The following is a 55,683-nucleotide window of genomic DNA, read 5'->3' as shown; positions in this document are numbered from 1 at the left end:
TGCGCCTCACGCACGCCGTGCGGGTCGACCGGATGCCCGACGCGCACGTGCGGTTCCGCTGGCACGCGACGAGCAAGTCCGCGACCGACGTCTGGAAGCAGCAGGACGAGGCGCAGGCGATCCGGCTGCAGTGGTCGCGGACGTGGCGCGATCGGGCCGTGATGGTCGGGTTCGACCGGACCAAGCGCGCGGTGCTGCCGGTCCTCACGCGCGGCCGCTGGCCCGAGCCGTTCGCCGACTGACAGCGGGCGCCGCTCGTACCCTGCTTCGCCGTGCAGGGTCCCGTCTCCGCTGTCGTGGTCGTGTCCTTCGAGGACCCGGCCGTGGTTCGCCGCACCATCGAGTCGCTGCTCGAGCAGACGCGCCCGCCCGCGGAGATCCTCGTCGTGGACAACCACCCCGAGGGCGCGCCGGGCAAGGCGTTCCTCGAGTGGGGGCTGCCGGTGCGGGTGCTCGCCTCCGGCGAGAACCTCGGCTACCCGCAGGGCTGCAACTACGCGCTGCCGCACGCCACGCAGCCGTGGATGTTCTTCCTCAATCCGGACTCGATCGCCGAGCCGGACTGCCTCGAGCGGCTGCTCGAGGCCGCCGACGAGCGCACCGCGGTCGTGGGGGCGCAGGTGCTGCTTACCGATGGGGCCACCGTGAACGCCGGCGACAACCCGGTCCACGTGACGGGCCTGTCGTGGTCGGGGCGCTACCTCGAGCCGCGGGAGGACGGGCCGCCGCGCGACGTCGCCTGCTGCTCGGGCGCCGCGCTCATGCTGCGCACGGACGTCTTCCGCGAGCTCGGCGGCCACTGTCCCGGCTTCTTCCTCTACGTCGACGACACCGACATCGCGTGGCGTGCGCGACTGGCCGGCTGGCGCGTCGTCTTCGTCCCCGCCGCGCACGTCCGCCACGACTACGAGTTCACGAAGGGCGCGCGGAAGTGGTTCGAGCTCGAGCACAACCGCGCGTGGATGGTCTTGTCGAACTACCGCGCCGGGACGCTGCTGGCGCTGGCGCCGATGCTGCTGGCCGCCGAGGCCGGCATCGCGCTCCAGGCCCGCCGCGACGGGTGGTGGGAGCCGAAGGTCAACGCCTGGAAGGCGACGGCACGCGAGTGGCGGCGGATCGGCCGCTGGCGCCGGCGCGTGCAGCGCGGGCGCACCGTCAGCGACCGAGAGATCCTGGAGCTGCTGCGGGGCGACATGCACACGCCGCTCGTCGAGAGCCCGCTGCTCGACCGCGTGAACCCGTGGATGGAGCGCTACCGCCGCGTCGTCCTGACGTTGGTGCGGTGATGGCGGACACCACCGCGGTCGTCACCTGCTTCAACTACGGCGCTTACGTGGGCGAGGCCGTCGCGTCGCTGCTCGGCCAGGACGACCCGCCGCACGTGATCGTGGTCGACGACGGATCGACCGATCCCGCCACGCACGAGGCGCTCGACCGGCTGCCCGCGGAGGTCGAGGTCATCCGGCAGGCGAACGCGGGGGTGTGCGCGGCGCGCAACGCCGGGCTCGCCCGCGCGGAGACGCCCTTCGTGCTGTGCCTCGACGCGGACGACCGCCTGGCGCCGGGCGCGCTGGCGGTCCTGCGCCGTGCGCTCGCCGGGCACCCGGACGCCGGCTTCGCGTACGGCCACCCGCGCTTCTTCGGCGCCTGGGGCGGCGAGCTGCGGTTCCCGCCCTACGACCCGCTGCGGCTGCTCGACCGTCACCTCATCGGCCTGACTGCGCTGACCCGGCGCCAGGTGATCCAGGACACCGGCGGCTTCGACGGGCGCTTCGGCGCGTTCGAGGACTGGGAGCTGTGGTTGAACGCGCTCGCCCACGGGTGGACCGGCGTGCGGGTCGACGAGGTGACGCTCGAGTACCGGCGCCACGCGGGCGGGTCGAAGCAGGTCGAGGACCGGCGCCGCTACCGCGAGGCGCGGCGCCTCATGCACGAGAAGCACGCCGCGCTGTACGCGCGGCGTGCGGAGCTGGCCCGCACGAGCTCGCTCGGCGCGGCCGGGCGGGTGGCGCACCGGCTCTACTGGGGCCCCAGGCCGCTGCCGGCGCGTGCGGAGTCCGCGCTCTACGCCGCCGTGTTCGGCCTGCGCAAGGGAGCCGGCGCCCGTGGGTAGGCGCGTGCGGTCCGTCCCGGCGCCGCTCGCCGCCGTGCTCGCGGTCGCCGCGGTGCTGGCGATCGGCTGGTCGGTGCTGCTGCCCGCGTACGAGGGCCCCGACGAGATCTCGCACTTCGCCTACGCGCAGCGTCTCGCGGAGACCGGCTCGCTGACGTGGTCGACGGTGAGCGGCCTGTCCGACGCGGACGCTCCCGCGTACTCGACCGAGGTCGGATCGAGCGACATCTGGGCCGGGACCGCGGCGACGCACGGCAACGTGGCGATGCAGCCGTACACGACGGCGCTCGACGAGCGGCTCTGGGAGAGCGCCTCGGCGGACTTCGGCGACGCGCAGCGCAGCGACGGCGGCTTCACGTCGGCGATGCGCAACCCGCCGCTGTACTACCTGGCCACCGCACCGGTCTACCTCGCCGGCGAAAGCGCGGACGTCTTCACCCGGCTGCACCTCGTGCGGCTGCTCAGCGTGCCGTTCCTCCTCGCCGTCGTCGTCTTCACCTGGCTGCTGGCGGGTGAGCTGCTCGGCCGCCGGCGCGTGCTGCAGACGCTCGCCGCCGGCAGCGTGGCGCTCATCCCGCAGCTGGCGCTGCTCGGGGGCGTCGTGAACCCGGACGCGATGCTCGCGGCGATCTGGTCGGCGGCGCTGTATCTCATGGTGCTCGCGTTGAAGCGAGGGGGAACGCGCGGGCGGCTGATCGGGCTCGTGCTGCTGACGATCGCGTCGGCGCTCACGCACGGGCGCGGCGTCCCGCTGGCGGTCCCAGTCGGGCTGACCTTCGCGATCCTCGCGTGGCGCCGTTGGGTGCCCGAGGAGCGGCGGACGCCGCGGCTCGGCGGCGGCCTGCTCGCGGGCGCGCTCGTCGCGTTCCTCGCCGCCGCGTCGTGGTTCGCCGTGCGCGGCGACGTCAGCGCGGTCCGGCTGCGCGAGTGGGGCTCGTACCTGTGGCAGTTCTACCTGCCGCGGCCGGGCTTCCTGACCGAGAACGCGGGCAGCCTCTACGACGCCCGGCGCGTCTACATCGACCGGTTCTTCTCCGAGCTGGCGCAGTTCGACATCGCGCTTCCGGGGCGGGCCGTCGACACGCTGTCGTGGGTCGTCCTCGCGGGGCTCGTGCTGCTGGTCGTCGTGCTCGTCGTGCGCCGCGACGCCGTGCGGCGTCAAGCGGCGGTCGCGGTCGTCCTGGCCAGCGCGATGCTCGCGGTGGTGGTGACGCTGCACGCGGTCGCGTGGCGCGACCTGCTCGTCGCCACCGACCCGGTGATCACGGGGCGGTACCTGACGCCGCTGGCGCCGCTCTTCGGCATCGCGATCGCGCTGCTCGTGCGGGAGCTTCCTCGGCCGGTCCGGCCCGGCGCCGGGACGGCGGTCCTCGGCGTGGGCGTCGTCATGAACCTGTGCCTCTTCGCGACGGCGGTGGTGCGGTTCCATGTCTAGGGTGCGCCGGCCCGCCACCCTTGGCGCGCTCCTCGTCGGGCTCGCGCTGCTCGTCCTGTCGTTCGTCCTGCTGGCGAGCTGGCTGCAGGAGCCGCGCCGGTTCGCGGCCGCGATCCCGCAGCCGTCGCCGCTCTTCTCCACGCCGGTCGTGGGCGTCTCACCCGGCGACACCGCGTGCGTCACGGACTTCACGCTGACGCCGCGATCGGAGGTCGCGTCGTGGCAGATCGGGACGAAGTTCCAACCCGGCGTGCCGATGAGCTGGTCGATCCGGGGCGACGGCGGCTTCCACGCGAAGGGCCGCATCGCCGGGGGATACGCGGACAACAGCATCCTCCGAGCGCAGATCGACCCGCCCGATCGCCCGATCCGGGCACGGATGTGCTGGCACAACCTCGGCCGGCGCGAGGTGGTCTTCTACGCCGCCGAGGACCGGACGGTCACGACGGCACGGACGCTGCTGAACGGCAAGCCCGACGGGCGGCACATCCAGCTGCGCTTCGACGAGGCGCAGGTCGCGAGCGTCGGGCGGCGATGGTCCGAGATCGCCACAGAGACGACGCGGTTCTCGGCGAGCTTCATCCAGCCGTGGATGATCTGGCTGCTCGCGGCGCTCGTCGCCGGCGGCGTCCCGCTGCTTGTCGTCGTCGCGATGACGCGGGCGTCCGTCGAGGACGACCGGTCAGAGCGCGGCTCGTAGGCCGCGCTCGAGCTGCTCGGCGGCGTTCGGCCACGTGCGCCCGGTCACGAGGGCGCGGCCGTCCTCCGATCGTCGCCGGCGTTCGGCGGGGTCGTCGAGGAGACGCTCGACCGCGCTCGCGATCGCGAGCGGGTCGGGTTCGGCGAGCATGATCGGACCGTCGTCACCGAACGTCGTGCGCATCGCGTCGCTGGTCAGGTCGACGCACGGCAGGCCGCACGCGAGCATCTCGGTCGGGACGAGGCTCGGGTTGGTGGTCGAGAGGACGACGCCGACCGTCGCCTCCGCGTAGGCGGTCGCGAGGTCTTGCGGTGAGAGGACGCCGAGATGGGTGTGGGGGAACCGCGTCTCCACCGGTCTGGCTTCGCCGAACAGAGCGATCTCGACGTCCGGGCGCCGGCGGTGGAGCTCCTCCATCGCAAGCAGCGCGAGTGGGACCGCGCGGCGGGCGGTGACGGCGCGGGCGTAGACGAGGACGCGATCGTCCCTTCTGGCGACTGCCCGCGGCCGGTAGACGTCGTGGTCGACGCCGAGGTCGAAGGCGTCGCTCGTCGCTCCGTAGCGGTCGCGGACGAGCTGCGCGAGCCACGGCGACGCGCACACGCAGTGCAGCCCGAGCCGGTACGTCTCCTCCGCCCACAGCCGTTCCGCCGACGTGCCGTAGAACTCCGGCTCGTGGTCCTGGACGAGGTACGCCCGGCCGCGGGCGCCCGGCAGCCGGAGGACGCGGAACACCGTCTGCCACCCCGTCGCCACCACCACGTCGGCACCGCGCCAGGCGGAGAAGCCGTCATGGACCGGCGCCGCGAGAGGCCCGAAGAACGCCTTGAAGTCCCGCTCGACGTCCGCGCCATCGTGCCGCCCCTCGTCGTCCTCGAGCCAGAGAGAGCACCGGTGCCCCCGCCCCTCGAGTCCTCGGACGAGGTTCGCGATCGTCGAATGCCCCCCGCTCCCGCGCCGGAAAGGAGGGATCACCACGGCCACCGACATCGCCGCTTCCTCGCGCGAAGAGGTCGTGAGCGGCGCGGCCCCCTCGCGTCTCCACTCGAGCAGCGCGGCCGGCGCCGCGACGCGAAGAGGCTCTCCGGGCGTGGCCCGCAGCCGCGCGACGAGGGCGCGGAGGCGCGGTCTCACCGGAGGATCCTCTTGACGAGGCCGATGACGAACGGGCCGACGCGGCCCTCTTGGATCTTCGGGTTGCGCCAGAGCGCTCGGAGCTGGCGGAAGCCGGGCATCCGCACGAGCCTCTCCAGGCGGGCGGCTTTGCGGCCGAAGTCGAGGCGTTCGGCGAGGAGCCCTCGGTTCGTCTCGACGTGGCCGCGGATCTCTCCGAGGGCCATCGCGGCGCTGGTGCCGGGCAGCGGCGCCGGCTCGCGGCGGATGCGCAGGAGCGCCAGGGCCATGAGCTGCGACGCCTGGGCCCACGACGGCCAGCCGCGGGCGGTCGCGAGCGCGTTGGACCGGAGGAAGTGCAACAGCCGGCGATCTCGGGCGAGCAGATCAAGGAGGCGGGCGGTTCCCGGAACGTCCTCCCAGTCGCAGACGAGCGCGTTCCAGCCGTGCTCGATGTACTCGTCGTGGCCGGTCACGGGCGTCGTGACGCACGTCGCGCCCATGTGGAAGCCCTCGAGCGGCGGGCCGAACATCCCCTCGACGCTCGACAGCTTCAGCACGACGTCGGAGCGGCGGTAGAGCTCGGCCATCTCGCGGTGCGTCAGCGGGCCGACGACCTCGTCGTAGGCGAACCCCTTCAGCGCGTCGCCGCGGCGGCCGGTCACGAGCGTGAGGTGGTGGGCCTCCTTCATCGCCGCGGCCGCCTTCAGCGCCTCGGGGACGCCCTTGAACCACACCTGCGGATCGCCCTCGACGACGATCCGCAGCGGCGCGTGGTACCGCACCGGCACCCGATCGACCGGCGCGAAGACGTCCTTGTCGATCCCGTTCCGCACCAGATGACACGGCGCGTCGGGCCGGACCTGCGCGAGCGTCGCCGCGATCCAGTGCGCCTCCGTGATGAACGCGACCGGCAGCCCGAGCGTCGTCGACGCGCCCAGCCGGTCCGCCTCGTCGCGCTTGTAGAAGCGGTCCTCGAGGCTCTGGACGAAGTACGCGTACCGGTCCGCGGGCACGTCGAACAGGGACGCCGTCGTCTCCCACCACGTTGCGACGGCGACATCGAAGTGCCGCTCGAGCGCCTGCTCGCGCGTCAGGACGTCGACGGCGGCGAGGCTCTCGTACTGCCAGTGCTCGTTCTCCTGCTCGCGGACGACGACCAGCGCGGTCTCGAACCCGTGATCGCCCGCGAGGCGCCGCGCGTGCTCGACGACGACGCCGACGCCGCCGGAGAGCTGCAGGTCGTTGACGAGGAAGGCGACCTTCACCGGAGGGAGCTACTCGCCGCCGGTCGGCTCGCCGCTCGGCAGCGTCTGCGGATCGACGCCCGTGAGCGGCAGGCCGAGGCGGCCTTCGAGGTCGTGGATGTACGCGCGGAACTCCTCGAACCACGGCCGCCACGTCTCGACGAGCTCCTGGAAGTACGCCAGGTCGGCCTCGCGCGCCCGCTCCCAGCGGCGCTGCTCGTCCAGATCCGACTGCACGACCTCGGCGTGAACGCCGACCGCGCCGGCGCGCGGGCCCATCGCCGCGATGAAGTGGCTCGGCACGGCGTGCGCGGCGTCGAGCGTCACGGAGAGCGTGGCGCTCGTCCCCTCCTCGGCGGCCAGCGGCACGATCGCCGAACCGTTCAGCGCGATCTGCCGGCACACGATCGCGCCCGCCGGCAGCAGGCGGCGCAGCTCGTCGAACGCCCCCTCGCTCCACATCGTCACGTGGTGCGGGTTGTCGATCGTCCAGAACGCGTCGTTCGGAACGCTCAGCAGCACCGTCGCCAAGCCGTCCTCCGCCAGCGCGCTCAGCATCTCGACGAGCGGCACGAACGTCGTGAGGTGCTCGACGACCTCGAAGCACGTGATCACCCGCTCGCTCTCGTCGCCGCGCAGGAGCTCCTCGCGGATGCGACTCAGCGCCTCGGGATCCGTCAGGTCGGCGGACAGCGCGCTGATCTCGGAGGTGCCGAGCCGGCGAAGCTCGCCCGCCGCCGCGTCGACCGCCGACTGCTCCACATCGACGAGCACGGCACGGCCGGCGAACTCGGAGCCAAGGGCATCCGCGGCCGCGACGCCGTTGCCGCAGCCGAGGTCGAGCCACGCCGCCGACTGCCGGATGAGCGGCGCCGCGAGGCGGTAGCGGAGGTCGTGCTCGGCCCGCAGCGACGGCTTCGTCTCGCGGGTGATGCGCTCTTGCCAGTCGGGCATGCGAGCGGGCTATCGTACCCGCGCCGATGCGCGTGGACCTCGCCCCGAGCGGCCTGCCGTACCCCGTGCCGCCGGTCGGCCGCCCGTTGCGCGTCGCCTTCATCGGCCCCGCGAGCGCGACCGCCGTGTCCGCGCTCGACGCTCCGCTCGCGGACGTCGAGAGCACGGTCGTCCCGTTCGAGGACGGCGGTGACGCCGAGGCGGCGCGCGCCTCGCTCGAGCGGTGGTCGCCGCACGTCGTCGTCGCGCTGCAGCCCTGGCTGCTGCCGGACGGTGCGCTGCACGGCCTGCGGGCGGCGACGCTCGGCGTCCTCACCGAGCCGCTCGCAAGACGCGTCGGCGGCGGCCTGCCCGACAAGGGCGACCGCCTGAACGAGGCCCGCGCCGTGGACGCGACTGACTTCGATCGCGTCCTCGCGCTCGATCCGCTCGTCGTGACCGAGCTGAGCGACACGCTGCCCGTCTGGCGCGCCGTCCCGCCGCCCATCGCCGACCGGCACTTCGCCCCCGTGCACGACGTCCGCGTGCGTCCGGAGGCGCTCTTCTTCGGCGACCCGACGCCGCATCAGGCGCACATGCTCGCCCCGACGCGCGAGGCGCGCCCCGCCGTCATCCGCATCGCCCAGCACGGCGACGACGTCGAACCGACCGACATCGGCATCAACCTCCACCCGAGCGCGCTCCTCGCCTTCGAGCCGGCCGCTGCGCTGCACCTCGCCGCCGGCCGCCTGCTCGTCAGCGAGCCGCTCAGTCCCTCGCACGGGCTCGAGCACGGGATCGACTACGTCCCGATCGGCACGCCCGACGGCCTCGCGCACGTGCTCGACCGGCTTCAGCGCTTCCCGCGGATGTGGCACGCGGTGCGCGTCCGCGGCAGGCAGAAGGCCGAGCACTTCCGCGCGTCCACGCTCTGGCCGCGGGTGCTGGCCGACCTGCTCGCCGACGTGGCGGCGTTCGGGACGGAACGCGCGTCGTAGGGTGTCGCGCCATGCCATTCGAGCTGATCGAGACCAGGATCCAGGGACCGAAGCTGATCCAACCGAAGGTGCTGGGCGACGAGCGGGGCTTCTTCGTTGAGACCTATCGGCGCAGCGAGTTCGTGCAGCTCGGGATCAACGAGGAGATGGTGCAGGACAACCACTCCAGGTCCGGCCACGGGATCGTCCGCGGCATGCACTTCCAGATCGGGCGCGGCGCGGCGAAGCTCGTGCGCTGCGGGCGTGGTGCGATCACCGACGTGGTCGTCGACCTGCGCAGGGGCTCGCCGACGTTCGGCGAGTGGGAGGCGTTCGAGCTGACCGACGAGAACGGCCGCATGGCCTACGTTCCCGCCGGCTTCGCGCACGGCTTCTGCGTCACCAGCGACGTGGCGGACGTCTTCTACAAGCAGGACGCCTACTACAACGACAAGACCGAGCGCGGGATCTCGTTCCGCGACCCGGGCGTCGGCATCGAGTGGCCGATCTCGGCCGACGACCTCAAGCCGTCGCAGCGCGACCTCGATGCGCCCACGCTGGCCGACATCGAGGCCGACTTGCCCTTCGTCTACGTCGACTAGGCGCTGAGACCGGCGCGCGCCATGTAGTCGGCGAGCGCGTCGTGCACCGGCCGCAGCGGCGTCAGCCCGAGGGCGTCGGCGCGCGGCCGGGCGAGCACGCCGTTGAGCGGCCGGTCGACGCCGCCCGGCTGGATCGTCGTCGTGCCCTCCTCGATCGGCACGTCGATCCCGGCGTTCTCCATGATCGCGACCGTGAAGTCGTGCCACGACATCGCACCCTCGTTCGTGAGGTGCAGCACGCCGGTCGCGTCGCGCTCGACCGCCTCGACGAGCGCCTTCGCGAGGTCCTCGGTGAACGTCGGCTGCAGGCGCTGGTCGGCGACCATCTTCAGCGCGCCCTGCTCCTTCGCCCGGGCGATCATCCGCTGGACGAAGTTGCCGCCCTTCGACGCGTTGCCGGCGAAGCCGTAGAGCCCGCCGCTGCGCACGACCAAAGCGCCGTCGTCGTAGCCCAGGGCCGCGTACTCGCCGCCGAGCTTCGTCAGCGCGTAGACCGACCGCGGCGACGGGAGGTCGTCCTCGCCGTACGGCTCCTCGCGGCGGCCGTCGAAGACGTAGTTCGTCGAGAGGTGGACGAGCTTCGCGGGGCGCTTCGCCAGCTCCGTCACCGCGCGGACGTTCGTCGCCCACGACTGGTCGGGCTCGCGCTCGCACTGGTCGACGTTGTGGAACGCCGCGCAGTTGAAGACGACGTCGGGGCGGTGCTCCTCGAAGGCGCGGTCGATCGCGGCGGGGTCGTCGATGTCGAGCTCGGCGTGCGACAGCGCGACGGCGTCGTCGCCGAGCACGGACACGAGGTCGGAGGCGAGCTGGCCGCCCCCGCCCGTGATCAGCGCCCTCACAGGACGGTCTCGAACCGCTCGAGCGACGGCTTGAGCTCGTTCATCAGCTCGAGCCACCGGATGTTGTAGTGCCGCGGGTCGGTCAGCCGCGCCTTGTCCATGCTCTCCAGGCGCTCGACGAGACCGCTGGCCGCCTCGAGCACCGAGTGCGTCGGGATGAAGCCGAGCGTCGTCGACAGCTTCGCGTTGGAGCACTCGTAGTCACGCGTCAGCTTCGGCGCCGGGACCTCCTCGAGCTTCACCGTGCGGCCGGTCAGCTGCACCGTGCCGGCGACGAGCATCGCGAGCTCGCGGATCTGGTAGTTCGAGTGCAGGACGTTGAAGATCTCGCCCTGGACCTTCTCCGCGGGCGCCTCGTAGGCGGCGATCATCGCGTCGGCGACGTCGCGGACGTCGACGAGCGGGCGCCACATCCAGCCACCGCCGTGCAGCATGAGCTTGCCGTTCAGCAGGGCGTCCTTGACGAACGTGTTGACGACGAGGTCGAAGCGCATGCGCGGCGACCAGCCGTAGACCGTGCCGTTGCGCAGCAGCACCGGGACGAGGCCCTTGTCGGCGAGCCTCAGCAGCGCCTCCTCGCCGTACCGCTTCGACGTCGCGTAGGCGGCGCGCGGCTGGATCGGCGCGGTCTCGTCGTGCATGCCGGGCGGCAGGCCGTCGTAGAGCGAGCAGGAGCTGGCGAAGACGTAGCGCTCGATCCCGCGCTCGACGCACTTCTCGCCGAGCGTCTCGGTCGCGACGGCGTTCATCTGCCAGTTCGCGTCGGGGTCGAACTCGGCCGTCGGGTCGTTCGACAGGCCGGAGAGGTTGATGACGCCGTCGATGCCGTCGAACGCGGTGTCCGGGATGTCTCGCACGTCGGCGACGACGAGCTCGATGCGGTCGCGGAAGTCGGCGAGCGCGTCCTCGCCGAAGTACAGGCGGTCGAGCAGGCGCACGCGGTACCCGCGGTCGAGCAGCTTGGGCACCAGCACGCAGCCGATGTAGCCCGCGCCGCCGGCGACGAGGATGGTCTGGTCTGGGTTCGGCGCCGTGGGGCCGAGGCCGTTCTGGCGCCCCTCGGCAGGCTGGAACGTCTCGGTCATGAGGCGTTCAAGGTAGCGCGGAGGGGTGGCCGTCCCGGCCCGCGGCCGAAGGCGCGGACGTCGGTGACGAGGTCCTTCACGACCCGCGGGTAGACGGTCGAGGAGCGCCAGCGCTCGGCCATCCGGCGGCCGTTCCGGCGCACCGTCTCGAACGCCGTCGGGAGGCGCTGGACGCGCTCGACGACCTCGTAGAGCTCGGCCGGCGTGCGCACCTCGAGCAGGTCGCGGCCGGGCTGGAGGCCGTGGTGCGGGGAGAGCGGCTCGGTGACCACGAGCAGCCCCGCCGCGAGGTACGCCGGGACCCGGTTCTCGAACGTCGGGTACGGCTCGTTGTGCAGGTTCACGCCGATGTCCGTCTTGCGCAGGAACGGCATCAGCTCGTCGTCGGTGACGCCGTGCGCGATGTGCACGCAGTCGAAGTCCTTCTTGACGTGCCCGAGGAACGCCTCCCGGTGGTCGGTGGACCGGCCTGTGAAGAGGATCCGCGGCTTGGGACTCGGCGGCGCGACCGGCGCGAAGTAGCTGTCCGCGACCGGGATCGGGAACGAGCGCCAGACCGGCATGTGCTGCTCGACGGTGGGGACCACATGAGGATCGAACGAGACGATCCGGTCGAAGTTCCGCGGGTCCGTGCGCTGCAGGTTCTGCCACCGGTACTCGAGGTCCGGGTGGTCGACGCCGTTGGGGCGGACGATCGGCTCTGTGATGTAGCCGATGGTGAGCGCGTCGAGCTCGTGGAACGCGCCCTCGGGGATGAGCTCGGGCCGCCAGACGAAGACGACGTCGGGGTCGGTCGCGCGCAGCTGGTCGAGCAGCGGCTCGGCCGGGCCGTCGGGGTAGAAGTGCAGGAACGACGGCTCGACGCCGCCGGCGGGGGCCTGCAGCGACGTGTAGTGGAAGTACTCGCGCTGGCCGACGAAGGCGAGTTTCATGCGGGCAGAGCCTAGGATCTGGCGCTCGTGAAGCTGTCCTTCCTGCATTCGGGCCACCGTCCCGCGGACGCGATCGCGCGGCATGCGTCGGCGTTGTCGGGCGCGCACGACGTCGTGATCGTGCCGACCGACGGGCTGGTTCCCGAGGCCTGCGACGTCGCGATCGCCACGGATTGGCAGTCGACCGCGCACCTCTTCCGGATGCCCGCGACGCGGTACGCGTTCTGGGTCGACCACTTCGCGCACCGCCGGATGGGCACGTGGCAGGCCGAGCGCGTCGCCGCCCAGCTCGCCTACGACCTCCCCGTCGACTTCCTCGCCGCCGCGCCGTGGATCGAGACCGCGCTGCGCGACCTTCGCCCGTCCTCGCGCATCTTCCGCGTGACGAGCGGCGCGCCGGCCGCGCCGGGGAAGACCTCTCCGGTGGCGGCCGCGCCGGGGGAGACCTCCCCGGAGGTGGCCGCCCCGGCGGCGTCCGCGTCCGTCCCTCTTCGAGTCTTCGCTTCCGGCGGCGCCGCGGGCGAGGCGGTGGCCGCGGCCGAGACGGTCGCGGTCGTCGACGACGTCACCGCCGCCGACGTCGTCGTGCACCTCTCCTCGGTCGACGGCGTCCTCGACGCTCCTCTCCGCGGCTTCGCCGCCGGCGCGACCGCGGTCGTCTGGCCGTCGCCCGACGCGGCCGACCTCGTCGAGCACGACGTCAACGGGCTCGTCGCGGACGCCGACGACGTGCACGGGGCGGCACGGTGGCTCGACGTGCTCGCCCGCGACCGCGACCTCCTCGCGCGCCTGCGCGCGGGCGCGCGCGAGACCGTCGCGGCGTGGCCGGCGTGGGATGACGCGTCGAAGGCTCTTGCCGACGCGCTCGAGACCATCCTGGCCGAGGACCCGCCGGCCGACGCGCAGTGGCCCGCGCGTCTCATGGCGGACGCGATCGGCGGGACGACGGTCCTCGGGCAGGAGCTCGGCGCGGTCAGCGCGGAGGTGCGGCGGCTGAACGGCGATCCGCTCGTGGGCCGCGCGGTGAAGGCGCGCGCGAAGCTCGCGGGCCTGCCGCAGCCGGTGCGCTACCGGGTCTCGAAGGCCCTGCGGCGCACGACCTAGAGCTCCTCGGCGATGTGCGGCGCCCGGCGCTGGAACACGAGGTAGCCGACGACCAGCAGCCCGAGCGCGATCCCGATCGACACGAGCACGACCCACCAGCCGGCCACGGCCGCCGCGCCGGGCACGTCGGGGTCGATCGCCGCGTGGCGGACCTGCTGGATCACCGTCGCGAACGGGTTCAGGAGGATCCACTTCTGGTACTGCTCGGGCACGATGTCGAGCGGGTACAGCACCGGCGTCGCGTAGAAGAGGATCTGCAGCAGGACCTCCCAGATCGGCTGCACGTCGCGGTAGCGGACGTAGAGCGACGAGGTCAGCAGCGCGATCCCCAGCGCCATCGCGGTGAGCATCAGGATGAGCAGCGGCACCTGGACGATCGAGGCGTGCAGCGGCACGCCGATCGCCGCGGCGAAGATGACCACGGCGATGAGGTTCAGACCGAGGTTGAAGATCGCGCCGAGCACCACCGCGCACGGGATCGCCATGCGCGGGAACTCGACCTTGCGGATCAGCGCCTCGCGCTCCACCAGCGACGTGACGCCCTCGCCGGTCGCCTGCGCGAGGAACGTGAACAGCACGATGCCCATCAGGAGCAGCGCGCCGTAGTAGTCCACGCCCGTGCCGACGTTGGCGAACTCCGTGAAGACGACGAAGAGCACGCCGAACAGCGCGAGCGGGCGCATGAGCTGCCAGACGTAGCCGAGCGCCGAGCCGTAGAAGCGCAGCTTGAACGTCGTCACCGCGAGCGTCCACGTCAGGCGCCAGAAGCGCACCGGATCGGCGCCGAGGGCGGACGGTCCCTTGACCTCGCGGCCGGTCGGGGCGGCGGTGACGGCGCTCACGTCGGGACCTCGACGCCGCCGCGCGTGAGCGCGATGTCGTACGGGATGTCGACGGCGGCCTGCACGCTGCGCGTGTGCGTCACGACGACCGAGGCGAGGTTCTCGCGCCGGTCGATCCACGCGATCGATGCGCCGCCGCGCGCGACCGCCGGGATCGCCTTGTGCCGGCCCGCCGCGAAGATCGTCTCGAACGTGATCCGGTAGGTGACCTCGTCGCCGGCGGAGAACACGCCGGTGCGCTCGTGCGTGTACATCGTCGACGCAGCGAGCACGGTCGCGTTCCACTCGTTCACCAAGGCGACGCCGAACAGCGGGTCCTCGACGTGCGCGTGGAACCGGACGGTCGCGACGAACGTCCCGCGCTCCCCGTGCTCGAGCACCTCGGTCCGTCGCCCCTCGCCGTCCTCGAACCACGCGGTCACGATCGAGGCGCGGCCGTCGGTGATGCGCCCGGGCTCGTCGGCCTCGCCCTCGTCGGCGTCGCGCTCCTCCTCGGGCTTCTCCGCGGCGAAGTTCTTGCGGAAGTACTCCTGGCCGACGCGGCCGGGCTCGCCGCTCGTGACGAGCTCGCCGTGCTCGAGCAGCATCGCGCGGTCGCAGTAGCGCTCGACCGCGCCCATGTCGTGGGTGACGAGCAGGACCGTGCGGCCCGCGTCGCGGATCTTGTTGAACTGGTCGAAGCACTTCTGCTGGAACTCGGCGTCGCCGACGGCGAGCACCTCGTCGATCAGCAGGACGTCCGCGTCGACGTGGGCCATGATCGCGAAGCCGAGGCGGACGAGCATGCCGCTCGAGTAGTTCTTGATCTTGAGGTCCTCGAAGCCGCGCAGGCCGGCGAAGTCGAGGATCTCGTCCTCGCGGCGGCGGGCGTCGCGGGTCGACAGCCCGAGCATCACCGCGTTGATGCGGATGTTGTCGCGGGCGGGGAGGTCCATGTTGAACCCGACGCCGAGCTCGATGAACGTCGACAGGCGCCCGTCTATCCACGCCCGGCCGCCATCGGCGCGGTAGATGCCGGCGAGGCACTTGAGCAGCGTCGACTTGCCGGAGCCGTTGCGGCCGACGATCCCGAAGAACTCGCCCGGCTCGACGCTGAACGACACGCCCTTCAGCGCGTCGAAGCGCGTCTCGCTGCGGCCCCGGAGGGGATGCAGGACGCGCTCCTTGAGCGTGTGGACCTGCTCCGTGGGCAGCCCGAAGCTCTTGCTCAGGGAGTCGACGAGGACAGCCGGCATCGCGGTCGACAGACTAGAACGGGCCCCGGCCCGTCCCGATGCGGTTCAGAGCAGGGACTTCCGCGCGCCGATCGCGTAGCCGACCACGTTGAGCTGCGCGTGGATGACGCCGACGAGCGCGAGGATCGTCGCGGCCTCGCGAGCGGTCGTGCGGTGCCAGGGGCGGAGCAGGAGCATCGCGAGCGGCACCCAGTCGACCTGGTCGAGCACGCTGAGCGCGACGCCGGCGGTGCCCTTGGACTGGCTGCCCGGGGCGATGCCGAGCTGGCGCTTGGCGAAGCTGTTGGGCAGCTCGCCGGCGACGACGGCCACGCCGAGCGCGGCGCCGACGAGCGGCGCGGGCGCCTGCTGCAGGCGCGGCGGGAGCTTGCGGCGGTACCACGGGCGGCGGTGGAGCAGCGTGCTGGCGAGGACGGGTCCGGCGCTCATCGCGGCGGCGCCGCGCCAGGTCTTGTTGTCGCCGAGGATCCGCCGGCCGCGGAACGTCGCGCCGCCGTCGAGCGGGACCTTCCAGCGCTTGAGCAGGTCGAGGCTGAGCAGCGGCGCGTGGAGCAGCGGCGCTCCGAGGACGGGGAGGTAGGCCCAGCGGGCGTCGCGTGGCGGCATGGCAAGCGCCGACGCTAGCGGGGCAGCACGACGCTCGACGGCTCGCCGATCGCGATCGCGTCGCCGACGGCCGCCGAGTGGATCGCCACGGTCCGCAGCCGGCGGCCGACGTCGGCCTGCGCAGGCGTGTAGGTGCCGGCGCGCGCGACCGGCAGGCAGTTCTCCCCGTCCGCGTCGCACCGCAGCCACAGGCGAGACGTCGCGTTCGCCGGCGTTCCCTCGGCGTCGAACCCGTTCGACCACGGGCCGAGGATCATCGTGTTCACCATCACGGTGGCCGGCAGCTGCGTCAGCGCGCCGAGGCTCGTCACCTTCGCCGGCTCGACCGGCCGCAGCGCGCCGGCGGTGCGGAAGCTGGACGGCGCCGGCGTCGTGACGGCGGTGGCTGTCCAGAGCGAGCCCTGGTCGGCGATCGACGCGACGGCGCGCTGCTCGGGGAGCAGCGTGGTCGACGAGCTCGACGCATTCGCCCGCTGCGTCAGCCCGGTGCTCCACGACGGCGAACCGCAAGTCGACGGGCACAGCCGCCCCGCCAACAGCGCGACGTAGCGCGCCCGCGGCGTGTCCGCGAACGCGGGCAGCGGTGCGCTCGACAGCGGCTCGGTCGCCTCGGCGCCGGCGTCGAACGACGTCCGCCGGTCGCTCGCGTTGCGGTACGCCGCGATCACCAGGCTGTGGGCGCCCGGGAAGCTCGTTCCGAACGCGGGGTAGGTGGTGGGCTCCGAGGCGGTCGCGACGCGCGTGAAGATCGTCGCGTGCGGCGTGGCCTCGACCGTCGTCCAGCCGGTGGGCGGGACCCAGCTCGTCGTGCCGTCACCGGCGGAGCCGATGATCAGCACGAGGAGATCGCCGGCCTGGACCCCGGTCGGGCGCAGCGGGCTCACCGTCGAGCTGCTCGTGACGACTGTCGACTGGGCGGCGACGAAGGTCACGCTCAGGAACGGCTGCACGAACGCGGCCGTCGTGGAGGCCGTCGTCGAGCCGGTCTCGTTCGTAGCGGTCACGCGGAAGCGCACGTACTTGCTCACGTCGGCGGCGGCGAGGACGTACGACCAGCCGGTCGCGTCCGGGATGTCGGCGCACGTCGAGACGGCCGTCGAGTCGCAGCGCTGCCACTGCAGCCGGTACGAGGTGGGCTCGTACTGCCACGTGCCGATCGTCGCAGTGATCGTCGAGCCCGCGCGCTTCGTCCCCGCCTCGGCGGGCAGGACGGTGGCCGCCGGGGCGGGCGGCGGCGCGATCGTCGCGGTCGGCGCGCTCTGCCACGTCGTCGAGCCGTCCGGTCCCGAGGCCGTGACGCGCACGCGGATTGTCGACCCGACATCGGCGCGCGTGAGCGGGTACGTCGCGTTGACCGCGCCCGCGACCGCGGAGCACCCCTCGCCCGTCGCGTCGCACCGCAGCCACTGGCGGGCGAACGACGTCGCGTTCGTCCACGTCCCTGTGCTCACGCTGAGCGTCGACCCGCTCCGGGCGATGCCGTTGACGGTCGGCGGCGTGACGAGGATCGGTCCCGCGGCGACCGTCACCGTCTCGGTCGGGGCGCTCGTCGCGATCGCCTCGCCACCGGCGTTGGCCGCCGTCATGACGACCCGAAGCGTCGCGTCGACGTCGGCGGAGACGACGGCGTACGTCGTCCCGGTCGCGACGGCCACGCACTCCCCGGCGCACCGCTCCCAGCGGACGGAGATCACGTCGGGCTGCCGGTCCCACGTCCCGGTCGAGGCGGTCAGCGTCGCGCCGACGGTAGCCACGCCCGAGATCGAGGGCGGAGCGGAGACTCGCGGCTTGAACACCGGTGCCGCGGCCGCCCCGCCACCATCCTGCGAGACCGACCCGGTGAACGCCGCCTCGGCGACACCCGGCACGGAGAGGGAGAGGGCGGCGACGACGAACATCGCGCGCATCACCGCCCGCAACGCCGCCACGGCGACCATCGCGCGGCTCATCGCCCGCACCCCATGAAGCTCTTCCGCGCGGTCCTGCCCGCGCGGCGGATGACGATCGTGTTGCGGCCGCGGCGGAGGCGGGCGTTCGCCGGGCGGCGGCCGTTGATGCGAAGCACTCGGGTCCCCTTCGGGGCGGAGACGGCGAGGCGGCGGCCGCGGAGACGGATGAGGATGCGGCCGGCGTGGAGGGTCGCGCAGCGGGACGGCGCGGTCGTCTTGGTGGCGGCGCTCACGGCCCAGGTCCAGCTGGCGCCGCGGCCGGCGGCGGCGGGGTCGTCGGCGACCTGGAGGTCGAAGCGGTAGGCGCCGAGCTCGCCGGCGTGCCAGCGGTGCGGGTCGACGGTGCCGCGGAAGGTGGTGAGGGGGCCGTGGAAGATCACGCGTAAGGCGGTGAAGTCGGTGCAGGATCGGATGCGGCCGCGGCCGCGGGTGACGGTCAGGACGAGGTGGGGCGCGAGGGGGCCGGCGATGCGCGGGGCGCGGAGGGCCGGGCGGGTCGCCGCTCCGCTGCGGTGCCGCAGCACGAGGCAGGCCGAGCGGCGCTCGCCGGGCACGAGGTCGGACGCGTTGCGCGCGTCGAAGAGCGGCGCGTCCGCCTCGAGCGTCAGGCGCGGTGCCGCCGCCGTCCGGGCGGCGTGCTCGATGGCCGCCGCGACGCCCGGCGTGGCGAGCGTCGCGGCGGTGAGCAGCATGAGGGAGCGGCGGGGCACCGGCGGGGGTCAGGCGGTCGTCGAGGACCAGACGAAGCTGATGCCGCTGATCGACCTGCCCTCGGCGGCCTCGTCGTCCTGCAGGTGCCACGTGACGCGGTAGGCGCGCTCGGCGCCGGCGGCCAGCGGCGCGCCCTTGTCGGCCAGCGCGCCTACGGCCGTCGTCGGGAACCGGTCGAGCGTGTCCTCGAACACCACGGGTGCCGTCTCGTCGGCCGCGAACGTTCCGCAGCTCGCGTCGTCGGCTGCGCGATCGCGGGTGCCGCGCTCGACCCGCATGTCGATGAACTCGCCGAGCGACCCCGTCGGCGCACCCGCGAACCGGACGCTGATCGGCAGCGCGATCGAGCCGTCGTTCGTCACGCCGATGCAGCGCGAGACGGTGTCGCCGTCCTCGCCCGGCTGCCAGTCGGCGAGGTCGAAGAGCGGAGCAGAAGCGGCGACGTCCTCGGACAGCGTGACGCTGGCAGCCGTCGCGCGGTTGCCGTCGTTGCGGGCCTCGTCGGTGAAGGCCGCGAAGCCGACCGCGGTGATCGCCGCGGCGGCCGTCGCCGGGGCGAGGATCTCCAGCACGCGACTGGCGCGGCGGGGCTTGCGGGCAGGGGTCGTCGAGCTCATGGGAGCAGGGTCCTTTCGGCAGCCGAACGCCGCCTTCGAGGGTCATCTGGGAGAGGCGCCGCCGCAGGTCCTCAGCGGCGACGACGAGAAGTGAACCGCGATCCCTTCCGCCGCGAAATAGGTCAGAGGTCCAATCTCTTCGACCTCGACCGCCTCGACGAAGAGGTCGTGGGGGTGGGCGTTGAGGGGCCGGGGCGGCGGAGAGCGCGCGGGTTGTGGCGCGGCCCCTACCCTCTGTCGCGTGCTGCGCCGCCTGCCTCAGGTCACCCCGCGCCAGTTCGAGCGGATCGCTCTGGTGGCGCTCGTGCTGCTGACGATGATCGTGCTGAGCGGCGCCGCGGTCCGGCTGACCGGATCGGGGCTCGGGTGCGAGAACTGGCCGAAGTGCGGCGACAGCGTCGTGGCGCCGCTCGAGTTCAACGCGGTCGTGGAGTTCGGCAACCGCGTCGTCACCGGGATCGTGGGCCTGCCGTCGATCCTCGTGTTCATCTTCGCGTTCCGCCGGAACCCGCGCCGCAAGGACCTCATCTGGAGCTCGGCGCTGCTGCCCGTCGGCGTGCTGTTCCAGGCGATCCTCGGCGGCCTGACGGTGATCTTCGAGCTGAAGCCCGGCTTCGTCATGGGCCACTTCGCGCTCTCGATGCTCATCCTCGCGGCGGCGGTGAACCTCTACTGGCGCGCGCGGCACGAGCCGGGCGAGCGGCCGGCGCAGGACCGCCGCGTCCTCATCGCCACGCGCGCGCTGCTGCCGCTCGGCGCGCTGGCGCTCTTCGCGGGCACCGTCGCCACCGCGGCCGGCCCGCACCCCGGCTCGTCCGGGACCGGCGAGATCGTCCCGCGGCTCACGTGGCTCGGGGTCGACGACCTCATCCACTGGCACGGCCGCACCGGCACGCTGCTCGGGCTGGCCTCGCTGGCGGCGTGGTTCCTCGCCCGGCGCCACGGCGGCGACCGGATCCTCATGCGCAGCCTCACCGCGCTCTGCCTCTTCCTCGCCGCCCAGGGGATCGTCGGCTTCATCCAGTACGAGCTCGAGCTGCCGGCCGGCCTCGTGTGGATCCACGTGGTGCTCGCGACGGGCACCTGGCTGTCGCTCCTCTTCTCGGTGGCGGCGGCGGGCCGATCCGTACGACACCTGTCCGCCGAACCCCTCAGCATCCCCAGAACTGGGGATGTCCCGACCCGGACACTCGCCGAGACGCGCTAGCCGGGGCTCTCCTCCGTCCGGCGCGCCAGCAAGATGCGCCGAGCACGGATGTCGACCTCTCTCGGGCAGTGAACACGGGCGCCGAGATCGCCCTCTTCGCGGCTGCCGCCGCCTGGCCCGTGACGGCCTACGCGCTGCTGCGCGCACGGCGCCGCACGTCGCAGAGCGAGGCTCGCGCGCTGCACGACGCGCTGACCGGGCTGCCGAACCGCGCGCTCTTCCGCGACCGCGTCGACCGGGCGCTCAGCGCCGCCCGGCGCGAGGGCGGCCGGCCCGTCGTGATGCTGCTCGACCTGGACCGCTTCAAGGAGATCAACGACACCCTCGGGCACCACCACGGCGACGAGCTGCTGCGCGGCATCGGCCCGCGCATCGAGGCGGTCCTTCGCTCCAGCGACACGGTCGCCCGCATCGGCGGCGACGAGTTCGCCGTCCTGCTGCCGGCGGCCGCCGACGCCGAGGCCGGCGCCGAGGTCGCGGAGAAGATCCTCGCCGCGCTCGAGGCGCCGTTCCCGATCGGCGAGGCGGAGCTGACGGTCGGCGCGTCGCTCGGCGTCGCGTGCTTCCCGGAGCACGGCGAGGACGTCGACACGCTGCTGCAGCGCGCCGACGTCGCGATGTACGCCGCGAAGGGGGAGCGCACCGGCCACGAGCTGTTCGAGCTCGACCGCGACGATCGCCCCGACCCGCTCGCGGTCGTCGGCGACCTGCGGCGCGGGATGGAGGACGGCGAGCTGTCGCTCGTCTACCAACCCAAGGTCTGCCTGCTGAGCGGCGAGGTCCGCGGCGTCGAGGCGCTCGTGCGCTGGCGCCACCCGGACCGCGGCGTCGTCATGCCGGCCAGCTTCGTCACGCACGCCGAGCACACCGGCCTCATCCGCCCGCTCACCATGCACGTGCTCGAGGCGGCGCTCGACCAGGCCCGCGCCTGGCGCCGCGACGGCCTCGAGATCAAGGTCGCGGTCAACCTCTCCGTGCGCACGCTGCTCGACCGCAACCTGCCCGGCGACGTCGAGGCGCTGCTGCGCCGGTTCGGCGTGCCCGCCACGTCGCTCGAGCTGGAGCTGACCGAGTCGACGATCCTCGCCGACCCGGCACGGGCGCGGGCGATCCTCGAGGAGCTGCACGACCTCGGCATCGGCCTGTCGATCGACGACTTCGGCACCGGCTGGTCGTCGCTCTCGAAGCTGCGCGCCCTGCCCGTCGACGAGATCAAGATCGACCGATCGTTCGTCAGCGGCATGGAGCGCGACGGCGCGGACGTGACCATCGTCCGCTCGACGATCGACCTCGGCCGCAACCTCGGCCTGCGCGTCGTGGCCGAGGGCGTCGAGGACGAGGACGTCCGCGGCAAGCTCGCGGCGCTGGGCTGCCATCTCGGGCAGGGGTACCTCTTCAGCCCGCCGCTGACGGGCGCCGAGCTCGCCGCCTGGGCGGCGGGCCAGACGGTCGCCGCACCCGCGTAGCGCGCTCCTACTCTCGATGTCGTGGGCGACATCGAGTTCCTGATCGCGCTGCTCGTCGCCGTCGCCCTCCTGGTCTGGGTCGCGCGCCAGATCTCGGTCCCGTACCCGATCGTCCTCGTGCTCGGCGGCCTCGGCCTCGGGTCGCTGCCCGGCCTGCCGTCGCTCGAGCTCGATCCGGAAATCGTCTTCCTCGTCTTCATCCCGCCGCTCGTCCACGCCGCGGGCTACGTCGCGTCCCCGCGCCACCTGCAGCGCGAGCGCACCCCGATCGCGCTGGACGCCGTCGTGCTCGTCGCGCTGACGATCGGCGCGGTCGCCGTCACCGCGCACGGCATCGTCGAGGGCTTCGGCTGGGCGGCCGCGTTCGTCCTCGCGACCGTCGTGGCTCCGACAGACCTCGTCGCCGCCACCGCGGTCTTCCGCCGCCTCAGCGCCCCGCAGCGCGTGGTCACGCTGGTCGAGGGCGAGAACCTCGTCAACGACGCGACCGCCCTGACCGCGTGGCGGCTCGCGGTGCTCGGCGCCACCGCGGGCGGGATCGCGCTCTCCGACGCGGTGGAGGAGCTGCTGCTCGTCGCCGGCGCGGGCACGCTGCTCGGCCTCGGGGGCGGCATGGCGATCGCCTGGCTGCGCCGCCGCCTCGACGACCCGATGATCGAGATCACCGTCACGATCTTCACGCCGTACGTGCTCTTCATCACCGCCGAGGAGCTCGGCCTCTCCGGCATCCTCGCCGCGGTCGTCAGCGGCATCTACCTCGGCTTCCGCGACACCGAGCTCACGAACCCGGCGACCCGCCTGCAGGCCTACGGGTTCTGGGAGGTGTTCACGTTCATCCTCGAGTCCATGCTCTTCGTGCTCGTCGGCCTGCAGTTCCCGACGGTGCTCGACGAGATCGACCGGCCGGCGGGGGAGCTGCTGCTCGCGGGCGTCGGCATCGCCGCGGTGATCATGGCGGTGCGGATGGCGTACATGATGGTCGTGCCCGGGCTGGCACGGGCGGAGCGCCTGATCGTCGGCTGGTCCGGCATGCGCGGCGCGATCTCGCTGGCCGTCGCGCTGGCGGTGCCGCTCGAGATCGCCGGCCGCGAGGAGATCATCTTCCTCACGATCGTCGTGATCGTCGTGACGCTCGTCGTCCAGGGGCTGACGCTGCCCGCGGTGGTGCGCCGCGCGCACGTCATGGAGGACGAGCCGCCCGACAGCACCCGCCAGGCGATGACCCGCTTCGAGACGGTCGAGGCGGCGCTCGACTGGATCGGCCAACGGGCGTTCGACGCCGAGGACGGCGAGCGGCCGGCGCTCGAGCGCGCCCGGTCGCTTTACGCGCAGCGCGCGAACCAGCTCGCCGGCGAGTGCCGCGACGGGGTGCCGGAGGCGGAATCCGACACTGCGGTGTGGCTGCGCCTGCGGCTCGAGCTGCTCGACGTCGAGCGCCAGAAGCTGCAGCAGCTGCGCTCCGAGGGGCGCATCACGACACCGACGATGAACGTCGTGCAGCGCGACCTCGACCTCGAGATCTCGCGACTGCAGAGGAGGCTGAAGACCGCATGACCGATCACGTGCGCGGCGACGGAGTGGTGGAGCTCGTGATGTGGGGCGACTTCGAGTGCCCGTACTGCGCCGACGCCGCACCGTCGGTGCAGCGCGCGCTCTACGAGATGGCGGGCCGCGCGCGCCTGCGCTGGCGCCACTTCCCGATCACGGAGAAGCATCCGCACGCCCAGCACGCCGCCGAGGCGTCCGAGGCCGCCGGTGCGCAGCGCCGGTTCTGGGAGCTGCACGACGCGCTCTTCGCCCACCGCACGGCGCTCGAGGACGGCGACCTCGTCCGGTACGCGGGGGACATCGGGCTGGACGCCGACCGCGTCGCGTCGGAGCTCCAGTCGGGCGCGCATGCCGATGCGGTGAACGCCGAGCGCGCCGAAGGCGAGGCGGCCGGCGTCACCGGCACGCCGACGTTCTTCATCGACGGCGAGCGCTACAGCGGCTTCTATGACAGCGAGTCGCTCATCGACGCGTTGGAGGATGCGGGCGCGTAGTCGCTTGCATGCACACCGCCGTTCGCGTTAGCGTCGACGGTGCCCGCCGATGACAGCGATCCCCCTCCGCAGTCATCGGCGAGCGACCTTCGCGGTCAGGCGGCCGGGGTGTACTGCGCGCGGAAGCGCATGTGCACCCGGCCGCCTCCGCGCGAGCTGATGCGCTTGGCCATCCGGATGCCCGCCGGGGTCGACCACGCCGCGACGTTCTGCGGCCGCGTGCCGATCATCTGCTTGCGGCCCTTCGCGAGCACCGTCCCGGTGCCGGGATGGATGACACTGATGATCAGCTCGCCGCGCCCGCACGACTCGAGCCGCGCGGTCAGGCGGCCGCCGGGGACGAGCGGCAGCCCCGTCCGCAGGTAGGCGGAGCGCATCGCCCGGAGGGCCCGCTTCACCGTGTCCCTCGGCTCGCACGGCGCGACCGGCCTGACGACCTGCCTTGGCACCGCGACGACCGACGGGATGGCGATCGCCGCGGCCGGCGCGAACACCGGAGCGGCGGGCGCGGCAGCCGGCACTTCGGCTGCGGCCGCCTCCGCCGGGGCAGCCGGCGCCGGGGTCTCCGCGGCGGGCGCGGCGGGTGCCGGTGCGGGAGGCGCCGGCTCCTCGGCGCTCCAGAAGTCCTCGATCGGGGGCGGATCCTCCGGGTCCTGCGCGAAGGCGGGACCGGCGAGCGCTCCCGTCACCAGGAGGCCCGTGAGGATCGCCCTCAGGGAACGCTCGCCGAGCATGGCTTGGCTCCCTAGAGGCGGGCGAGCGCGCCGGTGACCCGGTGCGCCTGGTGGTTGCCCTTGGTCAGCGTCCCGTTGACCGACAGCACGAGCTTGTCGCTGCGGTCGCGGATCTCGACCTTGATCCCGTCGTCGTCGCCGGGCTCGCCGTCGTCGCTGAACGTGAACTTGATCTTCGCGCCCGACACGCCGTTGAGGCGGCCGGTGCCGGTGCCCTTGAACGTGTCGAACCCGGCGTCGGGGTTCTCCTCGTCGAGCGCCGTGTCGGTGCAGGTGGCCGACGTGAGCGTCTCGAGGTGGAAGCGGTTCCCGCCGCTCCAGTTGATCTCGAGGCGCTGCGGGTTGGCGTCCGCGTTGCAGCGCAGCGTGAAGCCGTGCGTGACCTTGACCGCCGCGCCGTTGGCGGTGCCGAGCGCGTTGCCGCCGCCGGTCATGCGGCCGCTCTTGCACGGATCGGGCGGCGGCGGGGGCGTCTCGCCGCCCGCGAACGCCGTGGCGGGGACGGCGACGAGCGCGAGCGCCGTGACGGCACCCGCGATGCGGGCCTTCGTGCCCATGGACTGACCTCCGGTTGCTCCGAGTCCGCGGGACATCCGTGCCCGCGCAGGCGGACCGTACCCCGCGACGGTGCGCCAGGTCGCTCCGACATGCGTCTAGAACGCCCGCCTTCGCTCAAGGCGGGCGTCCAGACGTAGAGCGGATCAGGCGGTGGCGACCGGCGCCGGCTCGAGCGCGATGTCGAGCACCTCGCCGACCGTCATCACCGGGTGGAACTGCATCTGCTCGCGGACCTCGGCGGGGACGTCGTCGAGGTCGGCCCGGTTGCGCTCGGGGATGATCACGTCGGTCAGGCCGGCCGCGTGGGCGGCGAGGACCTTCTGCTTCAGCCCGCCGATCGGGAGCACGCGGCCCTGCAGCGTGACCTCGCCGGTCATGCCGACCGTGTGCTTGACCGGGCGGCCGCTCAGCAGCGAGGCGAGCGCCGTCGTCATCGTCACGCCCGCGCTCGGCCCGTCCTTCGGGATCGCGCCGGCGGGGACGTGGACGTGGAACTCGCGGTCGTCGAACTCGGCCGAGTCGATGCCCAGCTCCTCGCCGTGCGCCTGCACGTACGTCAGCGCGATCCGCGCCGACTCCTTCATGACGTCGCCGAGCTGGCCGGTCAGCGTCAGGGCACCCTTGCCCTTCATCTTGTTCGCTTCGATGAAGAGGACGTCGCCTCCGACCGGCGTGTAGGCCAGGCCGGTCGCCACGCCGGGCACCGCGGTGCGGATCGCCGCCTCGCGGAAGAACCTCTGCCGCCCGAGCGCGTCGCGCACGACGTCGAGCTCGACCGCCACCGGCGTCTCCGCCTTGCCGGACGCGACCCTCGTCGCGACCTTGCGCAGGACGGTGCCGAGCTCGCGCTCGAGGTTGCGGACGCCCGCCTCGCGGGTGTACTCGCTGACGATGGTGCGCAGCGTCTCGTCGTCGATCGTGACCTCGTCCTCGCGCAGGCCGTTGCGCTCGCGCTGGCGCTTCCACAGGTAGTCGCGCCCGATGGCCACCTTCTCCTCGACGGTGTAGCCGTCGAAGCGGATGACCTCCATGCGGTCGAGCAGCGGGCCGGGGATCGTCTCCGCCATGTTCGCCGTCGCGATGAACATGACCTCGGAGAGGTCGATCTCGACGTCGAGGTAGTGGTCGCGGAACGAGTGGTTCTGCGCGGGGTCGAGCACCTCGAGCAGGGCCGCGCTCGGGTCGCCGCGCCAGTCGGCGCCGACCTTGTCGACCTCGTCGAGCATGATCACCGGGTTCATCGTCTTCGCGTCGCGCAGCGCGCGGACCAGGCGGCCGGGGAGCGCGCCGATGTACGTGCGCCGGTGGCCGCGGATCTCCGCCTCGTCGCGGACGCCTCCGAGCGACATGCGCACGAACTCGCGCCCCGTCGCGCGGGCGATGGACTCGCCGATCGACGTCTTGCCGGTGCCGGGCGGGCCGATGAGCGTCAGGATCGCGCCGGCCTTGCGGTCGGCCTCGATGCCGCGCTCTTCCCGCAGCTTCTTCACCGCGATGTACTCGACGATGCGGTCCTTGACGTCCTCGAGGCCGGCGTGGTCGGCGTCGAGCACCTCGCGCGCCTTGACCGGGTCGAGGACCTCGTCGGAGCGCTCGCTCCACGGCACGGAGACGAGCCAGTCGAGGTACGTGCGGATCATCTGGCCCTCGCCGCCTCCGCCCTCGCCGACGCGCTCGAGCCGGTCGAGCTCGCGCTCGGCCTGCTCGCGGACGGCCTCGGGCATGCCCGCCTCGTCGATCTTGCGGCGGTACTCGTCGATGACCGAGCCCTCGTCCTCGCCCAGCTCGCGGCGGATGGACTCCATCTGCTTGCGCAGGAAGTACTCGCGCTGCTGCTTCTGCGCGCCGGACTCGACGTCATCGCGGATCTTGCGGCGCACCTGCATCTGCGTCAGGCGCTCGCGCTGGAACTCGAGGCCCAGCTCGAGCCGCTTCGTGACGTCGAGCTCCTCGAGCAGGCGCACCTTCTGCTCGAAGGTGAGGTCGGGGGAGTAGCCGCCGGTGTCGGCCAGCGGGCCGGGGTCGACGATCGAGCGCAGGAACGCCGCGACGCGGCCGTCGTCGCCGCGCAGCTCGAGGATCTCCTCGACGACCGCGCGGTAGTCGCGCTCGAGCTCGCGCGTGCGGCCGTTCGCGGGGACGTCGTCGGGGCGCTCCTCGACGGCGACGCGCAGGCGCCCGCGGGCGTCGGTCTCCGCGGCGCCGACGATGGAACCGCGCGCGACGCCCTCGAGCTGCGCACCGCGGCCGCCGCCGGGCAGCCGGACGACCTCGGTGACGTCCGCGATGGTGCCGACGGAGGCGAACTCGCCCTCGTGCCGCGGGACGAGGAGCACGCGCTCCTCACCGGCCACGTCGACGGGAAGGGTGACGTCCATCGTCGGGAAGACGACGGTGTCTTCGAGGGGAACCAGGAGAAGCGTGTCGGGCATGCGGAACCTTTGGTGAGGTAGAAGGTTGCGTTGGCAATCTTAGCGAACCCGACTGAGATCTTGTAGCTTCGCCCGCATGACCGACCTCGCGCAGCTGGATGCCACCGCTCAGGCAGAGCTCGTCCGCAGCGGCGAGGCGACTCCGGCCGAGCTCGTCGATGCCGCGATCGAGCGCGCGGAGGCGCTCAACCCGCAGCTCAACGCGATCATCCATCCGCTGTACGAGAAGGCGCGGGAGGCGGCGGCGGGCGACCTGCCCGAGGGCCCGTTCCGCGGCGTGCCGCTCCTGCTCAAGGACCTGGGTCCGCATTCGGCGGGCGACCCGTTCCACGAGGGGATGCAGTGGCTCAAGGACCGGGGCTGGACCGAGGACCACGACACCGAGATCGTCACGCGCTTCCGCGCCGCCGGCTTCGTGCTCTGCGGCAAGACGAACACGCCGGAGCTCGGGATCCTGCCGACCGCCGAGCCGCACGCCTACGGCCCGAGCCGCAACCCGTGGGACCGCGACCGGTCGACGGGCGGCTCCTCGGGCGGGTCGGCGGCCGCGGTCGCCGCGGGGATCGTGCCCGCGGCGCACGCCAACGACGGCGGCGGGTCGATCCGGATCCCGGCGGCGAACTGCGGGCTCGTGGGGCTCAAGCCGTCCCGCGGCCGCGTGTCCCTCGCGCCGGACTTCGGCGACTTCATGGGCGGGCTGGTCAACGACGGGGTCGTCACCCGGTCGGTCCGCGACACCGCAGCGATCCTCGACGCCATCGCCGGGCCGGCGCCGGGCGACCCCTACTCCGCTCCGCCGCTCGAGCGCCCGCTGATCGCCGAGGTCGGCGCCGAGGCCGGGCGGCTGCGCATCGGGATCCGCACCGATCCGCCGGGGCGCCAGTTCGCCACCCACCCCGACTGCGTCGCCGCTGCGGAGGACGCGGCGCGCCTGCTCGAGTCCCTCGGCCACACGGTCGAGCCCGCCGAGCTCGCCGCCTTCGACGACCCGTCGCTGATCGAGCACTTCCTCGTCCGCTGGCTCGCGGGCACCGCCTACGCGCTCGACTGGTGGGAGCGGCGGACGGGCCACACCGTCACGTCCGGCGACGTCGAGCCGTTGACGTGGGCCCTCGCCGAGCAGGGCCGCTCGTACACCGCGCCCCAGCTCTACACGGCGTTCGAGTTCCATCAGAAGCTCGGCCGCGCGATGGCCGAGTGGCACGACAGCGGCTTCGACCTGCTGCTCACGCCGACGTGCGGCGAGCCGCCGACGCGCATCGGCGAGTACGACGTCCCGGACAACCCGCTGCACGGCATCATCCGCGCGACGCCGATCGCCACGTTCACCGCGGGCGTGAACATGACCGGCCAGCCGGCGATCTCGCTGCCGCTGAGCTGGAACGCCGACGGCCTGCCCATCGGCGTCCAGCTCGTCGCGCCGTACGGCCGCGAGGACCTTCTTCTGCGCGTCGCCGCGCAGCTCGAGGAGGCCCGCCCGTGGGCCGACCGCCGCCCGCCGGTCTTCGCGGGGAGCCTCCCGGCCGCCTAGGAGGAGCGGTCGGGGTAGGGGTCGTCCACCGAGTCCCCGCCGCTGAGCGTGTCGTACTGCCCGTTGTGGCAGCTCGGGCAGGGCGGCAGGTTGTTCGTCGATCCGACCTGCAGCTCGTAGCCGCAGTTGGTGCACTTGTAGGTGCCGGCGGACACGTCGCTGCCGGCCGGGACAGGGTTCGCCATGCCGGCGTCCTACCCGGGATGGCGCGCGCGGAGTCGGCTCCAACCCGGGTTCGCTTTGGCGCGCGATGAGTTGGCGGCCTTCCTAGGGTCACTACGAGCATGCCCCACGGAGACCAGACCACCAACCGCTGGCCCGCGCTGATCGTCCTCTGCGTCGGCTTCTTCATGATCGTCCTCGACGGCACCGTCGTGAACGTCGCGCTGCCGACGATCCAGGACGACCTCGGCTTCTCGCAGGCGGGGCTCGCCTGGGTCGTCAACGCCTACCTGATCGCCTTCGGCGGCCTGCTGCTGCTCGCCGGGCGCTTCGGCGATCTCGTCGGCCGGCGGCGGATGTTCCTGCTGGGGCTCGCCGGGTTCACGGTGGCCTCCGCGCTGTGCGGGCTCGCGCAGTCGCAGGAGATGCTCGTCGCGGCCCGGTTCATCCAGGGCGTCGCCGGCGCGACGGCGTCCGCGGTGATCCTCGGGATGATCGTGACGATGTTCCCGGAGCCGGGCGAGCAGGCCCGCGCGATGGGCGTCTACGGCTTCGTCGCCTCGGCCGGCGGGTCGATCGGCCTGCTCGCCGGCGGCGTGCTCACGGACCTGATCTCGTGGCACTGGATCTTCTTCATCAACGTCCCCGTGGGCGTCGTGACGTGGATCCTCGCCCGCCGGTTCATCGCCGCCGACCGCGGCATCGGCCTGCAGGCGGGCGCGGACGCCCCGGGGGCGACGCTCGTCACCGCGTCGCTCATGCTCGGCGTCTACACGATCGTCCAGGCCGCCGACCACGGCTGGGGGTCGTCGCGCACGCTCCTGCTCGGCGCGGTGTCGCTGGTGCTGTTCGTCGCCTTCCTCGTCCGCCAGGACCGCGCGAAGACGCCGCTCGTACCGCTGCGGATCTTCCGGTCGCGCATCGTGTCCGGCTCGAACGCCGTCGTGGCGCTCGTGGTCGCCGGCATGTTCGGCATGTTCTTCCTCGGCGCGCTGTACCTGCAGCGGGTGCTCGGCTACAACGCGCTCGAGGTCGGCTTCGCGTTCCTGCCCGCGACGCTCATCATGGGCGTGATGTCGCTGCGCTACGCGCCGCGGCTGACGATGCGCTTCGGGCCGCAGCGGACGCTCATCGGCTGCCTCGTCCTCGTGGCGATCGGCCTCGCCCTGTTCGCGCGCATGCCGGTCGACGGCAGCTACTTCGCCGACGTCCTGCCGCCGATGCTGTTCCTCGGCTTCGGCGCCGGCGCCTCGTTCCCGCCGATCATGAGCATGACCATGTCGGAGGCGACCCCCGAGGACGCGGGCCTCGCGTCGGGCGTGGTCAACACGATGCAGCAGGTCGGCGCGGCGCTCGGGCTGGCGATCCTCGCGACGCTGTCCGAGAGCCGCACGGAGAACCTGCGCGACGACGGCGTCTCCGAGGCGCAGGCGCTCGTCAGCGGCTACCACCTCGGGTTCACGCTCGCGGTCGCGCTCGTCGTCGCGGCGATCCTCGTCAGCATCTTCGTCCTGCGGCCGACCCGCGCGCCCGCTCACGCCGCCGCGCAGGCCGAGCCGGTCGGCGACGCGGCGTAGGCTTCGCGTCATGTGCCGGAACATCCGCCAGCTGCACAACTTCGAGCCGCCCGCGACCGACGACGAGGTCCGCGACGCGGCGCTGCAGTTCGTCCGCAAGATCAGCGGGTCGACGAAGCCGTCCAAGGCGAACGAGGAGGCGTTCAACCGCGCCGTCGAGGCCGTGACCGCCGCGTCGCGCGAGCTGCTCGACTCGCTCGTGACGACCGCGCCGCCGAAGGACCGCGAGGTCGAGGCCGCGAAGGCCCGCGCGCGGGCGCAGAAGCGCTACGCGGCCTAGAGCGCCGCGACGGCGTCGCGGATCGCTGCGAGGACCGCCGACGTCGACGGGCGTTCGGTGTCGGTCGCCCTCGTCGCGGCGAAGATCGTGCGTGACAGGCCGCCCTCGGCGATCCCGCGGACGGCGACGCCCGGCAGGCGCTCGGGGATGATCAGCCGGGGGAGCAGGGTGACCGCCATCCCGCGCGACACGAGGGCGACGCTGATCGTGCCGTCGGACGTGCGGTGGCGGATGTCGGGGTCGAAGCCGCCGAGCCGGCGGCACGTGCGCTCGACCATGGCCGCCCAGCCCATCCCGGCGTAGCCGGCCGCCCACACCGCGCCGGCGAGCTCCGCGATCGGCACCTCGTCGCGGTGGCGGCGGGCGAGCGGGTGGCGGACGGGGAGCAGCAGGAGCACCTCGTCGTCGAGCAGGTCCTCGCGCGCGACGTCGGAGGGGATCGTCAGCGGCTGGTGCCCCCACTCGTCTCCGATCACCACGTCGACGTCGCCGACGGCGAGCGCGGGGATCGATTGCTCGTGCTCGGCCTCGAGCACCTCGCAGCGCAGGCGCGGCGCCGTGCGCCCGAGCGTCTCGATCGCCGGGATGATCAGCCGCAGCGACACCGACTGGAAGCCGGCGATCCGGGCCCGGCCGGTGATCTCGCCCGACGCCGCCGCGAGGTCGGACTCGGCGCGCGCGGCGTGGTCGAGCAGCACCTCGGCGTGCTGGACGAGCACCAGCGCCGGATCGGTCAGCCGGACGCCGCGCCCGGCGCGGGCGAGCAGCGTCACGCCTGTCTCGCGCTCGAGCACCGCGAGCTGCTGCGACACCGCCGACGGCGTGTACTGCAGCGCCTCGGCGACCGCGGCGATCGTGCCGCGCTCGTGCAGCTCGACGAGAAGACGGAGGCGGCGGAGATCGAGCACGGTGAAGCGACGCTACCGGAAGTCCGTCACGAAGCCGCATCGTTCCTAAGCGGTATCGCGGGCAAGATGACCTCCGACGATGCGTTCCTCCGGCGTCCTCCTCCTGCTCCTCTCCGCCGCCTGCTTCGGCGCGATGGGCGTCACCGGCACCCTCGCGTACGAGCAGGGCGCGACGGTCGGCACGCTGCTGACGACCCGCTTCGTCGTGGCGGCGGCCGTGTGGTGGGCGGTGCTGCTCGCCTCGAAGGCCTCGCGCGCCGAGCTGCGGTCCATCAGCCGCGGCGACGCGCTCCTCGCCTTCCTGCTCGGCGCCGTCGGGTACGCGGGCCAGGCGGGCGGCTACTTCGCCGCGCTCGAGCGCCTCGAGCCCTCGCTGCTGGCGCTCATCGTCTTCTCGTACCCGGCGATGGTCGCGGTCGCCGCCGTGGTGATGGGGCGCGAGCGGCTGGAGCTGCGCCGCGTCGTCGCGCTCGGCCTCGCGTTCGCCGGCCTGCTGCTGGTGGTGAGCGGGGCGCGCAAGGGCGCGCTGGAGCCGGTCGGCGTCGGGCTCGGCCTCGCGACCGCCGCGATCTACAGCGTCTACATCCTGTCGAGCGAGGGCGTCTCCACGCGCCTGTCGCCCGGCGTGCTCGCGACGATCGTGTGCACCGGCGCCGCGGTGTCGCTGGTGCCCGCGACGGCGCTGCTCGGCCAGCTCACGCCCGGCGACGTGACCGCGGAGGGCTGGGGCTGGCTGCTGACGATCGCGATCGCGTCGACGGTCCTCGCGGTCTCGCTGTTCTTCGCCGGCCTGCGCCGCGTCGGACCGACGACCGCGGCGATCCTCTCGACGTCCGAGCCGTTCGTGACCGTCGGCCTTGCCGCGCTCCTCCTCGGCGACGCGCTCACGGGCACGCAGCTCGTGGGCGGCCTGCTCATGGCGGCGGGCGTCGTCGCGGTCACCGTCCGCCCGTCCGGGCGCCTGACGGCGGTCACGCGGCGCTGGGCGGCCAGCCGAGCTGCGCTTGCGTCCGCTTCGGAAGCGCGCTGACCACGAGGTCGTAGGAGTCCTCGACGAGCTCGCGGACGAGCTGGTCGTCCAGCGACCCGTCGAGCGTCACGGTGTTCCAGTGGCGCTTGTTGAGGTGGTAGCCGCCGCGGACCGCCGCGTGCGTCGCGCGCAGCTGCACGGCGAGCTCGGGCTCGCACTTCAGGCTGACCTCGAGCGGCGAGCGGCCGAGCTGCGTGAGCGCGAACATCTTGCCGCCGACCTTGAAGACCGACGTCAGCTCGCCGAAGGGGAAGTCCTCGACGGCGCCCGGCATCGCGAGGCAGCACGCACGGAGCTCGTCCGCGTCCATCCGCCCATCGTCGCCTACCGGCGGCGGATGCGCACCGTGAACTGCGTCACGCGCCTGCCGCTGCTCGCCCGGAACGTCACGCGGTAGGTGCCGCGCCGCGCGAGCCGCTTCGCCGGGACGGTCAACCGGTACCGGTTGCCGCGCTTGGAGGACCGGAAGCGGCTGACCGTGCGCTTGCCGCGCTTCACCGTCACGCGCAGCGAGGCGCGCTCGGTCAGCGCCGCGGTGACGAGCGCCGCGCGGCGGCCGCGGACGCGGGCGCTGCGGAACAGCCCGCACGGCGCGGTGAGACGGGCGCTGCGGACGCGGCAGCGGCCGGTGCTCTCCTTCGCCGCCGCCGGCGGCAGCTTCGTCACCGAGATCGCCGCGCGCTTGACGTCGCCGGCGCAGAACGGGATCGCGTTCCACTCCTTGCGGCTGAACATCCGCGTCTGGTCGCTGAACCACGGCGACTGCGGGTTCGTGGACTCGGAGTACGTGAGGATCGTTCGCGGGACGACCGGGCACGAGCCGTCGACGAACTGCACCGCCTGCACGAAGCTCGATCCGTGCGGGATCGTGCCGTAGCCCGTCTTCGCCTCGAGGTCGCCGGCCACGACGTTGATCGCGTTGAAGACGCCGGCCGTGCCGGGGCCGCCGTGGATCGGGATGCGCTCGCCGTTGCGCGTCTCGGCCTGGACGTCGCGCAAGGGCGCGTCGAGCGGGATGCCGAGGCCCTTCAGCTCGCTGACCGCGTCGCGCAGCGCCTGCGGCACGCGCGGGTCGCCCGTGTTCAGGCCGCGCGGCGTGTTGACCGGGTCGGCGGGGTCGAACGGCACCGCGAACGGCGCGGGCGCCGACGTCGGGCCGCTCGGAAGCAGCCGCTGGACGTACCGGCGCCACAGCAGCGCGCCCTTCGAATCGAGGTCGTCGCGCAGGTCCCACGCCTTCAGCACCGGGCACGCCTCGGCCAGCGACGGGTCCTGCTCGCACATCGCGACGGTGTCGTCGTGCCACAGCTCGCCCGCGTACTGGCGGTTGGAGAAGACGAGGTCCTGCAGGCCCTTCAGCGACAGCTTCTTCGCCTCCTCGACCATCACGAGGCCCGACCGCGTGCGCAGCGAGCGCGCCGTCCGCTCGTCGCCGACGATCTGCGGGAAGCCCTCGAGCGGCTGGTGCGGGTTGGCGAGCCAGAACGAGTCGTTGGAGTTGCCGGCGTAGTCGGCGCGCGTCAGCGCCGGCAGGTGCTCCGTGGGGCCGAAGATGCCCGGCTGGACGGCGCTCGGGTCGGTGCCCCAGGCGCACGCGCCGCGCGAGCCGTCGAGCACCGGCAGCCGGAGCAGCTGGAACGTCGCGGCGCCGAGCGCGGTGCCGCAGCTCTGCGCCTGCTCGTCGGTGACGTGCGGGACCACGGAGATGTCGGCGTAGTACGCGTTGCCCGCGCTGTCGGCCGCGATCGAGTTCACCCATGGGATGCCCTGGTTGCGCCGCAGCACGGCGTCGTAGTCGGACACGGACTGCGCGAGGTTCGTCTCGAGGAAGTGGTTGAGGTAGCGGAAGTTCGACACGTTGGCGTCGCCCATCGCGAACGCGTTGCCCTGCGTCCACGGCAGCGGGATGCCGAGCAGCTCGTCGAACACCGGGCCCCACTGCGTCGTGTACAGCGTCCGCGTCTGCGGCTTGATCGACCCGTCGGCCTGCTTGACGTCGACCGACAGCTCGTCGCGCTCCATCTCCTTCGGCTGGCCGTCGACGAGGTAGGTCGTCGGCGAGCCCGGGACGAGCGTCAGCTGGTAGGGCGTGAAGCGGTACGCCGTCGAGACCGTGTGGCTCCACGCGAGGCCGCGCGTGTGGCCGATGAGCACGATCGGGACGCCGAAGAGGCTGCCGCCGGAGACGTCGAGCTTGCCGGGGATCGTGAGGTGCGCCTGGTAGAAGCGCTCGGTCCCGTCCCACGGGAAGTGCGGGTTGCCGAGCAGCATGCCCTTGCCGTTGTCGGTCTTCTCGCGGCCGAACCCGTACGCGTTCGAGCCGAGCCCGCCGAGCACGTTCTCGCCCATCGCGCCCGCGAGCTTCGACGCGAGCTCGCCGCTGGGGAGCAGGCTCGCGGTGTCGCCCGGCGCCGGCGGCTGCGCGCCGCCCTGGCCGTTGATGGCGACGCCCGAGGAGGCGAGCAGGGCGAGCTGGTAGAAGCGCCGGTAGGCGTCGATCTCCTCGATCGGCTTGACCCACTCCTTCCCGCGGCAGGTCGGGTCGGGCAGGTTGTCGACGCCCACGTCGGCGAGGTAGCGGTTGTAGCCGGCGACGTAGCCGCGGACGCCCTCGCGGATCTCCGGCCGCGGCCCCAGCGGCGGCGCCTGCTCGAGCAGCTTCTCGATCGTGCCGCGCTTGATGATCCGCTCGTAGAAGAAGTCGGAGTCGAGGTTCGTGTTGGTCGTCCCGTTGCCGCCCATCTTCCACGTGCCGTCGGGCCCGAAGTACCTGGACCGCTCGCCCCGGACCGTCACGTAGTCGTCGGCCATGACGCAGAGGTTGTCCTCCGCGAACGCGTAGCCGTAGCCGTAGCCGATCCCCGCCCACGAGCTCGCGGTGATGTGGGGGATGCCGTGCGCCGTCCGGGTGATGGTGGCGCGCAGATCGTCGGCCGCGCTCGCGGGCGCAGCCGTGGCGAGGAAGGTGAGGAGGAACAGCGAGACCCGTCGCACGGGGGCGGACGGTATGGAACGATGCGCCGGGCATGCGCCGCTTCACCCCGCTCATCCTCGCCCTGCTCCTCTTCTCCGCGACCGGCTGCGGCGACGACACCCCGGACCACCCGGCGAACCGCGACGCGCCCGGCGTGACGGTCGGCGGCGTCGCCTACGAGAACGGCGGCGCCGACGGCTCTGGCGCCGACGGCACGACCGACTCGAACGCGCGCGGCGGGATCGGCGCCGGCCCGGACACGCCGCCGCCCGCCGGGCAGGACGGCGGCGACATCCAGTAGCTAGGGGTTCGTCTCGGCCGGGGCGGCCGGGTTCTCGTAGGCCTCCGCGACGGCGGGCACGCCGGCGCGGGTGCTGCGCACGAGCAGGATCACGGGCACGAGCCCGACGAGCACGATCAGCAGCGCGGGCAGCGCCGCGGTGTCGAAGCGCGAGTCCTTCGTCGCCTCCCACACCGCGATCGCGAGCGTGTCGTTGCCGAGCGGGCGCAGAAGCGCGGTGGCGGGCAGCTCCTTCATCACCTCGACGAAGACGAGCAGCGCGGCGGTCGTCATGCCCGGCCACAGCAACGGGAGGTGGACGTCGCCGAGGATCCGCGCGCGGTCGGCGCCCAGAGAGCGGGCCGCCTCGTCCAGCGCGGGGTCGATCCGCGTCATCCGCGCGTCGACGGCGAACAGCGCCAGCGCCTGGAACCGCACGACGTAGGCGATCACCAGCCCGATCGCCGTCCCCGTGAACACCAACGACCCCAGGCGCCGGTCGATCCACGCCAGCGGCGTGTAGACGGCGACCGCGACGACGGTCCCCGGCACGGCGTAGCCGAGCGTCGCGAGCGCCGCCGACACGTTGCCGGGCTTCGACGGCCGCGTCCGGCGCCCATACGCGATGACGGTCGACGTGACGACCGCGATCAGCGCGGCGACGAGCGCCAGCGACAGCGAGGTGAACGCGCCTTCGGCGAGCTTGCGGGTGCTCGCGCCCTCGCCGAGCGACTGCACCGACCACACGCCGAGCTGCACCACCGGCGCGGCGAAGACAACGAGCAGCAGCACCGCCGGGCCCAGCGCGGCGAGCACGCCCTTCCAGCCGCGCAGCCGCCGCGGCACGACCGCCTCGCCGCGCGCCAGCGCGCCGTGGTAGCGCGCCCGTCCGCGCAGCAGCCGCTCGAGCGCGAGCAGCGTCAGCGACAGCGACACGAGGACGGTCGCGAGCTGCAGCGCGCCGTCGCGGTCGAACGTCCCGTACCAGACGCGGTAGATCGCGTCCGTCATCGCGCGGTAGTTCAGGAGGTTGACCGCGCCGAAGTCGGCGAGCGCCTCCATGATCGCCAGCACCGCGCCGGCGGCCAGCGCCGGCCGTGCCATCGGCAGGGCGACGCGCAGCACCGCGCGCCGGTACGTCATCCCCAGCGTCCGCGCCGCCTCGACGGTCTCGCGCGACTGCTCGAGGAACGCGCTGCGCCCGAGCGCGTAGACGTACGGGTAGAGCACCGCCGTCAGCACGGCGATCGTCCCGGCCGTCGAGCGGATCTCCGGCAGGTGCCGGCCGAGCGACGTGTCGTACTGGGCCAGCAGCACGAAGACGAGCACGTACGCCGGCATCGCCATCGGCAGCACGAGCGCCCAGTCGAGCACCCGCCGACCGGGGAAGTCCCAGAACGAGACGAGCGCGGCGAGCGACCCGCCGACGAGCAGCGTCCCGGCGCCGACGCCGATCGCGAGCACGACGGAGTTGCGCAGCGCCTCGGGCAGCAGCGACGCGCTGATCTCGTCGAACGCGTCGCCGCCGCCGACGAACGACAGCGGCAGCGCGACGAGCGGCCCGGCGACGACAAGGGCGACGAGCGCGCCGGCGACCGCCCAGCCGGGCAGGCGCGGCGACGACCGCCGGGGGGAACGCGAGCCCGTGCGGGCGGCTACTGCCACCCGACGCGCTGCATGAGCTTCACGGCGTCCGGCAGCGCCTTGCCCGCCCGCTCGACGTCGATCGGGTCGAGCTTCACGTCCGCCCACGACCGCAGGTGCGCGGCGGGCGGCACGGTCGGGTTCGCGGCGAACTCCGAGTTGGCGACGATCTCGCGCTGCGCCTCGGGCTCGGTCAGGTGCTCGAGCAGCTTCGTCGCGTCCTCACGGTGCTCGGTGCCCTTGACGAGCCCCGCGCCGCTGAGGTTCGCGTGCGCGCCGGCGCCGTCCTGGTCGGGCCAGGCGGGCGCGACGGGGAACGACGGGTCGTCCTTGAGGATGCGCCCGAGGTAGTAGTGGTTCGTCAGGCCGACGTCGCAGCGCCCCGCGTCGATCGCCTTGAGCACGTCGACGTCGCTGCCGAGGATGATCGGGTCGTTCGCCATCCAGGAGCGCAGCATCCGCTCGGTCGCGGCCATGCCCTTCTTGACGATGCGGTCGGCGACGAAGGACTGGTTGTACTCGTTGTTCGAGGTCCGCAGGCAGAGCTTGCCCTTCCACTGCGGGTCGCCGAGGTCCTCGTAGCTCTTGATCGCGTTCTCCGAGACGCGCTCGGTCGAGCGCATCGGGGTGCGGATGCGGACGCTCAGCCCCCACCACTCCTTGTCGGGGTCGCGGAAGCGCTCCGGGACGTCGCGCTCGAGCGTCGGCGTGTCGACCGGCTCGAGCAGGCCGGCCTCCTTCGCGCGCCAGAGGTTGGCGAGGTCGGTCGTGACGAGCAGGTCGGCGGGCGTGTCGGAGCCCTCGGACTTCAGCCGCTCGAACAGCTCGGGGGCCGTGCCGCCGCGCAGCTCGATCGACTTGCCCGTCTCCTTCTCCCAGTCCGTGAAGACCTTCTCGTCGCCGTACTGCGAGCGGCCGTTGTAGATGACGACGTCCGCTCCGCCGCTGCCGAACGCGAGCACGGCGAGCGCGACGATGACGAGCAGAAGACCGGCGACGGCGGCGGCGACGGCGCGCTTGCGGCGGAGAAGAGCAGTGATCATGGGCGTCTTAGGGTTCCCTAATGGGCACGGGGGGTCCCTACTGTACGAGGTGGTGTCCGTCACCGATGCACCAACCGCCGCCGTCGAGGCGCACGTCGTCCACAAGGCGTTCGGCAGCCTGCGCGCCGTCGACGGCGCGTCGCTGCGCCTCGAGCGCGGGAGCATTGGCGCGCTGCTCGGGCCGAGCGGCTCCGGCAAGACGACGCTGCTGCGGCTGCTCGCCGGGTTCGAGCAGCCGGACGGCGGCGTCGTCCGCGTCGGCGGCAAGGTCGTCGCCGGCGAGGGCGTCTTCGTCGAGCCGGAGGAGCGCCGGATCGGGATGGTCTTCCAGTCCGGCGCGCTCTTCCCGCACCTGTCGATCGGGAGCAACGTCGCGTTCGGCGCGAACGACGGCCGCGCGCGCGAGTGCCTCGCGCTCGTCGGCCTCGCGGACCGCGCGAAGGCGTTCCCGCACGAGCTGTCGGGGGGCGAGCGCCAGCGCGTCGCGCTGGCCCGCGCGCTGGCGGCCGATCCCGAGGTGGTCCTGCTCGACGAGCCGTTCGCGGCGCTCGACACGGCGCTGCGCGAGCAGCTGCGCGCGGAGGTCGCCCAGATCCTGCGCGACTCGGGCGCGAGCGCGCTGCTCGTCACCCACGACCAGGCCGAGGCGCTCTCGCTGGCCGACACGATCACCGTGCTCGACCGCGGCCGCGTTCAGCAGACCGGCACGCCGGAGGACGTCTACGAGCGACCGAAGACGCGCTGGGTCGCGGAGTTCCTCGGCGATGCCGTGCTGCTGCCCGGCTCGGCGGCCGACGGCGTCGTCGAGTGCGAGCTCGGCCGCTTCCCCGTCAGCCGCGACCTGCGCGGCGCGGTCGACGTGATCCTGCGCCCGGAGTCCGTCGCGATCGACCACACGTCGCCGCGCGCGACCGCCGAGGCGCGGGTCACCGACCGGGCGTTCTTCGGGCACGATCAGCTCGTGCACCTGGAGCTGCCGAGCGGGCTGAAGCTGCGCAGCCGCCGGCTCGGGTTCCCCGCCTGGCACGCCGGCGATCGGGTGAGCGTGCGGGTCGACGGGCCGGTCAGCGCGGTGCCCGCGGGCGAGGGTTGACGCCCTCCGTACAGTCGGTCTTGTGGCCAAGCCCGTGCTCCTCACCGTCGACGACGACCCGGCGGTCGCCCGGGCCATCGAGCGCGATCTGCGGCGCCGCTACGGCGAGCGCTATCGCGTCGTGCGCGCCGAGTCGGGCGAGGAGGGCCTCGACGTCCTGCGCCGCCTCAAGCTGCGCGACGACCGCGTCGCGCTGATCCTCGCCGACCAGCGGATGCCGCGGATGAACGGCGTGGAGTTCCTCACCGAGGCGATCACGCTCTACCCCGACACGCGCCGCGCGCTGCTGACCGCGTACGCCGACACCGAGGCGGCGATCCGGGCGATCAACGACGTCGACCTCGACTTCTACCTGCGCAAGCCGTGGGAGCCGCCGGACGACAACCTCTACCCGGTCGTCGACGACCTGCTCGACCGCTGGGCGCAGATCACGCCGAAGGAGGGCGAGGACGTCCGCATCATCGCGCCGAGCGTCGACGCCGCCTCCCACGCGCTGCGCGACCTGCTCGCGCGCAACTCGGTGCCGTACAAGTGGCTCGACGCCGACTCCGACCCGGAGGCGAAGCGGCTGCTCGACTCGGCCGCGCTGGAGCGGCCGAAGATGCCGGTCGCCGTGCTGCGCGACGGCTCGGTGCTCGAGGCGCCGCAGCCGGTCGAGCTGGCGTCGAAGCTGGGGCTGCCCACGCGCGCCGAGCACGAGGTCTACGACCTGGTCATCGTCGGCGCCGGCCCCGCGGGCCTGGCGGCCGGCGTGTACGGCGGGTCGGAGGGGCTGCGCACGCTGCTCGTCGAGCGCGAGGCGCCGGGCGGGCAGGCGGGGCAGAGCTCGCTCATCGAGAACTACCTCGGCTTCCCGAACGGGCTGAGCGGCCGGGAGCTCGCCAACCGCGCGTTCATGCAGGCGCGCCGCTTCCACACCGAGGTGCTCACCGTCCAGGCGGCCACGACGCTCGAGCCCGCCGGCTCCGCCCACGCGATCCGGCTGAGCGACCACGGCGAGATCCGCGCGCACGCGGTGCTCATCGCGACCGGCGTCAGCTACCGCCGGCTCAGCGCGGCGGGCGTCGAGGAGCTGACGGGCGCCGGCATCTACTACGGCGCGCCGGGCGCGGCGGACGGGACGCTCGAGGGCGGGCAGGTGATCGTCGTCGGCGCGGCGAACTCCGCCGGCCAGGCGGTGATGGACCTCGCGACGAAGCGCGGCGCGGAGAAGGTGCTGCTGCTCTGCCGGGGCGGCTCGCTCGAGAAGGCGATGTCGCAGTACCTGGTCGACCGCATCCGCGAGCAGCCGAACGTGGAGGTGCTCATGCACACCGAGGTGGCCGAGGCGCGCGGCGACGGGCGCCTGCAGCAGGTCGTCCTCAACACGCCCGACGGCGAGCGCGTGGTCGACGCGGGCGCGATGTTCGTCTTCATCGGCGCGCGGCCCGAGACCGACTGGCTCGACGCCCGAGTCGAGCGCGACGACCGCGGCTTCATCCTCTCCGGCCCGGACCTGCTCGCCGAGGGCCGGCGCCCGCGCGGCTGGCCGCTCGACCGCGACCCGTTCCTGCTCGAGACCAGCGCGCCCGGCGTGTTCGTCGCCGGCGACGTGCGGCACGGGTCGATGAAGCGCGTCGCCTCGTCGGTCGGCGAGGGCGCCATGGCCGTCCGCTTCGTCCACGAGCACCTCGCGGGCCGATGACGGTCGAGGAACGCATCGCCGACCTGCGGCGGATCGCGCTCATCGAGCCGCTGGGCGACGACCGCGTTCGGTGGCTCGCCGAGAAGGTCACCGAGCGGGTCGCCGAGCCCGGCGACGTCATCTTCGAGCAGGGCCAGGAGGCCGACGAGTTCTTCTTCCTGCTCGACGGCCGCGTCGAGAGCACCGGCGTCGGCGACGACGGCGAGCAGTACAGCGTCGTCGACCACAAGCCGTGGTCGTTCGCGGGCGGCATCCCGCTGCTCGCCGGCATGCCCTACCCGGGCACGACCCGCGCGGTCGAGCGCGTCCGGCTGCTCGTGCTGAGCGCGGAGTGCTTCTTCGACCTCGTCCGCGAGGAGCCGCACGTCCGCAAGACGGTCCTGCAGACCTTCCGCCCGGTGTTCGAGCGCTTCGGCCGCATCCAGGGCCAGCGCGAGAAGCTCGCCGCGCTCGGCTCGCTCTCCGCGGGCCTCGCGCATGAGCTGAACAACCCCGCCGCGGCCGCAAGCCGCGCGGCGGAGGAGCTCGCCGCGACGCTGCGCTCGGTGCAGGCGGGCGTCGGCGTGCTCGCCGACCGCGGCGTGACGCCGGAGAAGCTGCGCAAGCTCGCGGCGAAGGCCAAGCATGCGCGCGACGTCGCCGCCGAGGCCGAGGAGCCGGACGCGCTCGAGCGCTCCGACCTCGAGGACGCGCTGGCCGACGCGCTCGCGAGCAGCGGCGTCGACGACCCGTGGGACATCGCGCCGGACCTCGTCGAGATCGGCATCGACGTCGACTGCGCGGCCGCGGTCGTCGAGGCGGTGGGCGCCGACGCCGCGCCCGACGCGCTCGCCTGGGTCGCGGCGGGCGCCCGCGCGGAGTCGCTCGCACGGCAGCTGGCCGAGGCGACCGAGCGCATCACGACGCTCGTGCGCGCGGTCAAGGAGTACACGTACATGGACCAGGCGCCGACGCAGGACGTCGACGTCCACAAGAGCATCAAGACGACGCTCACCGTCCTCGGCCACAAGTTCAAGAAGGGCGACGTGCGGCTGGTCAAGGAGCTGTCGCCCGACCTGCCGCTCATCCACGCCTACGGGTCGGAGCTCAACCAGGTGTGGACGAACCTGCTCGACAACGCGGTCGACGCGATCGGCGGCGACGGCACGATCACGATCCGCACGTGCCGCGACGGCGCCGACCACGTGCTCGTCGAGATCCTCGATGACGGGCCCGGCATCCCCGAGGACGTGCAGTCGCGGATCTTCGAGCCGTTCTTCACCACCAAGGACGTCGGCAGCGGCACGGGCCTCGGGCTCGACGTCGTCTACCGCATCGTGCAGCAGCACCGCGGGACGATCTCCGTCCGCTCGCGGCCGGGCGAGACGCGCTTCAGCGTCCGCCTGCCGGTGCAGGCGGACGCCGGGCGCGGGAACGGCAACGGCGCGGTCAGCGCTGGAAGTACTTCGAGCGCAGCTGCGACTTGACGACGCGGTAGCCGGGGCGGGTCGTGCCGTCCAGGCGGATGAGCCCCGAGTCGAACCGCGCGGCGCAGCCGGCCGCGGTCCAGTTGTAGATGTAGACGCGGCTGACGATGCGCCGGTAGTGCTTCGTGATCCGGAACAGGTACTTCAGCCGGTTCGCGGCGCGCCGCTCGGAGCACTTGAACGCGCTCGAGAACCGCACGACGCCGCCGGTCTCGGTGAACCAGAACTTCGTCCGCTTCACGTAGCGGCGGGCGGTGCGGAAGATCTCCCGCGTGCCGCGCGTGCGCTTGCGGTTGACGTCGGAGTAGTTGTGGATGCCGACGATGCGCGCGTAACGGCGGTACTTGCCGAGGGCGCGGTAGAAGCGCTTCATGTACCGCCCGACGCCGCGCTGGTCGAGCACGTCGAGCGCCACGATCGAGCAGCCCCTGCCGCACGCCCTGCGGACGATCTTGAACTCCTGCGCGGCGCGCTTGGGGCTCTTCCACGTCGCCTGCGAGTCGTGGTTGGCCTCGTTGCGGGCGCCGAACTCGCGCACGCCGAGGCGCTTGAACGTCTTGACGAGCTTCGTGACGTCGCGGCGGTAGCGCTTCAGCGACGGCAGCTTCGCCTTGCGGCGGCGCAGGTCGTCGCTGGAGATGTGCAGCAGGACGCGCTTGCGGTTCGCGCGCGCGGCGGCGACGTAGTCCTTGGCGACCTGGAGGTCGTACGGCCTGCGGACCGCGTCCCAGCGGATGAAGTAGCGGACGCGCTTGATCTTCAGCGCCTGGAACGCCGGATGAGCGAACATCGACGCGTGCTGGTCGCCGATGCCGATGGTGACCCGGGCCTGCGCCGGCGAGGCCGCGCAGACGGCGACGATCAGCGTCACGAGGGCCACGAGCGTGGTCTTCAGACTGCTTCGTTGCATCGAACCGGAACACGGCGGGTCGGCCGGAAGTTGCGCTCCACGCGATGATGTCCGCGTGGACCACCAACTCGAGCTGACCCTGGGGCCGTCGTACGTCGTCGAGGTCGAGGACCAGCTGAGCGCACGGCTCAGCCGGCGCGAGGGCGGCGCGTACGCGTCGCCGCCGCAGTCGCTGGACGACGCGCGGCGGCTCGCCGCGCTGCTGCTCGACCGAGAGGACGCACCGGACGGCGACGGCCCGTGGCGGCGCCCGCTCGCCGGCGGGCACCGCGTGGTGCGGCTCGTGAAGGTCGACTAGCGCCGGGCGCTACGGCGCGTTCGGCGCGGGGTCCTCGTTGTCGCGCTCCTTCGGCGGGGGAGTGCCCTCGCCCTCGAAGTCGACGTCGGTGTCGAGGTCGTACGCGTCCTCGTTGATGTACGCGGGATCGTCCGGCGGGTTGGCGGCCTGCGCGTCGCCGAGCGACGCCTCGCCGTGGCCGACGCGATCGGCGCCGTCGCGGTGGTGGGTCATGTCCCGTCGCCTACCCCGCCGGTGACCGACGGGAACGCCGCGGTGAGCTCGCCGGGCGGTACCGGGCGGCCGAGCAGGAAGCCCTGCGCCGTACGGCAGCCGAGCGCCGTGAGGATCTCGAGCTGCCCCTCGGTCTCGACGCCCTCGGGGATGACGCCGAGCTCGAGCGCGGCCGACATGCCCACGATCGCCTCGACGATCGCGCGGTCGTCCTCGCGCTCCTCGAGGCCGGCGACGAACGAGCGGTCGATCTTCAGGCGGTCGAGCGGGAAGCGCTTGAGGTAGCTCAACGACGAGTAGCCGGTGCCGAAGTCGTCGAGCACAAGCCGGACGCCGAGCTCCTTCAGCGCGCCGAGGGTCGCGCTCATCGCGTCGCTCTCCTGCATGAGCAGGCGCTCGGTGATCTCGAGCCCGAGCCGCCCCGGCTCGAGGCCGCTGTCGGCGAGAGCGAGCCGGACGACGTCGACGACGTCGCGCTGCATGAGCTGGCGGGCGGAGAGGTTCACCGTCAGGTCGATGTCGTTCCAGCGCGCGGCGTGCCGGCACGCGGCGCGCAGCACCCACGTGCCGAGCGGGACGATGAGCCCGGTGTCCTCGGCGACCGGGATGAACTCGCCGGGGAGGACCATGCCCTGCGTCGGGTGCTCCCACCGCACGAGCGCCTCGGCTCCCACGACGCGCCGCCCGGGCAGCGAGAAGATCGGCTGGAAGTGGACGCGCAGCTCCTCGGCCGCGAGCGCGCGGCGCAGGTCGCCCTCGATGCGCAGGCGCCGGACGATCCGCTCGCGCATCTGGGGGTCGAACAGCTCGTAGCGGCCGCGGCCGGCCTCCTTGGCGCGCGACATCGCGGCGTCGGCGTCGCGCAGGACGTGCTCGGCCAGGTCGCCCGCCCCGGCGACGACGACGCCGATGCTGGCGGTGACGAAGAAGCTCTGGTCGCGCGCGACGAACGGCCGCGCGAAGGCGGCGGCGATCCGCTCGGCCAGCCGCTGCGCGTGGGCCTCGTCGTGGATGTCGTCGCAGACGATCGCGAAGCCGTCGCCGCCGAAGCGCGCGACGGTGTCGCCGGGGCGCAGGACCCCGCGCAGCCGCGGGCCGACCTGCGCGAGCAGCTCGTCGCCGGCGGCGTGGCCGAGCGAGTCGTTGACGACCCTGAACCCGTCGAGGTCGAGCAGGAAGACGCCCACGCGGCCGCGCTCGCGCTCACGCCGGCGCTCGAGCGCCTGCGTGAGGCGGTCGACGAGCAACGCCCGGTTCGGCAGCCCGGTCGTGCGGTCGTGCATCGCCTGGTGCACGGCCGCGTCCTCGGCGGCGGTGCGCCGGACGGCGTCGCCGACGATGTGGGCGACCGCCTGGAGGAAGTCGAGGTCGTGCTTGTCGAAGACGCGCTCGCGATCGGCCCAGACGGCGAGCTCGCCCCAGGGGTCCTCGCGGTCGCCGACCACGAACTCGACGCACCCGCGTGCCGCCTCGGCGTCCGCGCTCGGGAGGAACGCGCACCGGGCCACGCCGAGGACCACGTCGACGAGCGTGCACGCGTCGTCCATGAGGCGGCGCAGGTCCGGCTCCTCGAGCGCGCGCTCGCCGAGGCGGGCCAGGGCGCTCGTCTGCGCCAGCCGGCGGCGCAGCTCGTCGCGCGTGGTCTCGAGCCGCTGCTCGTGCTCCTTGCGCTCGGTGATGTCGCGCGAGGCGACGCGCAGCTCGGTGCGCCCGCCGGTGCCCTCGATGGCCGTGACGACGCTCTCGATCCACACGTACGCGCCCGACGCGTTGCGCATGCGGAACGTCGCGACGACCGTCTCGGCCTCGCCGGCCGCCAGCGTCCCCAGCACCTCGGCGATCCGCTCCGCGTCCTCCGGCTCGACGAAGTCGAACGCCGTCTTGCCGACGACCTCGCCGGGCGTGTAGCCCATCTGCGTCTCGACGGACGGCGAGATCCACAGGTACGTGCCCTCGAGGTCGTGCAGCGAGACGATGTCGGTCGTGCTCTCGGAGATGAGCCGGAAGTGGGCTTCGGCCTCCGCGATCGCCGTGGTGAGCTGAACGCGCTCGGTGACGTCATGGGTGAGCGCGATGCCGGCGACGATCGCTCCGTGCGCGTCGCGCAGCGGGCCGGCGATGATCCCGTACTCGCGGCCGGAGATGACGCTCCCGTAGTCGAACGAGCGCTGCTCGCCGGTCAGGACCGCCTGGTAGTGCGGGACGAGGACCTCGGCGGCCGCGGCGGGCACGATGTCCTGCAGGCGACGGCCGCGCACGTTGGCCGTGCCCAGGCCGGCGTCCGCGAGCCCCGTGCCCTCGGCGACGCGCATGCGCAGCTCGCGGTCGAAGACGACCACGCCGACGCCCGGCAGCTGACCCAGCAGCGCCCGGACGAGCTCATCGGCGTCCTCATCGACGGGATCGGCGAGGATCGAGATCAGGTCGCGGAACGGAATCTCGGACGCGTTGTACCCGTTTTCAGCGGGACGTGCTGCGAGCGTCAGCGTCCAGTGATCGCTCCCACTGCTGACCGACGAGCACGGGCTCGGGAACGAGCGCCACGCCGAAGCGCTGCTCGACCCCGTCCGCGATCTCCCACGCGAGCGCGAGCAGCTGCGCCGAGGTCCCCGCGCCGCGGTTCGTGAGCGCGAGCGTGTGCTTCGAGGAGATCGCGACCGTGGCGGGGTCGCCGTGGCCCTTCGTGAAGCCCGCGCGCTCGATGAGCCAGGCGGCCGACGTCTTGAGCCGGCCGTCGGCCTCCGCCCAGCGCGGCGGGCGGGCGCCGTCGCCGAGCTCCTCGGCGACGCGCTCCTCCAGCCGGGCGAACGCGCCGGCGTCGAGGATCGGGTTCGTGAAGAACGAGCCGGCCGAGACGGAGTCCGGGTCGGCGGGGTCGACGACCATGCCCTTGCCGCGGCGCAGCTGCAGGACCGCCTCGCGGACGTCGGCCAGGGGCGCGGTGTGGCCCCGCTCGACGCCGAGTGCCCGTGCCAGCTCGGCGTACTCGATCGGCCGCGAGCGGTCGTCGTGGTGCAGGGCGAAGGTGACCTCGAGGACGACCCACCGGCCGGGCTCGCGCTTGAACGCGCTCGAGCGGTAGGCGAACCCGCAGTCCTGCGGCGCGAGGGTGGTCGTCTCGCCCGTGGCGCGGTCGTGGACGCGCACGGCCGTGATCGTCTGGCTGACCTCCTGGCCGTAGGCGCCGACGTTCTGGATCGGCGTCGCGCCGACCGAGCCGGGGATGCCCGAGAGGCACTCGACGCCCGCGAGCCCGTCGGCGACGCAGCGCGCGACGAACGGGTCCCACGGCTCGCCGGCCTGCACGGTCAGCAGCGCGCGGTCGCCGTCGTCGCTGCGCACGACGCCGCGCGTCGCGACGTGGACGACGGTGCCCGGGAACCCCTCGTCGGCGACGACGACGTTGCTGCCGCCCGCGAGCACGAGCACGGGCTCGCCGGTCGCGTCCGCATCGCGCACAGCGGCGACGACCTCGTCTGCGGTCGTCGCGGAGACGAACCGCCCGGCCGGGCCGCCCAGGCGCAGCGTCGTGAGCTCCGAGAGGAGGGGCACCAGAAGAGCGTAGGACCGCGCGCCCGCGCCGCAGCGAGGAGCGTCTTCGCTCCGCGCCCTACGCTCGGGCCATGCCGGACGTCGTCATCGCCGGCGGCGGCCACAACGGGCTCGTCGCGGCCGCCTACCTCGCGCGGGCGGGGCGCAGCGTGCTCGTCCTCGAGCGGCGCTCGGTGCTCGGCGGCGCGGCGGTGAGCGAGCGGCCGTTCGCGGGCCACGACGCGCGCCTCTCGCGGTACGCGTACCTCGTCAGCCTCCTGCCGCCGCGGATCGCGTCCGACCTCGGCATCGACGTCCGGCTCGCGCGGCGGCGGGTGTCGGCGTACGCGCCGCCCGACCTGCTCGTCGGCAACGGGACGGCGCCGTCGGCGGCGTGGCAGGCGTTCTACGCGATGACCGGCGCGATGGCCGCCGGGCTCTTCCCGTCGCTGCTCGAGCCGCTGCCCGCGGCGGGCGAGGCGCGGGCGCTCATGGGCGAGGAGGCGTGGCGCGACCTCGTCGAGCGGCCGCTGGGGGAGACGCTGCGCGAGCGGTTCGCCGACCCGCTCGAGCGCGGCGTCGTCGCGACGGACGGGCTCATCGGGACGTTCGCGTCGCTCGACGATCCCGGGCTCGCGCAGAACCGCTGCTTCCTCTACCACCTCGTCGGCGGCCCGTGGGACGTGCCGGTCGGCGGCATGGGCACGGTCAGCGGCGCGCTCGAAGCGGCCGCGCGCGCGGCGGGAGCGCAGCTGCTCACCGGCGCCGAGGTCGTCCACGTCGACGGCGGCACGGTCACCTACCGCCACGACGGCGCGGAGCACGCCGTCACCGCCGACCACGTCGTCGCGAACGTCGCGCCGGCGGCGCTCGCGCGGCTGCGCGGCCGGCCGGCGCCGGCGACCGCACCGGGCAGCCAGACGAAGGTCAACCTCCTGCTCACGCGGCTGCCGCGGCTGCGGTCCGGAGTCGCCTCGGAGGACGCGTTCGCCGGGACGTTCCGGCTGAACGAGACGTGGGACGAGCTCGAGGCGGCGTACGCGGCGGCCGCCCGCGGCGAGCTGCCCGGCCCCGCCCCGGCGGAGCTCTACTGCCACTCGCTCACCGATCCCTCGATCGTCCCGCCGGGGCTGCACACGCTGACGCTCTTCGGCCTTCACACGCCGCCCGCGCTCTTCGCCGCCGACCACGACGGCACGAAGCGCACGCTCGCCGAGCGCTACCTCGACCAGCTCGACGCCCACCTCGCCGAGCCGATCCGCGACTGCATCGCGCTCGATGCGCACGGCGCGCCCTGCGTCGAGGTGAAGTCCCCGCTGGACCTCGAGCGCGAGCTCGGCCTCCCGGAGGGCAACATCTTCCACGGCGACCTCGCGTGGCCCTGGGCGGAGACGCCGGAGGACGCCGGACGCTGGGGCGTCGAGACCGACGACGAGCGGATCCTCGTCTGCGGGGCCGGAGCCCGTCGCGGCGGAGGCGTCTCCGGCATCGGCGGCCACAACGCCGCCATGGCGCTCCTCGCACGCTGACCTCGTCGCACGAGAGCGTGCAGTTCCTGCTCCTGCAAGGGATCTTGCGGACACTTGCGAGGTCGTGGGTAGCTTGCCGCCGCTCCGGGCTTCCGTCCGCCCGGTTGTGCGCCCATGCCCCGATCCCTTCGCGTCATCGCCGTTCTCGTTGCGCTGCTCGTGCCCGCGTCGTCCGCTCACGCCGAGCGGCCGGTCAAGCGCCACGACCACGGCGCGGCGGTCAAGAAGCTGCAGCGGCTGCTCGGGATCCGCGCCGACGGCGCGTTCGGGAAGGGCACGGCGCGGGCGCTCAAGCGCTTCCAGCGCAAGCACAGCCTCACTGCCGACGGCGTTGCCGGCCCTGCGACGTGGCGGATGCTCAAGAAGGTCCACCGGATCCACCGCGGCGGCAGCGGCCGTGCCCGCGTGCGGACGCGGGGCGCCAGCGTACGGCTCGCGCAGCGGCATCTCGGCGTCACCGCCGACGGCGTCTTCGGGCCCGGCACGCAGCGCGCCGTCAAGCGGTTCCAGCGCGCGCACGGACTGACCGCCGACGGCATCGTCGGCCCGGCGACGTGGCGCGCGCTCGGCATCCGCGGCCGCCACCCGGTGCTCAAGCGCGCGCGGCTGCGCAGCAGCAGCCGCGGCGGCCGCAGCGGCCTGCCGATCCGCGTGCGGCGAGCGATCCGCGCCGCGAACCGCATCGCTCGCGCGCCGTACAAGTGGGGCGGCGGCCACGGCTCGTTCAACGACACCGGCTACGACTGCTCGGGCACCGTCTCGTACGTCCTGCACGCGATGGGGATGCTCCGCGTCCCGCGCGACTCGTCGGGCCTGATGAGCTACGGCGCGCCCGGCCCCGGCCGGTACATCACGATCTACGCGAACCCGAGCCACACCTGGATCCGCATCCTCAACCGGCGCTTCGACACGTCGGCGAAGCGCATCGCGGGCTCGCGCTGGACGTCGGACCTGCGCCCCACCGCGGGCTACACGGTCCGCCACCCGCCCGGCCTGTAGGCTGCGGCGCCCTCATGCGCGCCGTCCAGATCGTCGAGCTCGAAGGCCCCGACAGCGTCAAGGTCGTCGACGACGCCCCCGAGCCGGAGGCGTCGCACATGATGACCCCCGGCAGCGGCGTCGTGATCGACGTCGAGGCGGCCGGGGTGTCGTTCCCGGAGGTCCTGCAGACGCGCGGCCAGTACCAGATGAAGCCGCCGCTGCCGTTCGTCCCCGGCAGCGAGGTGGCGGGCACCGTCCGCGAGGCGAGCGATGACTCGGGCTTCTCGCCGGGCGACCGCGTCATGGGCTTCTGCTTCCTCGGCGGGTTCGCCGAGCGCGCGGTCGCGCCGGAGCACTTCACGTTCAGGCTCTCGGACAAGCTCGACGCCGCGCAGGGCGCCGGGCTGATCCTCAACTACCACACGGCGTACTTCTCGCTCGTCACGCGCGGGCGCGTGCGCGAGGGCGAGACGGTGCTGGTCCACGGCGCCGCGGGCGGCGTGGGCACGGCGACGATCCAGGTCGCGAAGGGGCTCGGCGCGCGCACGATCGGCGTCGTGTCGAGCGACGAGAAGGAGCGCGTCGCGCGCGAGGCGGGCGCCGACGAGGTCGTGCGCTCGGACGGGCCGTGGAAGGACCAGGCGAAGGAGTGGTCGGGCGGCGGCGTCGACGTCGTCATCGACCCCGTCGGCGGCGACCGGTTCACCGACAGCCTCCGCTCGCTCGCCGAGGACGGCCGCGCGGTCGTGGTCGGCTTCACCGCCGGCTCGATCCCCGAGGTCAAGGTCAACCGGCTGCTCCTCAACAACGTCTCGGTGGTCGGCGCCGGCTGGGGCGCCTACGTGATGTCGAAGCCCGAGGTCACGCGCGAGATCGGCGCGGCGCTCGATCCGATGATCGAGCAGGGCATCGTCAACCCGATCGTCGGGGCGCGGTTCCCGCTCGAGCAGACGGCCGACGCGCTGAAGCTGCTCGACGGTCGCGGCGCGCTCGGCAAGATCGTCCTCGAGCCTTAGCCGGGGCCCCGAGCAACCCCGGCGGCGGGACCGCTCGCGAACGCTAGGGAACCCCCCGATGCCGATGCATGGGCAGGAGCGCAGCATGCACGTCACTCCACGACGCAGCCGCTTCCCTCCACCTCAAAGGACCCCCACCCATGCTCATCCACGACCAGCTGCTCGCCGACGTCAGCGCGCTCGACGCCCGGATCACCGGCTCGGCCATCGGCCCCGCCGACGCGCGCTACGACGAGGCCCGTGCAGCGTGGAACCTCGCGATCGACCAGCGCCCCGCCGCGGTCGCGATCGTGCGCTCGAGCGCCGACGTGGTCGCCGTCGTCGACTTCGCCCGCGAGCACGGCCTCAAGGTGGCCGCGCAGGGCACCGGCCACAACGCCGCCGCTCTTGCCGCGCTCGACGGGACGATCCTCGTCAAGACGCACGAGATGCGCGACGTCCACGTCGACGCGTACGCCCGCCGCGTCCGCGTCGAGGCCGGCGCCATCTGGCTCGACGTCACGACGAAGACCGCTCCGCACGGGCTCGTCCCCGCGCTCGGCTCGTCGCCGGACGTCGGCGTCGTGGGCTTCACGCTCGGCGGCGGGTTCTGCTGGGTCGGCCGCAAGCACGGCCTCGCCTCGAACACGGTCACGGCCGTCGAGATCGTCCTCGCCGACGGCAGCGAGGTCCGCGCGACCGCCGACAACGAGCCCGATCTCTTCTGGGCCGTCCGCGGCGGCGGCGGCAACTTCGGCGTCGTCACGGCGCTGGAGATGGAGCTCTTCGCGGAGCCCGACATCTTCGGCGCGTCGATGCTCTTCCCGATCGAGCGCGGCGCCGAGGTCATGCACGTCTGGCGGACCTACGTCGACACGCTGACGGAGGACACGACGAGCTACGCGCGGTTCCTCAACCTGCCTCCGATCCCCGACATCCCCGAGCCGCTGCGCGGCCGCTCGTTCATCAACATCGAGGTCGTGCACCTCGGCGACGAGGCCGCCGGCAAGGCCGCCTCGGAGGCGATCCGCGCGCTCGGGCCGGAGATGGAGCTCGGCGGGATGATGGACGCCGAGGCGCTCAACCACTTCCACATGGATCCGGAGAACCCGGTGCCCGGGGTCGCCGGCGCGCACATGCTCATCGACGAGCTGACCCCGGAGGCGGTCGACACGTTCGTCGCCGTCGGCGGCCACCAGTCGCGCTCGCCGCTGCTCATGCTCGAGCTGCGCCACCTCGGCGGAGCGCTCGCCCGTGAGCCGCAGAACGCGGGCGCGCTGCCCAAGCTCAACGGCAAGTTCGCCTCGTTCGCCGTCGGCATGGCGATGGACGTCGAGAGCGCCATCGCGGTCGAGTCGCACCTCGAGAAGGTCACCCTCGCCCTCGCTCCCTGGGACAACGGCGCCCGCTACCTGAACTTCGTCGAGCACCCCTCCGACACCCGCCCGATGTTCGAGTCGACGCGCTACAAGCGCCTGCGCGACATCCGCGCGTCCGTCGACCCGGACGAGCTCTTCCAGGCCAACCACCAGATCCGCGCCGCCCGCTAGAGGTGCCGTCGAAGGCCGTCCTCCCGGGGGCGGCCTTCGGCGTTCTGCGGGGAAGTAGGGGGATGACTGGGGACAGGTAGGGGGTCTTCCCCGATGCCAGGGCTCGTCCGCGGCGGCAAGATCATCGTCATGAGCCACCCCGCCCTCCCCACCATGAGCGCCCTTGACGTCAAGGCCCGCCTCGAGGGCCTCTACGAGGAGCGCGCCCTGGCGTCCCTGTGCGAGCTCGCCGCCGAGCGCGCGTACATGGCCGACCTCGAGGCCGACATCCTCGCGACGACCGACGCCTACATCGGCGCCGCCGTCACCGAGCTCGCCACGCTGCGCGGCGAGCTGGGCGCCCGCCTGCAGGGCTGATCCGCGGACGCTCGTCTAGCGTCCGCTGGATGAGCACCCCCGAGCGCCTGCACGCGCTGTTCTACGACTACGTCGACGGCATCCTCGAGAAGCGTGCCCCGCATCGCGAGGCGCACCTGGCCGCCATCGCCGGCGGCAAGGACGCGGACGCCATCGTGCTGGCCGGCGCGCTCGGCGATCCACCCCACGGCGCGCTCATCGTCTTCCGCGACGCGGAGGAGGCGCAGCGCTTCGCGGAGGCCGATCCGTACGTCCTCGCGCAGCTCGTCACCGGGTGGCGCGTCGAGCCCTGGACGGTGGTCTAGGGTGGCCTCGTCGGCGACGAGGAGAGCCTGATGGAGACGTACGAGTTCGTCGTGGTGGGAGCCGGCTCGGCCGGCTGCGTCATCGCCAATCGCCTCACCGCGGACGGCGCCCGCGTGCTGCTGCTGGAGTCCGGCGGCACCGACCGCCGCATCGGCGCGCGCCCCGGCCGCCTTCCCGACGCTGTTCCAGGGCCCCGCCGACTGGAACTACCTCTCCGAGCCCGAGCCCGGCCTCTACGGCCGCCGCTGGTACCTGCCGCGCGGGCGCATGCTCGGCGGGTCGTCGTCGATGAACGCGATGCTCTACGTGCGCGGGCACCGGTCGGACTTCGACCGCTGGGCCGAGGAGGGCGCGGCCGGGTGGAGCTACGACGAGGTGCTCCCGTACTTCAAGCGGTCCGAGGACAACGCCGAGATCCGCGACGAGTACCACGGCGTCGGGGGCGAGCTGCACATCACGCGCGACCGCTGGCTCTCGAAGACGTGGGAGCCGTTCACGGAGGCGGCCGTCGCCGCCGGCATCGAGCGCACCCCCGACTGCAACGGCGCGCAGATGGAGGGCGTGACGCTGCTGCAGACGACGACGAAGAAGGGCCGGCGGCTGAGCGCGTCGCTCGCGTTCCTCAAGCCGGCGAAGGGCCGCGACGGCCTCGACGTCGTCACCGGCGCGCACGTGCGGCGGATCGTGCTGGAGGGCGGGCGCGCGGTCGGCGTCGAGTACGAGCAGGGCGGATCGGTGAAGACCGCGCGCGCCGAGCGCGAGGTCATCGTCACGGCCGGCGCGTACGGGTCGCCGCAGCTGCTCATGCTGTCGGGCATCGGCGCCCCCGACCAGCTGCGCGAGCACGGCATCGCCGTCGCGGTCGACAGCGCGCAGGTCGGGCGCAACCTCATGGAGCACCCGATGTGCTTCCTCAACTGGCGCACGACGGCGGACACGCTCGACGACGCCGCCGACATCAAGTACCTGGCGCCGTGGGCGGCGCGCGGGAAGGGCAAGCTCTCGTCGACGGTCGCCGAGGCCGCCGTCCACTGGAAGTCGGATCCGTCGCTGCCCGCGCCGGACTTCCAGTTCCTCCAGGCGCCCGTCTACTTCTGGGAGCACGGGTTCCGCAAGACCGGTGCGCCGGCGTTCACCATCGGCGCGGCCCTCATCGGGCCGACGAGCCGCGGGTCCGTGACGCTGCGGTCGGCCGATCCGGCGGACCATCCGCGGATCCTCAACAACGCGCTGTCGCAGCAGAGCGAGGTCGACGCCATGCTCAAGGCGATCGAGCTGGCGCGGGACATCGCGTCGCGATCGCCGCTCGCCGGGATCTTGGGCGAGGAGCTCAACCCGGGCGCTTCGATCGGCTCGCGGGAGCAGCTCGAGCACTGGCTGCGCGCGACGTGCGAGCACGAGTACCACCCGACGTCGACGTGCCGGATCGGCTCGCCGGAGGACGGCGTGGTCGACACCGAGCTGCGCGTCCACGGCGTCGAGGGCCTGCGGGTCGCCGACGCGTCGGTCATGCCGCGCGTCGTGTCCGCGAACACGCATGCGGCGACGCTGATGATCGCCGAGCGGTGCGCCGACTTCGTGCTGGGCCGCGCGGCGGCGCCCGCGGCGAGCGCGGGCGTCGAGGTCGGCGCGGCCTCCTGAACGGCGCGGGGGCCGCCGGCACACTTGCGTGCCGGCGGCCCCGGGTTCCTTCGCGCCTTGCCCGGAGGGGCGAGCTGGGGCTAGTGCTTCTTGGCCGTCTTCTTCTTGACGACCTTGCGGACGGGCGTCTTGACCGTCGCGCAGGCCTTGAAGCGGCGGGTGCCCATGCGGAGCTTCCCGTGGCGGGTCACGACGAAGGTGCGGACCGTGTAGGTGCC

At 73.1% G+C, this 55,683-nt stretch carries 54 protein-coding genes (2 of these 54 running past the window's edge); 28 read left to right on the top strand and 26 right to left on the bottom strand.

The window, feature by feature from the left end:
- The 5 genes in view from AC1UE4_RS14525 to AC1UE4_RS14505 are tightly spaced (at most 30 nt apart) and all read left to right on the top strand, a layout consistent with a single transcriptional unit that may run on beyond the window.
- Positions 1-242, top strand: partial view of a glycosyltransferase family 2 protein gene (locus tag AC1UE4_RS14525; RefSeq protein WP_482917945.1) — the 3' end only. Its footprint begins 532 nt before the window's first position; only the last 242 of its 774 coding nucleotides appear in the window; its start codon lies off the left edge, out of view; the stop codon is at positions 240-242.
- Between the two features lie 30 nt (positions 243-272).
- Positions 273-1,286 carry a glycosyltransferase family 2 protein gene (locus AC1UE4_RS14520; RefSeq protein WP_482917944.1) on the top strand — a complete coding sequence of 338 codons (1,014 nt, stop codon included), beginning with the start codon at positions 273-275 and terminating at the stop codon, positions 1,284-1,286.
- Positions 1,286-2,113 carry a glycosyltransferase family 2 protein gene (locus tag AC1UE4_RS14515; RefSeq protein ID WP_482917943.1) on the top strand — a complete coding sequence of 276 codons (828 nt, stop codon included), beginning with the start codon at positions 1,286-1,288 and terminating at the stop codon, positions 2,111-2,113. The genes AC1UE4_RS14520 and AC1UE4_RS14515 overlap by 1 nt, the downstream gene beginning before the upstream one ends.
- A 4-nt stretch (positions 2,114-2,117) precedes the next feature.
- Positions 2,118-3,548, top strand: a complete 1,431-nt coding sequence (locus tag AC1UE4_RS14510; protein ID WP_482917942.1) for an ArnT family glycosyltransferase — start codon at positions 2,118-2,120, stop codon at positions 3,546-3,548.
- Positions 3,541-4,248, top strand: coding sequence for a hypothetical protein (locus AC1UE4_RS14505; RefSeq protein WP_482917941.1), 708 nt, complete (start codon positions 3,541-3,543; stop codon positions 4,246-4,248). Before AC1UE4_RS14510 ends, AC1UE4_RS14505 begins: the two co-directional genes overlap by 8 nt.
- Here the strand turns inward: AC1UE4_RS14505 and AC1UE4_RS14500 are convergent.
- Genes AC1UE4_RS14500 through AC1UE4_RS14490 form a run of 3 tightly spaced genes read right to left on the bottom strand, consistent with a single transcriptional unit; the run spans position 4,231 to position 7,562 of the window.
- Positions 4,231-5,382 (bottom strand): glycosyltransferase family 4 protein, encoded by a 1,152-nt coding sequence (locus AC1UE4_RS14500; RefSeq protein WP_482917940.1) that lies wholly within the window; start codon positions 5,380-5,382, stop codon positions 4,231-4,233. The two genes, AC1UE4_RS14505 and AC1UE4_RS14500, sit on opposite strands and share 18 nt — an antisense overlap.
- Entirely contained in the window at positions 5,379-6,629 is a 1,251-nt protein-coding gene (locus AC1UE4_RS14495; protein WP_482917939.1) for a glycosyltransferase family 4 protein, read from the bottom strand. The genes AC1UE4_RS14500 and AC1UE4_RS14495 overlap by 4 nt, the downstream gene beginning before the upstream one ends.
- 9 nt (positions 6,630-6,638) lie before the next feature.
- The gene (locus tag AC1UE4_RS14490; RefSeq protein WP_482917938.1) at positions 6,639-7,562 is read right to left on the bottom strand and encodes a methyltransferase domain-containing protein; all 924 of its coding nucleotides are present in this window, start codon (positions 7,560-7,562) and stop codon (positions 6,639-6,641) included.
- Between the two features lie 26 nt (positions 7,563-7,588).
- Here AC1UE4_RS14490 and AC1UE4_RS14485 point away from each other — a divergent pair, with 26 nt between their 5' ends.
- Positions 7,589-8,539 (top strand): hypothetical protein, encoded by a 951-nt coding sequence (locus AC1UE4_RS14485; protein WP_482917937.1) that lies wholly within the window; start codon positions 7,589-7,591, stop codon positions 8,537-8,539.
- Positions 8,540-8,550: 11 nt separating this feature from the next.
- On the top strand, positions 8,551-9,120 hold the full coding sequence (rfbC, locus tag AC1UE4_RS14480; protein WP_482917936.1) for a dTDP-4-dehydrorhamnose 3,5-epimerase: 570 nt from the start codon (positions 8,551-8,553) through the stop codon (positions 9,118-9,120).
- Here rfbC and rfbD read toward each other — a convergent pair.
- The 3 genes from rfbD to AC1UE4_RS14465 are packed head-to-tail and all read right to left on the bottom strand — an operon-like array spanning position 9,117 to position 11,979.
- A complete protein-coding gene (gene rfbD / locus AC1UE4_RS14475; protein WP_482917935.1) occupies positions 9,117-9,962 on the bottom strand; it encodes a dTDP-4-dehydrorhamnose reductase in 846 nt (281 codons plus the stop codon). The two genes, rfbC and rfbD, sit on opposite strands and share 4 nt — an antisense overlap.
- Positions 9,959-11,047, bottom strand: a complete 1,089-nt coding sequence (locus AC1UE4_RS14470; RefSeq protein WP_482917934.1) for an NAD-dependent epimerase/dehydratase family protein — start codon at positions 11,045-11,047, stop codon at positions 9,959-9,961. The genes rfbD and AC1UE4_RS14470 overlap by 4 nt, the downstream gene beginning before the upstream one ends.
- Positions 11,044-11,979, bottom strand: coding sequence for a glycosyltransferase family protein (locus AC1UE4_RS14465; protein ID WP_482917933.1), 936 nt, complete (start codon positions 11,977-11,979; stop codon positions 11,044-11,046). Before AC1UE4_RS14465 ends, AC1UE4_RS14470 begins: the two co-directional genes overlap by 4 nt.
- A 27-nt stretch (positions 11,980-12,006) precedes the next feature.
- Between AC1UE4_RS14465 and AC1UE4_RS14460 the strand changes: the two genes are divergently transcribed.
- Positions 12,007-13,083: a glycosyltransferase gene (locus tag AC1UE4_RS14460; RefSeq protein ID WP_482917932.1), complete on the top strand. Its 1,077-nt coding sequence runs from the start codon at positions 12,007-12,009 to the stop codon at positions 13,081-13,083.
- On the opposite strand, the gene AC1UE4_RS14455 is transcribed toward AC1UE4_RS14460, so the two are convergent.
- From AC1UE4_RS14455 to AC1UE4_RS14430, 6 genes are read right to left on the bottom strand one after another with little or no spacing between them, the layout of a single operon-like run.
- On the bottom strand, positions 13,080-13,925 hold the full coding sequence (locus AC1UE4_RS14455) for an ABC transporter permease (protein ID WP_482917931.1): 846 nt from the start codon (positions 13,923-13,925) through the stop codon (positions 13,080-13,082). The genes AC1UE4_RS14460 and AC1UE4_RS14455 overlap by 4 nt on opposite strands.
- A complete protein-coding gene (locus AC1UE4_RS14450; RefSeq protein ID WP_482917930.1) occupies positions 13,922-15,160 on the bottom strand; it encodes an ABC transporter ATP-binding protein in 1,239 nt (412 codons plus the stop codon). Before AC1UE4_RS14450 ends, AC1UE4_RS14455 begins: the two co-directional genes overlap by 4 nt.
- 45 nt (positions 15,161-15,205) lie before the next feature.
- On the bottom strand, positions 15,206-15,766 hold the full coding sequence (locus tag AC1UE4_RS14445; RefSeq protein WP_482917929.1) for a CDP-archaeol synthase: 561 nt from the start codon (positions 15,764-15,766) through the stop codon (positions 15,206-15,208).
- A gap of 14 nt (positions 15,767-15,780) precedes the next feature.
- The gene (locus AC1UE4_RS14440; protein ID WP_482917928.1) at positions 15,781-17,715 is read right to left on the bottom strand and encodes a hypothetical protein; all 1,935 of its coding nucleotides are present in this window, start codon (positions 17,713-17,715) and stop codon (positions 15,781-15,783) included.
- The gene (locus tag AC1UE4_RS14435) at positions 17,712-18,425 is read right to left on the bottom strand and encodes a hypothetical protein (RefSeq protein ID WP_482917927.1); all 714 of its coding nucleotides are present in this window, start codon (positions 18,423-18,425) and stop codon (positions 17,712-17,714) included. The genes AC1UE4_RS14440 and AC1UE4_RS14435 overlap by 4 nt, the downstream gene beginning before the upstream one ends.
- A gap of 9 nt (positions 18,426-18,434) precedes the next feature.
- Entirely contained in the window at positions 18,435-19,043 is a 609-nt protein-coding gene (locus tag AC1UE4_RS14430; protein WP_482917926.1) for a hypothetical protein, read from the bottom strand.
- Between the two features lie 241 nt (positions 19,044-19,284).
- Between AC1UE4_RS14430 and AC1UE4_RS14425 the strand changes: the two genes are divergently transcribed.
- From AC1UE4_RS14425 to AC1UE4_RS14410, 4 genes are all read left to right on the top strand, one after another.
- Positions 19,285-20,250 carry a COX15/CtaA family protein gene (locus AC1UE4_RS14425; protein WP_482917925.1) on the top strand — a complete coding sequence of 322 codons (966 nt, stop codon included), beginning with the start codon at positions 19,285-19,287 and terminating at the stop codon, positions 20,248-20,250.
- Positions 20,251-20,318: 68 nt separating this feature from the next.
- Complete coding sequence (locus tag AC1UE4_RS14420) at positions 20,319-21,716, top strand: putative bifunctional diguanylate cyclase/phosphodiesterase (RefSeq protein ID WP_482917924.1); 1,398 nt, start codon at positions 20,319-20,321, stop codon at positions 21,714-21,716.
- A 21-nt stretch (positions 21,717-21,737) separates the two neighbouring features.
- Positions 21,738-23,270, top strand: coding sequence for a Na+/H+ antiporter (locus AC1UE4_RS14415; protein ID WP_482917923.1), 1,533 nt, complete (start codon positions 21,738-21,740; stop codon positions 23,268-23,270).
- Positions 23,267-23,758, top strand: a complete 492-nt coding sequence (locus AC1UE4_RS14410; RefSeq protein WP_482917922.1) for a DsbA family protein — start codon at positions 23,267-23,269, stop codon at positions 23,756-23,758. Before AC1UE4_RS14415 ends, AC1UE4_RS14410 begins: the two co-directional genes overlap by 4 nt.
- A gap of 95 nt (positions 23,759-23,853) precedes the next feature.
- Here AC1UE4_RS14410 and AC1UE4_RS14405 read toward each other — a convergent pair whose 3' ends face one another.
- The 3 genes from AC1UE4_RS14405 to lon all read right to left on the bottom strand — a co-directional run bounded on the left by AC1UE4_RS14405 (position 23,854) and on the right by lon (position 27,482).
- On the bottom strand, positions 23,854-24,492 hold the full coding sequence (locus AC1UE4_RS14405) for a hypothetical protein (protein ID WP_482917921.1): 639 nt from the start codon (positions 24,490-24,492) through the stop codon (positions 23,854-23,856).
- An 11-nt stretch (positions 24,493-24,503) separates the two neighbouring features.
- Positions 24,504-25,049 (bottom strand): hypothetical protein, encoded by a 546-nt coding sequence (locus tag AC1UE4_RS14400; RefSeq protein ID WP_482917920.1) that lies wholly within the window; start codon positions 25,047-25,049, stop codon positions 24,504-24,506.
- Between the two features lie 144 nt (positions 25,050-25,193).
- On the bottom strand, positions 25,194-27,482 hold the full coding sequence (gene lon, locus AC1UE4_RS14395; RefSeq protein ID WP_482917919.1) for an endopeptidase La: 2,289 nt from the start codon (positions 27,480-27,482) through the stop codon (positions 25,194-25,196).
- A 76-nt stretch (positions 27,483-27,558) separates the two neighbouring features.
- Here lon and AC1UE4_RS14390 point away from each other — a divergent pair, with 76 nt between their 5' ends.
- A complete protein-coding gene (locus AC1UE4_RS14390) occupies positions 27,559-29,013 on the top strand; it encodes an amidase (protein ID WP_482917918.1) in 1,455 nt (484 codons plus the stop codon).
- On the opposite strand, the gene AC1UE4_RS14385 is transcribed toward AC1UE4_RS14390, so the two are convergent.
- On the bottom strand, positions 29,010-29,198 hold the full coding sequence (locus AC1UE4_RS14385) for a zinc ribbon-containing protein (RefSeq protein WP_482917917.1): 189 nt from the start codon (positions 29,196-29,198) through the stop codon (positions 29,010-29,012). The two genes, AC1UE4_RS14390 and AC1UE4_RS14385, sit on opposite strands and share 4 nt — an antisense overlap.
- A gap of 99 nt (positions 29,199-29,297) precedes the next feature.
- On the opposite strand from AC1UE4_RS14385, the gene AC1UE4_RS14380 reads away from it, so the two are divergent.
- Entirely contained in the window at positions 29,298-30,752 is a 1,455-nt protein-coding gene (locus tag AC1UE4_RS14380) for an MFS transporter (protein ID WP_482917916.1), read from the top strand.
- A gap of 10 nt (positions 30,753-30,762) precedes the next feature.
- Entirely contained in the window at positions 30,763-31,032 is a 270-nt protein-coding gene (locus AC1UE4_RS14375) for a DUF2277 domain-containing protein (protein ID WP_482917915.1), read from the top strand.
- On the opposite strand, the gene AC1UE4_RS14370 is transcribed toward AC1UE4_RS14375, so the two are convergent.
- The gene (locus AC1UE4_RS14370; protein WP_482917914.1) at positions 31,029-31,940 is read right to left on the bottom strand and encodes a LysR family transcriptional regulator; all 912 of its coding nucleotides are present in this window, start codon (positions 31,938-31,940) and stop codon (positions 31,029-31,031) included. The genes AC1UE4_RS14375 and AC1UE4_RS14370 overlap by 4 nt on opposite strands.
- A gap of 79 nt (positions 31,941-32,019) precedes the next feature.
- Here AC1UE4_RS14370 and AC1UE4_RS14365 point away from each other — a divergent pair, with 79 nt between their 5' ends.
- Complete coding sequence (locus AC1UE4_RS14365) at positions 32,020-32,970, top strand: DMT family transporter (protein WP_482917913.1); 951 nt, start codon at positions 32,020-32,022, stop codon at positions 32,968-32,970.
- Here the strand turns inward: AC1UE4_RS14365 and AC1UE4_RS14360 are convergent.
- Both AC1UE4_RS14360 and AC1UE4_RS14355 read right to left on the bottom strand, forming a co-directional pair.
- On the bottom strand, positions 32,912-33,280 hold the full coding sequence (locus tag AC1UE4_RS14360) for an MmcQ/YjbR family DNA-binding protein (RefSeq protein WP_482917912.1): 369 nt from the start codon (positions 33,278-33,280) through the stop codon (positions 32,912-32,914). The two genes, AC1UE4_RS14365 and AC1UE4_RS14360, sit on opposite strands and share 59 nt — an antisense overlap.
- A gap of 14 nt (positions 33,281-33,294) precedes the next feature.
- Entirely contained in the window at positions 33,295-35,964 is a 2,670-nt protein-coding gene (locus AC1UE4_RS14355) for an acylase (protein ID WP_482917911.1), read from the bottom strand.
- Between the two features lie 32 nt (positions 35,965-35,996).
- On the opposite strand from AC1UE4_RS14355, the gene AC1UE4_RS14350 reads away from it, so the two are divergent.
- A complete protein-coding gene (locus tag AC1UE4_RS14350) occupies positions 35,997-36,245 on the top strand; it encodes a BatC protein (protein WP_482917910.1) in 249 nt (82 codons plus the stop codon).
- On the opposite strand, the gene AC1UE4_RS14345 is transcribed toward AC1UE4_RS14350, so the two are convergent.
- Both AC1UE4_RS14345 and AC1UE4_RS14340 read right to left on the bottom strand, forming a co-directional pair.
- Positions 36,246-37,889 (bottom strand): ABC transporter permease, encoded by a 1,644-nt coding sequence (locus tag AC1UE4_RS14345; protein ID WP_482917909.1) that lies wholly within the window; start codon positions 37,887-37,889, stop codon positions 36,246-36,248. It abuts the gene before it with no gap.
- On the bottom strand, positions 37,880-38,911 hold the full coding sequence (locus AC1UE4_RS14340; protein ID WP_482917908.1) for an extracellular solute-binding protein: 1,032 nt from the start codon (positions 38,909-38,911) through the stop codon (positions 37,880-37,882). The genes AC1UE4_RS14345 and AC1UE4_RS14340 overlap by 10 nt, the downstream gene beginning before the upstream one ends.
- A 52-nt stretch (positions 38,912-38,963) precedes the next feature.
- On the opposite strand from AC1UE4_RS14340, the gene AC1UE4_RS14335 reads away from it, so the two are divergent.
- Genes AC1UE4_RS14335 through AC1UE4_RS14325 form a run of 3 tightly spaced genes read left to right on the top strand, consistent with a single transcriptional unit; the run spans position 38,964 to position 43,154 of the window.
- Entirely contained in the window at positions 38,964-40,004 is a 1,041-nt protein-coding gene (locus tag AC1UE4_RS14335; protein ID WP_482917907.1) for an ABC transporter ATP-binding protein, read from the top strand.
- A gap of 22 nt (positions 40,005-40,026) precedes the next feature.
- Positions 40,027-41,688, top strand: coding sequence for an NAD(P)/FAD-dependent oxidoreductase (locus AC1UE4_RS14330; RefSeq protein ID WP_482917906.1), 1,662 nt, complete (start codon positions 40,027-40,029; stop codon positions 41,686-41,688).
- A complete protein-coding gene (locus tag AC1UE4_RS14325) occupies positions 41,685-43,154 on the top strand; it encodes an ATP-binding protein (RefSeq protein ID WP_482917905.1) in 1,470 nt (489 codons plus the stop codon). The genes AC1UE4_RS14330 and AC1UE4_RS14325 overlap by 4 nt, the downstream gene beginning before the upstream one ends.
- Here the strand turns inward: AC1UE4_RS14325 and AC1UE4_RS14320 are convergent.
- Positions 43,117-44,034: a hypothetical protein gene (locus AC1UE4_RS14320; protein ID WP_482917904.1), complete on the bottom strand. Its 918-nt coding sequence runs from the start codon at positions 44,032-44,034 to the stop codon at positions 43,117-43,119. The two genes, AC1UE4_RS14325 and AC1UE4_RS14320, sit on opposite strands and share 38 nt — an antisense overlap.
- 85 nt (positions 44,035-44,119) lie before the next feature.
- Between AC1UE4_RS14320 and AC1UE4_RS14315 the strand changes: the two genes are divergently transcribed.
- On the top strand, positions 44,120-44,362 hold the full coding sequence (locus AC1UE4_RS14315) for a hypothetical protein (protein WP_482917903.1): 243 nt from the start codon (positions 44,120-44,122) through the stop codon (positions 44,360-44,362).
- Positions 44,363-44,371: 9 nt separating this feature from the next.
- Here AC1UE4_RS14315 and AC1UE4_RS14310 read toward each other — a convergent pair whose 3' ends face one another.
- From AC1UE4_RS14310 to AC1UE4_RS14300, 3 genes are all read right to left on the bottom strand, one after another.
- Positions 44,372-44,575, bottom strand: a complete 204-nt coding sequence (locus AC1UE4_RS14310; RefSeq protein ID WP_482917902.1) for a hypothetical protein — start codon at positions 44,573-44,575, stop codon at positions 44,372-44,374.
- Complete coding sequence (locus tag AC1UE4_RS14305) at positions 44,572-46,914, bottom strand: sensor domain-containing protein (protein WP_482917901.1); 2,343 nt, start codon at positions 46,912-46,914, stop codon at positions 44,572-44,574. Before AC1UE4_RS14305 ends, AC1UE4_RS14310 begins: the two co-directional genes overlap by 4 nt.
- Positions 46,915-47,035: 121 nt before the next feature.
- Positions 47,036-48,127: a UDP-N-acetylmuramate dehydrogenase gene (locus AC1UE4_RS14300; protein ID WP_482917900.1), complete on the bottom strand. Its 1,092-nt coding sequence runs from the start codon at positions 48,125-48,127 to the stop codon at positions 47,036-47,038.
- Between the two features lie 71 nt (positions 48,128-48,198).
- Between AC1UE4_RS14300 and AC1UE4_RS14295 the strand changes: the two genes are divergently transcribed.
- From AC1UE4_RS14295 to AC1UE4_RS14265, 7 genes are all read left to right on the top strand, one after another.
- Positions 48,199-49,635 carry a phytoene desaturase family protein gene (locus AC1UE4_RS14295; RefSeq protein ID WP_482917899.1) on the top strand — a complete coding sequence of 479 codons (1,437 nt, stop codon included), beginning with the start codon at positions 48,199-48,201 and terminating at the stop codon, positions 49,633-49,635.
- Between the two features lie 114 nt (positions 49,636-49,749).
- Positions 49,750-50,634 (top strand): peptidoglycan-binding protein, encoded by an 885-nt coding sequence (locus AC1UE4_RS14290; RefSeq protein ID WP_482917898.1) that lies wholly within the window; start codon positions 49,750-49,752, stop codon positions 50,632-50,634.
- A gap of 14 nt (positions 50,635-50,648) precedes the next feature.
- A complete protein-coding gene (locus tag AC1UE4_RS14285) occupies positions 50,649-51,632 on the top strand; it encodes an NADPH:quinone oxidoreductase family protein (protein WP_482917897.1) in 984 nt (327 codons plus the stop codon).
- 140 nt (positions 51,633-51,772) lie between these two features.
- Complete coding sequence (locus tag AC1UE4_RS14280) at positions 51,773-53,161, top strand: FAD-binding oxidoreductase (RefSeq protein ID WP_482917896.1); 1,389 nt, start codon at positions 51,773-51,775, stop codon at positions 53,159-53,161.
- 93 nt (positions 53,162-53,254) lie between these two features.
- Positions 53,255-53,518, top strand: a complete 264-nt coding sequence (locus AC1UE4_RS14275; RefSeq protein ID WP_482917895.1) for a hypothetical protein — start codon at positions 53,255-53,257, stop codon at positions 53,516-53,518.
- Between the two features lie 29 nt (positions 53,519-53,547).
- Complete coding sequence (locus tag AC1UE4_RS14270) at positions 53,548-53,823, top strand: YciI family protein (RefSeq protein ID WP_482917894.1); 276 nt, start codon at positions 53,548-53,550, stop codon at positions 53,821-53,823.
- An 88-nt stretch (positions 53,824-53,911) separates the two neighbouring features.
- Positions 53,912-55,465, top strand: a complete 1,554-nt coding sequence (locus AC1UE4_RS14265; RefSeq protein ID WP_482918250.1) for a GMC family oxidoreductase — start codon at positions 53,912-53,914, stop codon at positions 55,463-55,465.
- A gap of 80 nt (positions 55,466-55,545) precedes the next feature.
- Here the strand turns inward: AC1UE4_RS14265 and AC1UE4_RS14260 are convergent, their stop codons facing one another.
- Positions 55,546-55,683: the final stretch of a hypothetical protein gene (locus tag AC1UE4_RS14260; RefSeq protein WP_482917893.1), read on the bottom strand. Its footprint extends 990 nt past the window's final position; 138 of the gene's 1,128 nt are visible here — the last part of the coding sequence; its start codon lies beyond the right edge, outside the window; its stop codon occupies positions 55,546-55,548.

Source organism: Parviterribacter kavangonensis (assembly GCF_056863335.1).
Note: the sequence above shows the minus strand (reverse complement) of the source record. Positions and strands in the feature narration are given on the sequence as shown.

Bases quoted from the DNA above. Each gene is read 5' to 3' on its own strand.
- AC1UE4_RS14275 (WP_482917895.1), top strand. From the start codon at position 53,255: ATGCCAGGGCTCGTCCGCGGCGGCAAGATCATCGTCATGAGCCACCCC.
- AC1UE4_RS14505 (WP_482917941.1), top strand. From the start codon at position 3,541: ATGTCTAGGGTGCGCCGGCCCGCCACCCTTGGCGCGCTCCTCGTCGGG.
- AC1UE4_RS14440 (WP_482917928.1), bottom strand. From the start codon at position 17,715: ATGAGCCGCGCGATGGTCGCCGTGGCGGCGTTGCGGGCGGTGATGCGC.
- AC1UE4_RS14410 (WP_482917922.1), top strand. From the start codon at position 23,267: ATGACCGATCACGTGCGCGGCGACGGAGTGGTGGAGCTCGTGATGTGG.
- AC1UE4_RS14445 (WP_482917929.1), bottom strand. From the start codon at position 15,766: ATGCCGCCACGCGACGCCCGCTGGGCCTACCTCCCCGTCCTCGGAGCG.
- AC1UE4_RS14270 (WP_482917894.1), top strand. From the start codon at position 53,548: ATGAGCACCCCCGAGCGCCTGCACGCGCTGTTCTACGACTACGTCGAC.
- AC1UE4_RS14430 (WP_482917926.1), bottom strand. From the start codon at position 19,043: ATGAGCTCGACGACCCCTGCCCGCAAGCCCCGCCGCGCCAGTCGCGTG.
- lon (WP_482917919.1), bottom strand. From the start codon at position 27,482: ATGCCCGACACGCTTCTCCTGGTTCCCCTCGAAGACACCGTCGTCTTC.
- AC1UE4_RS14285 (WP_482917897.1), top strand. From the start codon at position 50,649: ATGCGCGCCGTCCAGATCGTCGAGCTCGAAGGCCCCGACAGCGTCAAG.
- AC1UE4_RS14465 (WP_482917933.1), bottom strand. From the start codon at position 11,979: ATGAAACTCGCCTTCGTCGGCCAGCGCGAGTACTTCCACTACACGTCG.
- rfbC (WP_482917936.1), top strand. From the start codon at position 8,551: ATGCCATTCGAGCTGATCGAGACCAGGATCCAGGGACCGAAGCTGATC.
- AC1UE4_RS14375 (WP_482917915.1), top strand. From the start codon at position 30,763: ATGTGCCGGAACATCCGCCAGCTGCACAACTTCGAGCCGCCCGCGACC.
- AC1UE4_RS14325 (WP_482917905.1), top strand. From the start codon at position 41,685: ATGACGGTCGAGGAACGCATCGCCGACCTGCGGCGGATCGCGCTCATC.
- AC1UE4_RS14400 (WP_482917920.1), bottom strand. From the start codon at position 25,049: ATGGGCACGAAGGCCCGCATCGCGGGTGCCGTCACGGCGCTCGCGCTC.
- AC1UE4_RS14450 (WP_482917930.1), bottom strand. From the start codon at position 15,160: ATGCCGGCTGTCCTCGTCGACTCCCTGAGCAAGAGCTTCGGGCTGCCC.
- AC1UE4_RS14350 (WP_482917910.1), top strand. From the start codon at position 35,997: ATGCGCCGCTTCACCCCGCTCATCCTCGCCCTGCTCCTCTTCTCCGCG.
- AC1UE4_RS14310 (WP_482917902.1), bottom strand. From the start codon at position 44,575: ATGACCCACCACCGCGACGGCGCCGATCGCGTCGGCCACGGCGAGGCG.
- AC1UE4_RS14485 (WP_482917937.1), top strand. From the start codon at position 7,589: ATGCGCGTGGACCTCGCCCCGAGCGGCCTGCCGTACCCCGTGCCGCCG.
- AC1UE4_RS14515 (WP_482917943.1), top strand. From the start codon at position 1,286: ATGGCGGACACCACCGCGGTCGTCACCTGCTTCAACTACGGCGCTTAC.
- AC1UE4_RS14365 (WP_482917913.1), top strand. From the start codon at position 32,020: ATGCGTTCCTCCGGCGTCCTCCTCCTGCTCCTCTCCGCCGCCTGCTTC.
- AC1UE4_RS14380 (WP_482917916.1), top strand. From the start codon at position 29,298: ATGCCCCACGGAGACCAGACCACCAACCGCTGGCCCGCGCTGATCGTC.
- AC1UE4_RS14280 (WP_482917896.1), top strand. From the start codon at position 51,773: ATGCTCATCCACGACCAGCTGCTCGCCGACGTCAGCGCGCTCGACGCC.
- AC1UE4_RS14340 (WP_482917908.1), bottom strand. From the start codon at position 38,911: ATGATCACTGCTCTTCTCCGCCGCAAGCGCGCCGTCGCCGCCGCCGTC.
- AC1UE4_RS14385 (WP_482917917.1), bottom strand. From the start codon at position 29,198: ATGGCGAACCCTGTCCCGGCCGGCAGCGACGTGTCCGCCGGCACCTAC.
- AC1UE4_RS14405 (WP_482917921.1), bottom strand. From the start codon at position 24,492: ATGCTCGGCGAGCGTTCCCTGAGGGCGATCCTCACGGGCCTCCTGGTG.
- AC1UE4_RS14390 (WP_482917918.1), top strand. From the start codon at position 27,559: ATGACCGACCTCGCGCAGCTGGATGCCACCGCTCAGGCAGAGCTCGTC.
- AC1UE4_RS14290 (WP_482917898.1), top strand. From the start codon at position 49,750: ATGCCCCGATCCCTTCGCGTCATCGCCGTTCTCGTTGCGCTGCTCGTG.
- AC1UE4_RS14490 (WP_482917938.1), bottom strand. From the start codon at position 7,562: ATGCCCGACTGGCAAGAGCGCATCACCCGCGAGACGAAGCCGTCGCTG.
- AC1UE4_RS14470 (WP_482917934.1), bottom strand. From the start codon at position 11,047: ATGACCGAGACGTTCCAGCCTGCCGAGGGGCGCCAGAACGGCCTCGGC.
- AC1UE4_RS14360 (WP_482917912.1), bottom strand. From the start codon at position 33,280: ATGGACGCGGACGAGCTCCGTGCGTGCTGCCTCGCGATGCCGGGCGCC.
- AC1UE4_RS14295 (WP_482917899.1), top strand. From the start codon at position 48,199: ATGCCGGACGTCGTCATCGCCGGCGGCGGCCACAACGGGCTCGTCGCG.